The following is a 54413-nucleotide window of genomic DNA, read 5'->3' on the forward strand; positions in this document are numbered from 1 at the left end:
CCTCACTTCCGCCGCGACATCTACCAGCAGGACCCACCCAGCTCCTCCGGAGCCTCCGGAAGCAGCCCCGCAGACTAGACTCCGTCTCTCGCTCCGCAGGCTCACCAGCCGTTCCCCGGACCTCTCCAGCGACAGCAGCAGATACTGAATCGCATTCGCGTCAGCACGGGTTTTGGCCTCAGCATCAGCCTTGGTAGCAGCGGTATCGGCAGCTCTGCCCAAGCCCTCCCCAAGCCCTCTCTAGCCCCGCTCCTATTCCTTTCCAGGCCCTCTGCCGCTGCTCTGCCGCCCCGGGTCTGCCCGCGGCTCGGCACTAGTGCGCACTCAGCCCCATTGAAAACTATAGAGTCAGAAAAAAATGGAGTTTCAGCACAGAAAGGCTAAATGACAACGGTGTCGCGGAAAATTGGGCTTCTCGCCATCAAAGCACACCAAAGACGGCTGGAACCCTTAGCCTGAGAGAAAAAAATTCCAAGCCCCTGTTTAAATTAATTCCTCATGAGAGCTGTACGATTTGTAACCGATGATCGCTTTTTGTACATTGGCTGCCGAGCCCGAAGGCAGCAATGCCACTGCGGACTTGCCACGAGAATACGAGAGGCGGAGATAGGTATGAAACAGGGCGTGAAAAATCCTTCCAGACGTCGATTCCTGGCTGTGACTGGTGCAGCAGCAGCAACCGTCGCCGCCGGCCCGACTTTGGCTAAAGTAGGCAGCGGTCGCACACTGAAGATGCGCAACCTGCACACTGGCGAGCGCTTGAACGCAACTTACTGGTCCAATGGCGGTTATGACAGCGCTGGCTTGAAGCAATTCAACCGGCTGCTGCGCGACCACCGCGCCAACGAAGTGACGCGGATGGACCCGAAGCTGTTCGACATCGTCTACAAGCTGAAAGAGAAGCTGAACTTTAACGGTGAAGTGGAGATTATCTCCGGTTACCGCTCGGAGAAGACCAACGCCAAACTGCGCGCCGCCGGTCGCGGTGTCGCGCGCCGCAGCTACCACACCCGCGGCATGGCACTGGACATCCGCATGCCGGGCATCCCACTGTCCAGACTGCGCCAGGCAGCGCTGGAGCTGAAAGCGGGTGGCGTCGGTTACTACCCGAAGAGCAACTTCGTGCATGTGGACACAGGCCCGGTGCGCCGCTGGTAACCGCCGGCCGGTCCCGCGCGGCAAGCACAGAGCAGGATAGAGCAGGACAGGCCAACACAGAGTGGGCGCCGGCAAATCCAGAAAACCAGCGTCCAAGTCCCCCAACAAACAAAAACCCCGGCAAACGCCGGGGTTTTTTCGTTGCAGGACAGCGGTTTCAGGGCAGGCTAAGCGCCGCCTACTGTCCTTGCAGGGAGACCGGTGTCAAATCCTCGGCCGCGGCCGGAACCTCCACCGTGCCGCTCATCAGTCCCGCCACGGCTTCCAGCAGCTGGCGCGCCCGGGCCAGATTTTCCAGCTTGGCCAGCTCGATGGGGTCCTCCATCCCGAGCAGCAACGCCTCCAGCGCCACGAAATGTTCCGCCAGGGCTTCCTGCTGGTAACGATCCAGCAGCAGTGCGGCCATTCCCGCGCCACTGGCCGGAAACCAGTTGCCCTGCAGTGTCCGCAGCATGCTCAGCAGCGCCTGCTTGGAGTCCGCCGCGCGGCTGCTTTCCACGTCGCTCTCGGAACTCTCCGGCAAGCGGCGCAGCAACTCCTCATCGACCATCTGGGTATGGGTGGCGCGAATCTGCTGCAACCGCGCAACGGGGTCCAGCGCCAGGAACGGGCGCGAGAGATCATTGGCGCCATAGGGCATTCGTTTCGCCAGCCGGTGGACGTCCTCGGACAAAGCCTCGACCATTAAGCGGGTGAGGGCCCGGCGACGGTTGGCGGCCAGGGCCTCCGGTTTCTCGCCGGTGCTCTCGGCGGTGAAATCGGTGGCGGCGCGCTCACTGGTGGGCCCCCAGAGCATGACTTCCAGGGCGTGAAAGCCGGTGCTCGCCTCCTCGTGCGCCGTGAGCCGGTGCTGGCGGCGGAGGTTGGTCAGCGTCAGCTCCACCGCCGTATCGTTGACAATGCCGCTGTCGGAATAGCCGGGCACCGTATCCAGATAGCCCGGCTGCGCGGGCCAGCTGTCGACCACCAGCTGCAGCGCCCGGCCCTGCTCCCGCAGGGGGCCGGGGGCGAAAGCCAGACGGATATAAGGCAGCGCAGCGGCGAACTCCCGGTGCGCATCCAGCCAGGCCAGTTTGGCCGCTTGCAGCTGCTCCGCCGAGGGCTTCTCCAGCAGCGCTTCCACAGTGTGGTTCAGCACCTCGACGGCGGCCTGGGTATTGGCGACCTGCGCCAGACCGGCATCCCAGATGGCGCGCGAGAGGGTTTCCGCTGCCTGCGTATCCACAGTCTCGATCGCTGGCCCCTGCACCTCGTCAGGCAGCGACTCCTCCGCCCGCTCGCTGTCGCAGGCGACGAGACCTGCGAGGGCGGCCAACAACAGCGCGCCGCGGGCGCTTCCAAGTATCGCTCGTGTCACAAGTTTCCCCACCGGGTTCCCCACTTCAGCCAAGTCCTGTCTATTTTCCGGCGCCCAGCATGACGCCGCCCTGTTCACTTTGCGTCGCGCAGACTGATAATCGGCCAGCCGCGCTTTTCCGCTTCCTCCCGCAGGCGCGGGCAGGGGTCCACCGCCACCGGGTGGTCCACCTCCTGCAGCAGCGGCAGGTCATTGATGGAGTCGCTATAAAACCATTTTTCATCGCCGGCAAACCCGGGGTTGTGGGTCAGCCACTGGTGCAGGCGGACGACCTTGCCGCCCTGATAGCAGGGCTCACCCACGACCTTGCCGGTATAGCGTCCTTCGTGCTCCTCGGGTTCGGTGGCCAGCAGGCTGTCCACACCGAGGCGCTGGGCGATCGGCTCCACCACAAAACGATTGGTGGCGGTGATGATCATAATATGATGCCCCTGGCGGCGATGCCGACGGATTAACTCCTCCGCCTGCGGCAGCCAGATTTCGTTCACCACCTCCTGCATGAATTCACGGTGGAGGCTGTTCAGCTGCCCCCGTGTCATCTGCGCCAGAGGTTCCAGGGCGAATTCCAGATAGGCGAAAATATCCAACTCGCCGCGCTGGTAGTCGCGGTAAAAACGGTCGTTGGCGGCGCGAAAGCGCTCGCTGTCCACATGCTCGCGCTCGACCAGAAACTGGCCCCAGGCGTGATCGCTGTCACCGCCGATCAGGGTGTTATCCAGATCAAAAATTGCCAGTTGCACGGCCCTTCTCCCCAAAATTCCAATTTAGATGCCCAGCGTGGCTTTGGCCGCCGGCACAGCTCCCTGCCACGGCGGGCATTTTACCCTTCACAGCGCCCTCGCACGACCTCCGCGGCCAATTGCCGTAATACCCTCGCTGTGGAACAATGCCTGACAACTACGCGCAGCGACAGGCTGCGCGGCATAAACTTCGAGGACAGTATTTTGGGCGACGGAAAGCCGGCATCCACCGGTCGCAAAAACCGCCGCAGGTCCGCCAGGCAGTCGAGCCGCAACGAGGCCCCCGCCAACGGCGGCCGCAAAAAGAGCACACGCGGCGCCGACAACAGCAGCAACATCGATGCCGAGGGTTTCCGCCCCAATGTCGGCATCATCGTGCTGAACGACCGCGGCCAGGCGCTGTGGGCGCGGCGGGTGGGCGGCAAGGACGCCTGGCAGTTTCCCCAGGGCGGCATCAACCCCGACGAGAGCCCGGAGCAGGCGCTCTATCGGGAGCTGTACGAGGAGATAGGCCTGACCCGCGACCAGGTCAGCCTGATCGCCTGCACCCGCGGCTGGCTCCGCTACCGGCTGCCGCAACGCCTGGTGCGCCGCCGCTCGGAACCCCTGTGCATCGGCCAGAAACAGAAGTGGTTTCTGCTCAAACTGGAGGCGGCAGAGAGCGCCATCAGCTTCAACAACGGCTGCAAGCCCGAATTCGACCACTGGCGCTGGGTGAGCTACTGGCACCCGCTGACCAAGGTGGTGACCTTCAAGAGGGAAGTGTACCGCCGCGCGCTCACCGAGCTGGCGCCACAACAAATACAACTGGAGAAGCGCTGGGAACGGGAACAGGATTAATCCCGCAGCGCTTTGTTTACTCCGCACCTCGGCGAGGAAAAGCCTTTGCTCGGATCACTGCGCAGCATCGTTCAGGAAGTCAACGCGGCCCGTGACCTGCCCGCGGTTCTCGATATCATTGTGCACCGCGTGCGCGACGTCATGCACACCCGCGTCTGCTCCGTCTACCTGCGCGACAAGCAATCCGGCTCCTATGTACTGATGGCCACCGAAGGCCTCAACCCCGACTCCGTCGGTCAGGTCAGCCTGGAGCCGGGCGAGGGCCTGGTGGGCAATGTGGTCACCCGCGAGGAGCCGATCAATCTGGAGCGCGCCGAGGCGCACCCCGCTTTCCAGTATTTCCCCGCCACCGGAGAGGAGCAGTTCAGCGCCTTCCTCGGCACCCCCATCATCCACCACCGCAACGTGCTCGGCGTATTGGTGGTACAGCAGGCCGAACAGCGCCGCTTCGACGAAGGGGAAGAGGCCTTTCTGGTCACGCTGTCGGCCCAGCTGGCCGGTGTGATCGCCCACGCGGAAGCCACCGGCGCCCTCGCCACCATCGGCCAGCAGCGCCGCGAAGCCAAGTTCGAGGGCATCGCCGCCTCGCCCGGCGTGGCCATCGGTCGCGCCCATATCGTCGCCCCGCCCGCGAGCCTGTCCACCGTGCCCTACAGCTGCTGTATCGATGTGGAGGCGGAGCTGGCGCTCTTCAGCCAGGCCCTGGTCGCCGCGCAGGAAGAAATTCGCGCGGTGGGCGAAAAACTGAAAGACGAGCTGAACCGGGAAGAGCGGGCCCTGTTCGATGCCTATATCAGCATGCTCGACGACAGCTCACTGGCGGCGGAGGTGTGCGAGCGTATCCGCGGCCAGCAGCTCAGCGCCAGCCGCGCCTGGGCGGAAGTGATGCTCGAGCATGTGCGCCGCTTCGAGGCCATGTCCGACTCCTACTTTCGCGATCGCGCCGCGGATGTGCGCGACCTGGGCGCGCGCGTGCTGATGCACCTGCGCGAGCACCAGCACAGCGAACGGGATTACCCGGATAACGCCATCCTGATTGGCGAGGAACTGACCGCCGCGGCGCTGGCGGAAGTGCCGCGGGGCAAACTCATTGGCGTGGTCTCCATTAAGGGCTCCGCCAACAGCCACGTGTCCATCATCGCCCGCGCCATGGGCCTGCCCGCGGTCATGGGCGCCGAGGAGCTGCCGTTCGAGAGGATCGACGGCGCCGAACTGGTGGTGGATGGCTATCACGGTGAGCTGTATGTGCACCCCACCGCGGAGCTGCGCCGGCGTTATGACGCCATCGTCGAGGAGGAGCGGGAAATCGCCCGCCACCTGGATCATCTGGCGAACCTGCCCGGCGAAACGGCTGACGGCCACCGGGTGCGCCTGTGGGTGAATACCGGGCTGATGGCCGATGTGGTGCGCTCACTGGAGCGCGGCGCGGAGGGCGTCGGCCTGTACCGCACCGAGGTGCCATTCCTGCTGCGCGACCGCTTCCCCTCGGAGGAGGAGCAGCGGGAGATTTACCGCGAGCAGCTCGAAGCCTTTGCGCCGCGCCCGGTCACCATGCGCACCCTGGATATCGGCGGCGACAAGGCGCTGGCCTACTTTCCCATCGAGGAAACCAACCCGTTTCTCGGCTGGCGTGGCATTCGCGTAACCCTGGATCACCCGGAGATCTTTCTCGGCCAGGTGCGGGCCATGATGAAAGCCAGCCTCGGCCTCGACAACCTGCGCATCATGCTACCGATGATCAGCGGGCTGGGCGAGCTGGCAGCCGCGCGCAAGCTGGTGGAGCGGGCCTACTGCGAACTGGTGGACGAGGGCTACCAGATCAATATGCCGCCCCTGGGCATCATGATTGAAGTCCCCTCCGCCGTGTACCAGGCCCGCGAGCTGGCGGAACAGGTCGATTTCATGTCCGTGGGCAGCAACGACCTGACCCAGTACCTGCTGGCGGTGGACCGCAACAACAGCCGCGTGGCCAATATCTACCACGCCCTGCACCCGGCGGTGCTGCGTGCATTGCAACACGTGGTGGAGGCCAGCCACCAGGCCAACACCAAGGTGGGCATCTGCGGAGAGCTGGCCGGCGACCCCGGCGGCGCCCTGTTGCTGGTGGCCATGGGCTACGACGTGCTGTCCATGAACGCCACCAACCTGCCGCGAGTGAAAGCGGCCCTGCGCGCCGTCAGCAAATCCGATATGGACAAGCTGCTGGAGCAGAGTCTCGACCTGCACTGCCCGGAGCAAATTGAAGACACATTGCACCGCTACCTGAAGCGAGTGGGCCTCAAATCACTGCTGCAGCCGATGTAGCCTGCGGCCACCACCGCTGCGCAGACCCGCGCCAATGCTCAAAACGGCATAAAAAAAGCCGCCCGGGCAGAACCCGGGCGGCTTTTTTATCCGCTCGCATTAGCGGCTCAGGCAGGATCAGCCCTCCGCTTCCTCGCGGTAGGCATCGGCGTCGAGCATATTGTCCAGCTCGCTGACATCGCTGGGCTTCACGCGGAAGAACCAGCCGTCGTCGTAGGGAGAGCCGTTCACGGTTTCCGGCGCTTCCTCGAGATCCTCGTTGATCGCGATCACTTCGCCGGAAACGGGCGAATAGATATCGCTGGCCGCCTTCACGGATTCCACCACGCCGGCCTCGTCACCGGCCGCCAGGGTGGCGCCCACTTCCGGCAGTTCCACATACACAACGTCGCCCAGCGCATCCTGGGCGTGATCACTGATTCCGACGGTGACGGTGCCGTCCTCTTCCAGCCGCGCCCACTCATGGCTGGACAGATATTTCAGTTCGCTGCGAGTCTCGCTCATTCTGTGTTCCCTCGATTAAGCTCTCTTGAATTCAGTCATTGGCGACCGGGGCACACGAGCCTGCGCTCCGGTCGCATCGTTGCGGTATCAGATTACGGATTTACCGTTGCGCACAAAGCTGGGTTTCACCACCTTTACCGGCACCAGTTTTTTGCGAATTTCCACCTGGGCGCTATCGCCCACCGTCACCGGCACCCGCGCCAGGGCAATGGAATAACCCAGGGTCGGCGAGAAGGTGCCGCTGGTGATGATACCGCGCTCCTCTGTGCCGTCCACCACTACCGGCTGGTCCGCGCGCAGCACGCCGCGCTCCTCCAGCACCAGCCCCACGAGTTTTTCCTTCGGCCCAGCGGCCCTCTCCTGCTCCAGCGGCTTGCGGCCGATAAAATCCCGCTCCTCTGGCTGCCAGGCAATGGTCCAGCCCATGTTCGCGGCCAGAGGGGAAGTGTCGTCGTCCATCTCGTGGCCGTACAGGTTCATGCCCGCCTCGAGACGCAAAGTATCCCGTGCACCCAGGCCGCAGGGGGCAACGCCGGCATCCGCCAGGGCGCGCCAGAAACCCGGGGCGTCCTCGGCCGGCAACATGATCTCGAGGCCATCTTCGCCGGTATAGCCGGTGCGGGCCACGAACCATTCGCCACGGGCGACACTTTCAAACACCTTGAGGCTGTCGATAACCGCCACCCAGTCGATGCCCAGCACCTCCTTGGCTTTGGCCAGCGCCTCGGGCCCCTGCACGGCCACCATGGCGAGCTCTGGGCGCTCGGTCAGGGTCACGGCAAAATTCTTGGCCTGCTGCTGCATCCACGCCAGGTCCTTGTCACGGGTGGCACAGTTCACCACCACCCGGTAGCCGGGATCGCGCAGGTAGACGATCAGGTCATCGATAACCCCGCCATGCTCGTTCAGCATGCCGGTGTAGAGGGCTTTGCCCGGTTTGCCGTCCAGCTTGGCCACGTCGTTGGCCAGCAGGTAGCGCAGGTAGTCCCGGGCGCCGTCACCATCGAGATCCACCACGGTCATATGGGAGACATCGAACATGCCCGCCGCAGTGCGCACCTTGTTGTGCTCCTCCAGCTGGGAGCCATAGTGCAGGGGCATATCCCAGCCGCCAAAATCAACCATTTTGCCACCCATGGCGACATGCGTGTCATACAGAGGCGTTCTGTTTCCCATCTGTTGTTCCCGAATCCAGTAACAAATAAAGCCGCGTATTCTAACGGCCGCGCAACCGGCCTTACCAGACGGCAATCTTCTGCAAGCCTAGCAGGCATCGGGATGAAAGCCTGTGGCGCACCGCTATCGCCGACAAAACTGTGGGCATGGATCGGCGCGGCTGAAAAAAAACTTTGCCGGCGCAGTTATCCGGTATATAAGGCGACGCCTGCGCGACCGGAAGTCGCTCGCGCATGCCTGCGGAGCCCACCCTTGAAGACAACCCCGAACCTGGCCCCGCCACCAGTCCGCCCCCGGCTGGATGAGCCGGTACTGGAGAGCATCGCCAATGCACTGCGCGCTGACGGCGTATGCGTGCTGCGCGCGCCGCTGCCGCCGGCACTCCTGGCTGGCCTGCTGCGGCATTTCCGCTCCATCGACGATCGCAGTTTCAAGCGCGCGGGTATCGGCCGCGAGGACGAGCATCAGCTGAATCGCAGCATCAGGAGTGACCGGATCTTCTGGCTGGACCGGGACAACCAATATGTCTCCGCGTATCTGAACTGGATGGAGGAGTTGCGGCTGGGACTGAACCGCCACCTGATACTGGGGCTGTTCGATTACGAGTGCCACTACGCCTATTACGATCGCGGTGCCTTTTACAAAAAGCACCTGGATGCCTTTCAGGGCGACACCAACCGGGTACTGAGTACGGTGCTCTACCTGACACCCAACTGGCAAGCCCGCGACGGCGGTGAGCTGGCCATTTACCCCTCGGTGGTCCACGGCGAGAAAGAGACCCATACACCGCTGCTGACCGTCGAGCCGCGCTTCGGCCAGATGGTCATCTTCCTGAGCGAGGAATTTCCCCACGAAGTGCTGCCGGTACAGCGCCCGCGCTACAGTGTCACCGGCTGGTTCCGGGTCAACAGCAGCCTAGGGGGCACAGTGGACCCGGCATCCTGAGGCTTTCCCTATCAGTGCCGGGCTTCCAGTGCCGGGCTTCGACCCCTGCTGGGCCGGCTGTGAGACTGACGAACCGGTTAAAGGAGCTATTCGGGGGTACCGGGCGGTGGGCAGGGACAACGAAATGAAGAGACCGACCACCGGCTGGCCGGCCTCACGGGTTTAACGGGAACGTCCGTCCTCACCCTCGTCCGTATCGGCATCACCCTCGGGCCCGGCGCCAGCGTTTTTCGCTCGCTCGTCTTTTCCACCCTGGTCCTGCACCCCCTCGTCCACCTTCAGGCCGTAGCGCTTGGAGCGCCAGCGCCAGAGTCGGCGCGCCAGCAACTGGCGGTCGGGCGTCCGGTCTGCCTCGTCGACGATCTCCTCGCCCAGTAGTGTTTCCAGTATGTCTTCCAGCGTGACGAGCCCCTCGAGGCTGCCGTATTCATCCACTACCGCGCTGATCTGCACCCGCCGCGACAGCATCTTCTGGAATGACTGGTAGATGGTGGCGGTCTCCGGCAGCATCAGCATATCGCGGCGGAACTGCGACAGCTTCGCGGCCCGATCGCCCTTGGCATACGCCAGCAGCAACTCCTGCTTCAACACAAACCCGACCACACAATCCGGGTCGTTGCGCTCATAGACCGGAATACGGGAAAAGCGGCTGCGCTCCACATCCTCGTAGGCCTCGCCCACGGTGTCGTCCTGGGACATGGAATACACCACCGTGCGCGGCGTCATCACCTCGCGCACCGAGTGGTCGCGCAAGGTAAAAAAGAGATTGCGCAGAATATTCGACTCGCGCGCTTCCAGCTGCCCTTCCGCCTCGCCGAGTTCGGCCATCACGGCAAACTCCTCGCGGCTGAAGCCGGTCAGGGTAGGACCATGGGATAACCCCCGGGTCATCCACTCCGACATTTTCACGAACGGGAACAGCACCCACACCATAAACCGCACCACGTAGGCGGTTACCGGGGCCAGCTGACGCCAGTACACCGCGCCCAGGGTCTTGGGAATAATCTCGGAAAAAATCAGGATTAACAGCGTGAGAACAGCGGAGATCACCCCCAGATACTGGTTGCCAAAAACCGTCGCCGCCTGGGCACCGGCACCCGCAGCGCCCACGGTGTGGGCCACCGTATTGAGGGTCAGGATCGCCGCCAGCGGCGCGTTGATGTCTTCTTTCAGATGGCGCAGCAGCGGCCCGGCGCGATGCCCCTCGCGCTCCATCAGGCTGATATAGGGCTTGGTCACACTGAGGATGACGGACTCGGCAATAGAGCACAGAAAGGAAAAGCCCAGCGCAAGCAGTACATAAACAATCAGCAAGGTCATGAAGGGTCAGTCTTAGTTTTTACCGAGGAGAAATTTTGCGTGCCGCCAAGCAGGGCGTAGACCAGCGTGAGCAGCACACCACAGACGAAGCCGCCGAGATGGGCCGCGTTGGCGACTCCGACACCAAATACCAGGGTGAAGAGCCCGCTGGCACAGATCAGAAGCCAGGCCACCGCCACTGTGACAACTCCCCGCGGCACGTCGTTCCAGTCCGGCGCCAGGCGCTGCAGCACCAGCACCGCGCCCACCAGCGCGTAGACGACACCGGACATGCCGCCGAACACCGTCTCCGGTGACCAGAAATACTGGGCCAGGTTCGACACCGCCGCACTCACCAGCACCAGTACCGCCAGCGGCAGGGTGCCGGCGCGCGCCTCCAGAGAGCGCCCCAGTATCCATACCCCGAGGGCGTTGAACAGCGCATGGGGCAGGGAGAAGTGCACTACCACCGGGGACCACAGGCGCCAGTATTCGCCGCTGCTCCAGTGCCATGCCAGTGTGGAGCCGGCCCAGTCGAACAGCTGGCGGCGGTCGGGGAAGATCACCAGCCCCTGCGCCAGGTTCTCCCGCAGCAACAGCCAGCCGGCGAAGCACAGGCCGATTAACAGCAGAGACAGGGGCGTGGCAACAAGCGGCCAACTGGGCAGCGGCGCGGCGCCGACCGCATCTGCGCGGCCCACATCACCGGTGCCGGGAGCGGACCCGGCCTCAGGCCCGGCTTCGGCAGCGCTGTGCTGCGGCTGGTCGCCCTCGCCGGGGTCGGCGCCTGCGCCAGCGGCATCAGCGGTAACGGGCTCGATACGGACATCGGCGAGCGCTATCTGCCCGGCGTTCCAGTGTTCCAGCAGCGGTAGCAGCATCTCTTTGAAGCGGGGGTCGGGCCCCCACAGCACCTGCTGGTTATTCTCCTCGCTGATGCGCAGGGGCAGGCGACTGCGCGCAATAAATTGCGCCAGCTCACGGAGGTCTTTGTCGATGGGAAATTGGTAGACAGCGGTCCAGTCGCTCAAAAGTCAGTCCGGGCCTTGAGAATTTGTCGTCAGTTTTAATGCAGTAGCGCGGTCGCTGGCAACCACTAACTTACAGCTTGTAGCCTCAGCCGAGCCAGCCCCAGATCCCGCTCGCCAGCGGGATGACACTCCGCCGGAAAGCCGGGCTAGGCCGCCATCGCGCGCAGGATAATCCTTTTTTTCAGCAGCGGACTGGCATCCACCATACTCAGGCCCGTGTTGCGCAGCCAGCGCCAGTGCAGCTCGCCGGCGCCGAACAGGGATTTAAAGGCGCTCATTGCCCTCAGGGTCGCCTCGTTGTCACCCCGGCGGCGGCGCTGGTAGCGGGCGAGTACCGATTCGTCGAAGGGCTCCAGCCCCCGCTTCAGCGCGCGCTGTATCTCTTCGCCGAGAATACGCACATCCTGCAGCCCCAGGTTCACACCCTGTCCCGCCAGCGGGTGGATGGTGTGGGCGGCGTCCCCCACCAGCACCGCGCCGGGGCCGAAGTAGGCCTCGGCGTGCCGTCCGCGCAGGGGGAAGGAAAACCGCTCGCCGACGGATTCGATCGCACCCAGGCGGCCCTCGAACGCCTTTTCCAGATTCAGCGCAAAGGCCGTGTCGTCGAGCATCAGCAACTCGCGCGCCAGCTCCCGGTCCGCCGACCAGACCACCGCACAGTGGTGCTCATCACCGAGGCCGGACAATGGCAGAAAAGCCAGCGGGCCGCTGCGCAGAAAACACTGCCATGCGGTGTGCCGATGGCTCTCGGCACTGCGGGCCACGCAGACCAGTGCCACCTGGTCGTAGTCGGTGTCTTTGCAGCGGATTCGCAGCAGGTCCCGGACCCGCGAACGGGCTCCATCGGCGCCGATAAGAAGGCGGGTCTCGACGATCTCGCCCTGCTGATTCAGGTCCTCCGCCACGGATTCTTGCGCCGGCCGCGACTGCAGATGCCAGTGGCCGCAATCGCGCCACCAGGTGTCGAGGCGGAAGCCTGCGATCAGGCTCACATTCGGCAGCGTATCGAGCTGGGCTCGCAGGGCCGCGCTGACCACCGTATTCTCGACGATATGACCGAGGTTGGGCTGATGCACATCGCGGCAGCTGAAGCTGACGGAGCCGGTCCCCTCTGCGTCCCAGACGCGCATGTCGGTGTAGGGGCAGGCGCGGGCGGCAACGATATGATCCCAGGCGCCCACCTCCTCCAGCAGTTGCTGAGAGGCACGGGTCAGCGCGACCACGCGGGGGTCGTAGTGATCCTCCGGGGCGGCCGGCTGTTCTGTGGCGGCCTCCAGCACGGCAATACGCAGCTGCGGGTGGCGCACCGCCAGCAGGGTCGCCTGCGCCATGCCCACAATGCCCGCGCCAACTACGGCAATATCCACACGGTTTCGCTTCATATTCTGCCTGCTCGTGACTTTTAGCCTGCGTTTACCACTAGCCCGCGACTTATAACGATGGGTGAACGATTCGTTAAGCACCCCCGTCCAGCGGGCCGGGGGTGGGGATTATTAAAGTCCAAAACCGGCCGCCTGGCCGAGAAAACTGGACCGCAGGGGCGGCACCAGGGCCAGTCCCAGCAGCCCCATCTGCCGCGAGGCGCGAATCAGCGGGTTGCCCGAGGCAAACAGCGGCGGGATACGGTCACTGAAGCCGATGGTCAGTTGCTGATCCCGCTGACGCTCCCGGCCATAGCTTTCCAACAAGTCTAGTGCACCCGTGGAATCCTGCGCCAAGCGCCGCTCTTGGCGCCCGGCCAGCGCCAGTGCCAGCGCCTCGCAATCCCGCAAGGTGAGGTTGAACCCCTGCCCCGCCACGGGGTGCAGGAAATGGGCGCAGTTGCCCACCAGCACCAGGTTTCGGCGCCACTGCTCCCGGGCCAGGCTCAGGCTCAACGGGTAGGAGGCCACATCGCCACTGCGCTGCAGGCGGCCGGCCCGCCAGCCAAAGGCCCGCTGCACACGGTCTGTGAAGGCGGCGCTGTCAAGCCGCAGCAGCGCGTCGGCATCGGCCGCGTCGCAGGTCCACACCAGCGCCGCGCGGTGCCGGCCCTCGCGGTCTGGCAGGGGCAGCAGGGCCATGGGGCCGGCATCGGTGAAGCGCTCATAGGCGATGTCGCCGTGGGCGCGCTGCAGCGCCAGCGTGGTCACCAGGGCGCGCTGCCGATACTCGACCCGATCAATTTCTATACCCAGTTTCCTGCACAGCGGCGAGTCGACGCCGTCGGCGGCCACCAGCAGGGAGGCCCGCAGGCTGCGCTCGGCATCAGCTCCCTGCCGCCAGCGCAGGCGCGCGCCGCTCTGGTCAAAAGTTGCGGTACGCACTTCGGCCGGCGCAATGACCTCAACGCCGGTCGCGGCGAGCGCATCGTAGAGTACCGGCCCCAGGGCCGCGTTCTCCACCACCGCACCGAACATTCCGCGAAACTGCGCACGGGACTCCCGCGCCGCGTCCAGTCGCGCACCCAGCCCGCAGCCGCGATCGCTGACGTGAATTTCGCGGATGGGCGCACAATAGGCTTCGAGCTGTGACCACAGCCCCAGCTGCGCAAACATCTGCAGGCTGCCGGCAGCCAGCGCGGTGGCGCGACTGTCGAAGCTGGGCAGCACCAGCGGCCCGCCACTGGCGGGCAGCGGCTTGCGCTCCAGCAGCACCACCTGGAGCTCCGGGCAGTGATGCGCCAGCAACAGCGCCAGGCTGGCACCGGCCATGCCGCCACCGATGATGGCGATGTCTACCGAGCGCTCATCATGACGCCCATCCCCGGCACCAGCACCCGGTCCACCCCCAGCCCCCGGCCCTGGCCCCGCGTTCGCGGCCCGAACTGAATTCACCACAGCGCCTCCTGAAACGCCCCTTGCCCCATGGCATGCTCGATATCGGCAATGGTCTTCGGTGCCGCTTCCGACAGCACCCGGGTGCCCTCGCGCAGCAGGGCCACATCGTCCTCGATACGGATGCCGATACCGCGAAACTGCTCCGGCACTTCCGCATCCATCGGAATATAAACGCCGGGCTCAATGGTCATCACCATACCCGGCTCCAGTTGCCGCCACTGTCCGTGCACCCGGTAATCCCCCACATCGTGCACGTCCATGCCGAGCCAGTGGCCGACCCGGTGCATATAAAATTGGCGATAGGCGCCGGTCTGCACCAATTCCAGCGGATCGCCCCGCAGCAATCCCAGCTCCACCAGTCCGCGGGTAATCACCTCGACGCTGGCCATATGGGGCTGGTCCCAGTGGTTGCCGCTGCGCACCTGCTCGATGGCCGCCAGTTGTGCCGCCAGCACCACCTCGTAAAGCGCGCGCTGGGCGCCCTGAAAGCGGCCATTGACGGGAAAAGTCCGGGTGATGTCGGCGGCGTAGCCGCGATATTCACAGCCGGCATCCACCAGCACCAGGTCACCGTTTTTGAGCGCCATGTGATTGCTGCAGTAATGCATCACCAGCGCGTTGCCGCCGCCTCCGACAATGCTCGGGTAGGCGGGCTCGCGGGCGCCGGCGTCGGCGAAGGCGTGCAGAATTTCGGCCTCCAGCTGATATTCAAAAATCCCCGGCCGGCAACGACTCATGGCGCGCCGGTGGGCCTGTGCGCTGATTTCCGCGGCGCGCGCCATCAGGCGAATTTCCGCGGCGCTCTTGAACAGGCGCAACTCGTGCAGCAGGTGATCCAGATCCACCATCTCCGGCGCGCCGCCGCCGTCGGGGGCCTGCTCGATGGCTCTGAGGTAGCCCTGCAGCCGGCGATCCAGTTGCGGGAAACGCCCCATGGTGAAGTAGATTCGCGCGCGCCCTTCCAGCAGGCCCGGCAGAATATCGTCGAGATCGTCGATGGGAAAAGCGTCGCAGAGGCCGCACTCCTCGGCGGCCCGCTCGGGACCGAGCCGCGGCCCATCCCAGAGCTCCTTGTCCGCGTTGCGTTCGCGACAGAAAAGAATTTCCTCCCCGGCGCTTCGCCCGGGGGCGAGCACCAGCAGCGCCTCCGGTTCACCGAATCCGGTCAGGTAGAGAAAGTCGCTGTCCTGGCGAAACGGAAAGAAGGTGTCCCGGGAGCGCAGCTGCTCGCCGGCGGCGGGTACGATGGCGAGGCTTCCCTCCGGAAGGCTTGCGATCAACTTCGCGCGCCGCCGCGCGTATTCCGCCTTGCCGATACTCATCAGTGAAGCGTTTTGCCGCCGCTGGTTTTGGCCGGCGGCGCGGTATCGGCGAAGATATTCATCACCGCGACACGGGCGAATTCTGCCACCTGTAGCAGCTGATTTTCCGCCTCCTCACCCTCATCGGCGGTATCGGCATCCACCTGACTGATCGCGCTGATATCCTCCAGCGCCTCCTTGCTGGAGGAAGGCAACTCGCCCTGATAGCCACCGACACCGAACCCGTGCAGAAATCCCTGGCACCACTGGCCAAGGGCGAGGGTGCGCTCGGTGATGCCACCGTCTTCGGGCAGCAGCAACTGGAAGTCGAAATTGCGGTCTTCAAGCTGCGCCAGACCACCCTCGGCCACGCGCTTAAATTCCGCAGACAAATCCGCAGGCACCGCATCCAGATCCAGCAGCTGGCCGAGTTCATCCTGCCAGCGCCGCGTATCGGGACGCGCGCCCGCCGCCAGCACACCGCAGGCGAAACCGTGCAGCTCGCTGGGACTGGAATCCCCACCGGAGGCGAGAATACCGTTAGCAAGCTTGTCGAAATCACTGAGAATACTTGTCATGGTCACGGCTCGACTGTTGTTCAACCCTTAAAACATTTCTTAAGCCCTGCTGAAGGGCTTGCGGTGCGAATCTCTAATCGCTGAAAGCGGTTTAATGCTCTTTCGCCTCTTGCGGTGGTCGTCGGCAACTTGCCAAACCCGAATTCTGCTCAGACTTTGCGCAAGCTGCGTTTTTCTGCCGCAATCAGAGCCCGCCCGAGCCCCGAAAACGACACCCGCCGCCAGTGAGTACGCCAATTTGTTCGCGGCCGCACCATGCGGGCAATTGACCCTCCCATAAGCCGGCAATATAGTAGCGGAATCCCTCACTGTCTGTCGTGTTGCATGCAGAAGCGGTTGCCCGATTTCGGCAACCCGGCGGCACCCGGTGCGGGGCCGGATGTGGACATCTCGAGGCGCAATCGTAAAACGCAGGATTTATGGACAAGTTACAAGCGTTGGAAACCACTGTGGACTCCCTGATCGCCCGCTGCGAACAGCTGTCCGAGGACAATCGCGCACTGCGCCAGCAGGAAGTGGACTGGCAGCGCGAACGCCAGCGCCTGATTAAAAATAACGAAGTCGCCCGTACCCGGGTGGAAGCCATGATCAATCGCCTCAAGGGGCTAGCGCAAGAATCCTGATGGGTGAGTCAGCCACAAAATCCGAAACCGTCACGGTTTCCATTCTCGACAAGGAATACCGTGTCGCCTGTGCCGACGATGAGCGCGCCGAGCTTGAGGCTTCCGCTCGCCTGCTGCACGAGCGCATGACCCGCATCCGCGCCAGCGGCTCCGTGATCGGCCTAGAACGGATCGCCGTCATGGCCGCACTCAACATCGCCCACGAGCTTATCCAGGCAAAAGCGGAACTCACCCGCATCCCCCTGGAACAGGAAATGCTCGACCGACTCCACGACAAGGTGCAGTCCGCCCTCTCCTCCATTGACACCGAAAACGACTGACTGCCCACCCATTTGACAAACAACAAATCCCCCCCCGGTCAGCAATCCGCGACCTTAGCCTTTTGCCAACATGAGCGTTATACTGCGTATAAGCCCTGAGGTGTTGGCCAGTTGACAATGTCCTGAGCCGATACTTTTACCCTGGAGGTTTCCAGCGGATGTTGGTGTGCAAGTCCGCCATGCAGCGGAAAGCCTTATGCATTCCGGGAGCCGCCACCTTGAACTTAACGGTTCAAGGCTACGTCATCAGCCGCACGCTCGGGGTGTCCAAATTCAGACCGGCTCTCTTTATTATTGGTTTTCCGCTTTTGCAAGCTGCCTTCTGAAACCTGCATCCTGAAAGAAGCCGAAGCCCTCTCAAAAATAGCTCGCCAGCGATTAGACTGACCCGCTGTTTAGGCCTCACCAATGGGCGGGCCGGCGTCACCGCTTGATGGGTTCATGACTCACAGTAGGGCGAGAGAAGCGGACTCGAGAGGCGGCTGGCTAGACGAACGAACGGATAGTCCATCCCTAGCCCGAGAGCAAGAGAGCAAGAGAGCAAGAAAAGCAGGTTACTGAGTGGCGGTGCGCTCTAGCGGCCCCCTAAAAAGAGCCCTCAAGAAGTCCCAAAGACAGCCTGAAAATAACCACGCACCCAGACCCTCCGCCGCCCGTGTCACAAGCAACCCCCTCAAACATAAGCCACACCGGTGATGACGCCGCGCAGCCAGAAAGCAAATTCCAGCTGCGCCGCCGCATGCGCGCGGCGCGGCGCGCACTCGACACCAACCAGCAGCGAGTTACCGGCCAGGCCATCGTCAATCGTCTGAGCCGCCATCCCGCATTGTGCGGAGCCAAACATATCGGCCTCTACTGGCCCATGGATGGTGAGGTGGATGTGCGCGGGCTGGTCCAGCGCCACCCCCACAAACGCTTTTATCTGCCGGTCCTGCCACATGCGCCGCACCCACAGCTGCGTTTTGTGCATTGGCGGGGGCAGGCACTCACCTACCGCAACCGCTTCCAGATTCCCGAACCCGTGCACGGCGTCAGTCACCCGCCGGCGCGGCTCGATCTGGTACTGATGCCGCTGGTGGCTTTCGACCCCAGCGGCGCGCGCCTCGGCATGGGTGCCGGTTTTTACGATCGCACCTTCTGGATACAACGCCTGCTGCCCGGGGCCGGTCCGCGCCTGCTGGGCATCGCCCACCAACTCCAGTGCGTCGAGTTCCTGCCCACGGACAGCTGGGATATCCCCTTGCATGGCGTCGTCACTGAACAGCACAGCTATCATTGCCGCTGAGCGGCGCACGAGTCACTGACACAAACCCCTGACACAAAAAAGCCGAACGCGATGGCGTTCGGCTTTTTTGTTGGCGTATTGCCTAGTGCTTTGCGGTGAAGGCGCCGCGCTCAGCGCGTAACGACGCCCTGCTGCAATGCCGCCGGCGGCTCAGCCTCTTCCGAGGAAAAAACCTCGCTGAGACCGGTGCTGCTCAGCAACACGCCCGCAACAAAGACAACCACAGCGATTGTCAGTGCATCGGGTTTCATGGGGACCATCCTGTAACTGTTGTGTTCTTATTATTTGAGCGTTCTACCCACACCGGGCCGCCACAAGCGACTGCATTACGCGGGATGGGTTCTCGACTTACGCTGAAATAGTAACCGATTACCGCTCAATTTTTGAGACATTTGTCTCGTTTTTAGTCACAATAATTCGACAAACAGCAGATCGTAGTCTAGCGGGGCAGCAACCCCCCAGACAGCCCGCCCTTTTTGTACTTCCCGCCTTTCGCTCCCGGCAAGCCGCTGCACCGCCTGACGGCCATGCAATCAGCCCTGCTGGTCATTGGTCAGTTTGTCATTCAACCGGCTAAATCAGTCAGCAGCCAGGAAAAAGCTGTAGGCGGGGTTGGCGGTTTCATCCCAGAACGGGTAATGCAACTGGTTCAGCAGGTGCCGCAGTTCCTCGCGCTCCGCCGGCGGCACCTCCATGCCCACCAGTACCCGCCCGTAGGCGGCGCCGTGGTTACGGTAGTGGAACAGGGTGATATTCCAGCGCCCCGCCAGCTGTTCGAGGAACTTCCGCAGCGCCCCGGGGCGCTCCGGGAACTCGAAGCGGTAGATCACCTCGTGCCGCAGCCCCGGCGCGCGACCGCCCACCAGGTGGCGGATATGCAGCTTGGCCATTTCGTTGTCGGTGAGGTCCGTGAGCGCATATCCCCCCGTTTTCAACCGCTCCAGCAACTGGTGTCGGTCCGCATCCGCGGCCACCTGCAGGCCCACAAAGATATGCGCCTCGCCGCCGTTGGCGTAACGGTAGTTGAATTCCGTGATCGCCCGGTCACCGAGGTCGCGACAGAACTGCAGGTAGCTGCCGGGGCGCTCGGGGATGGTCACCGCCAGCACCGCTTCGCGTTTCTCGCCGATTTCGGTGCGCTCACTGATATAGCGCAGGCGATCGAAATTGGTATTGGCACCACTGCAGATGGTGGCGAGGGCCTGGTTGCTGCCGCCGCGCTCCTGAATATATTTTTTGAGGCCCGCCAGCCCCACGGCGCCGGCGGGTTCGGCGATGGAGCGGGTATCCTCAAAGATATCCTTGATGGCCGCGCACACCTCGTCGGTGGAGACCGTGATCACGCCGTCGATGGTCTCGCGCAGCACGCGGAAGGTCTCCTCGCCAATCTGGGCCACGGCCACGCCGTCGGCGAAAAGCCCCACCTGCGGCAACCGCACCCGCTCGCCCGCCTCCAGCGCCACTTTCAGACAGGCGGCCTCCTCCGGCTCCACCGCGAAAACCTTCACTTCAGGGCGCACGTATTTGATGTAAGCGGCCATGCCGGCGGCAAGACCGCCGCCGCCCACGGGAATAAACACCGCATCCAGGTGCCCCGGATGCTGGCGCAGCAGCTCCATGCCCACTGTGCCCTGGCCGGCGATCACATCGGGATCGTCATAGGGGTGCACGAACACCAGCCCGCGCTCTTCCACCATCTGCTTGGCACGCGCCGCCGCCTCGTCAAAGGTATCGCCGTGCAGTACCACCTCCGCGCCGCGCATGCGCACGGCATTGACCTTGATCTGCGGCGTGGTGGTGGGCATGACGATCGTGGCGCGCACGCCCAGCTGTGCCGCGCCCAGCGCCAGCCCCTGGGCATGGTTGCCGGCGGAGGCGGCGATCACGCCCTTGGCGCGCTGCTCCGCCGGCAGCTGCAGAAGCTTGTTATAGGCGCCCCGCACCTTGAAGGAAAAGACCGGCTGCAGATCCTCGCGTTTCAGCAAAATGCGGTTGCCGAAGCGATGGGAAAGCTGGCGCATCGGCTCCAGAGGGGTCTCGGTGGCGACATCGTAAATGCGCGCGTCTAAAATGCGCTTGATATAGGACTTGGGCATGGCGAAATTCAGCAGCCGTCTCGGTGGGGTAAACATCGTAGCAGGCGCGGCCAGAGACAGCGCCCAGGTTGGCCAGTCTAATCCCCTGCCAGCAGGATTGCCACAGAAACAGGATTCCGGCGAGAATTTCTCGCCGGGAAAGCAGATTTTTCACGAAAATATTGCACAGGACCACCAACACCATGACCCAGGATGAACTGAAGCGCGCCACGGCCCGCGCCGCCATCGACTACATCGCCCCCAAGCTGGAGGCAGATGGCATCGTCGGCGTTGGCACCGGCTCAACCGCCAACTTCTTTATCGATATGCTGGCGGAGCTCAAAGGGCGCTTTGATGGCACGGTGGCCAGCTCGGAGGCATCCGCACAGCGCCTCAAGGCCCACGGGATTCCGGTATACGACCTCAACGCCGTGGACGGCATTCAGGTGTACGTAGATGGCGCCGACGAGGCCAACGCGGCCCTTGAGCTCGTCAAGGGTGGTGGCGCGGCATTGACGCGGGAAAAGATCGTCGCCGCCTGTTCGGACGAGTTTGTCTGCATCGCCGACGAGAGCAAGTGGGTGCCGGTACTGGGCGGCTTCCCGCTGCCGGTAGAGGTCATCCCCATGGCCCGCTCACTGGTCGCCCGCGAGATCGTCAAGCTGGGCGGCGATCCGGTCTATCGCCAGGGTGTGACCACAGACAACGGCAACATCATCCTCGATGTGCATAATCTGCTCATCCGCGAACCCAAGACCCTTGAAAGAGCCCTCAACAACATCACCGGTGTGGTGACCAATGGTATCTTCGCCCAGCGCCCGGCGGACATCCTGTTGCTGGGCACAGCCACAGGCGTCAAGACGTTCACCGCCTCCTGAGTCCCCGCGCAGGCGCCCCGAGTGAATCCGGCGCGATATGAACAGGCGGAATATGAATATAAGAAGCCCCCGATAATATTGAGATATGCAGCAAAATAATAACCACCCCCTGATGACCCGGCTGCTCCTGCTACTGCTGACCAGCGCCCTGGCCGGGTGCGCCACCGAGCCACCCAGCGACCCGGAGAATGTCTGCAGTATCTTTCAGGAGAAGAAAGGCTGGTATGCCGCCGCCAAGGACGCGGAGGAGAAGTGGGGATCGCCCGTGGCCACCACCATGGCCTTCCTGCACCAGGAATCCCGCTTTGTGCACGACGCGAAACCACCGCGCACCAGAATCCTGTGGATTTTCCCCGGCCCGCGCCCGTCCGATGCCTATGGCTACTCCCAGGCCCTGGGCACTACCTGGCGGGGCTATAAACGCGCCACCTTCAATTACGGCGCCGACCGCGACGATTTCGAGGATGCCATCGATTTTGTCGGCTGGTACAACAACACCAGCGCCCGGCAGTGCCGCATCAGGCCCGACGACCCCTACAATCTCTATCTGGCCTACCACGAGGGCCACGGCGGCTTTAACCGCCGCACCTTCAAAAACAAAACCTGGCTGAAACAGGTTGCGCAGAAAGTTTCCGCGCAATCGCAAAAATACCGCCAGCAACTGGACGGCTGTGAGAGCAGCCTGCGGCGGCGAAAAAAATTCCTCGGGATTTTCTGAGCAGCGGTCACTGAAACGCGGAACTGGCGCCCAATCACCCATTGGGCGCGGAAAAACTGTCTACCCTGACAGAATTAGCCCCCACTTTTCCCGGCTTGCCCGAGAAAAGTCCGGCGCCTGCAACCCCGCCACAGCGGGCACTTTCGCCACCCCTAACCGCACCTGGCCCCGCTTAACCGCTCCAGGCCCCGCTTAACCGCTCCAGGAGAGACACCGATGAAAACCGCCCCCGTTCTTGCCGCGCTTCTGGCGCTGCTGTTAGTCACTCCCCTGACACAGGCACAGGGCTCCGCGCAGCCAGCAGTGCAGGCGATCGCCAGCTACAGCAAGGCCCAGCTGGAACAGTTTGCCAACGCCTACCGCTCCATCGTCATCCTGAGCCGCGAGTACGCCCCCAAACTGAAGGCCGCCGCAGATATTCAGGAAGCCGAGGCCATCAACCAGGAAGCACAGGGAAAAATGGTATCCGCCATCCAGAGTGCCGGATTATCCAGAGAGGAGTATCAGCAGATCGCCACCAGCCTGCAGTCAGACCCCGCCCTCGTGGAGCGGATAAACGAGATACTGCAGCAGAAGTCCGCGCAGGACTGATTTTCCGTTATCGCCGCCACGGCGGCCGGCGGGTGCACCTCAGGGTGGGCCCGCCACCCCCCCGCTCTCGCAGCACCTTATTTGCACAGCCCTCTTCCGACAGCTTTTTGCGGCCAACAGCAGCCGATGGCTACCACGCGGTCGTCACGACTCCAGTGTGACATCCAATACCTGGCAGATCTCGGTCAGGTGCTCCCGCACCCACTCCCCGTTAAAAGAGCCCCAGTCGCGCAGTGCATAGTAACCATCGTTGTTGCGCACCCCCTCCTGAATGAATTCCACCTGGGTGCCGTGCCCCGGCAGACCCTTGGCGATCACATCCTGCACCGTGCGCCGCGGCCAGCCGGTTGCCTCTTCCAGCGCGGGATTATTGGGTTTTGGCAGTGTCTCGATCAGGTGGGTGATCAGCATTCGCCGGCAGATTGTCGGGTTAAGCTGGTCGGTCAGTTCTCGGTTCATTGAAATCTCTCGGAAATCTTTTAGGGGCTCTCGGTATTGGGTATTGGAATTCACCGCTGGATCTTTTTTACCACAGCGCTGGGCGTTGCTCATCCCATCACCTCAGCCTGTTCTCTCTGTTATCTGTGGCCTCACCCGTCAGTGCTTGCCACTGCACTGAACGCAAACCTGACTTTCCGGCGCGCTTTGCGCATAATCCGTCAACTATCGGCTCAAGAGCCGCTAAACCATATCAGAGGGCAACGTCGTGGACTCCGAGAACACAACCGTCCCAGTGAGAGAACCAGGCATACTCGCCGCCGCCATCCGCGCCCAGCTGGCGGGTGCCGACGCCGCCGGCGTGGACTGTGACCGACTGCTGCAAAGCGCCGGAATAGACCCCGCGGCCCTCGACAGGCCCGATAATCGCATCGGCCGCGAACAGGTTGCGCGCCTGTTGCGCCTGGAGTGGGACCTGCTCTCCGACGAGTCCGGTGGTTTCCTCGCCAGGCCCTGGCTGCCCGGCACCTTTGCCATGATGGGACACGCCTGTGTCAGCTGCCCGAACCTGCGTCGCGCCCTGCTGCGCGCCAGCCGTTTTATCGCCATGGTCAGCGACGACCTGCGCATCAAGCTGATCGAGGATGGCGAGGAAGCACGGCTGCTTATTTATCACGGCAACCACAAAAACCTGCCCAATCAGGTTTTCGTCGAATCGCTGGCGCTTATCTGGCTGCGTTTCTTCAGCTGGCTGATCGACCGCACCATCCTGCTGGAACGCGTGCACCTGGCATTTCCGCCTCCGGATTACAACGAAGATTACAGCGATATGTTCCCGTGCCGGCACTACTTCAACCAGCCGGAGACCTGCCTGGTGTTCAGCACCCGCTACCTGCAGATGCCGCTGGTGCGCGACGGGCAACAGCTGAGTGAATTCCTCGGCCGCGCACCGGAGTGCCTGCTGGCCCAGTACAAATCCGACAAAAGTTTCACCGGCCGCATCCGCCGCATGCTGCAAGGGCAGCACGGTATCGAAAACCTTTCCCTCGACGATGTCGCCGAGCGACTGTTCACCTCACCGCAAACCCTGCGCCGCCGCTTGAAGGAAGAGGGCAACAGCTGGCAGGACATCAAGGACTCCGTGCGCCGCGATATGGCGGTCTACCAGCTGAAAAAACAGGAAACCGCGGTGGCAGAAATTGCCGAGCGGCTGGGCTTTTCCGAACCCAGCGCATTTAACCGCGCCTTTAAAAAGTGGACCGGGCTCGCGCCCGGGGCCTACCGGGAAAAATACCGCGGCTGATTACAGCCGGCCCCGGCAGTTCGATAGCAGCACTGACGGTCACAATAAAAACCCCCGCGATCGCGGGGGTTTTGCGTATTGGGTGGCGATTGCTGCCGGGTGATTTACTGCGCCCTCGCCTGGTGGCCATTGGCTTTCCGCTGCTGGCTCCCCATCCGCAAGGTTGCCGCTGGTGGACCTGCCTCTGGCCAGCTTTGCGCGGCTGCGCTCTGCGGATTTCTATTCAAAGGTCACCACCCGCACCGTGATTCTGCGATTGCGCTGCTTGCCCTCTTCGCTGCTGTTGTCGGCGATGGGTTTCGTTGAGCCCATGCCGGTGGCAGTAATACGCGCGGCGTCGATGCCCCGGTCAATCAATATCTGCCGCACCGCCTCCGCGCGCTGCTGGGAGAGCGCCTGATTGCGCACCTCATCGCCCTCGCTGGAAGTGTGCCCCTCGATGGCGATGGTCATGCCATCGTTTTCCTGCAGGATAGCCACCAGCTCGTCGACATCGGGCACCGATTCGCTGCCGGGAATGGCACTGCTCTGGGCAAACTCGATGGTGAGGGGAAATTCCCGCTCGGGGTCGCGGGCATCGCTTTGCAGGTAATCGCGGAAACTGCCGGCGAACCCTTCGCTGACAACGGCCTCTGCGTCGCCGGCCGTCATCGCCTGCTGCTCCTCAAGGATCGCCTGTTCACCGAGGACCACCTCCTCCTCGACCACATCCTCATCGATCACCTCAAACTTGGCGCACATATTCAGCGCATAGAGCACAATCAGAACGATGATGACGAGCCAGAACCATTTGGCGAAGGCGGCTCGCACCCTCTCGGCCTGCCGCACTTCTTTGGGTCTCGGCTCCAGTGGCTGACTGTGGCCGTGCGTTTCAAGGCTGGCGCTGAGACTGCTGAAATCGATTACCCCGATCTCCTTGAGCAGGCCATCGGGGAGCTTGTCCTTGATAAACTCTTTCTGCGCAAAAAGGTAAGAGGCGAGGTCGCTGACATCCATATTGTGGTTTTTCACCACTTTACCGAGCTGGGACATAAACAGCGGCGCCAGTATTTTCAGCAGGCGGCTGCCGGTCTTGTCATCCACATTGAGCGCACTGGCGAGCAGATTCATGGCGTGGCTGGACTTGCCACCAAAAACCCCCTCGACAATTCCGCCACCCATCCTCTGCAGCTCGCCCACCATGGCCGGGTCCTCGACCACATCGGCGACCGAGGAGAAATCCAGGTGCTCATTGTCGGTGGCGTGAATGAAAACAGAGGCCATACCCGACTTGCTGGTGCCCTTGTTCAGCACCCCGGCGAGCAGGGTCGCGCCACCGATCCTGAAGGCTTCCTGCTGTTTATCCTCCGGTAAACCCACGGCACTTCCCAGTGCGCTCAGCCCTTGCGAACCCAACTGGTTCAGGGTCATTTCCAGAAAATTGTCAGCCATTATGCAACCTCGTCGCTGAAAACCTCTTAACGCATCCCATCAGTGTAAGGCAGGGTCTCAGCCCCCTTAGTCCTTATCTGAATAACCAGCCTGCAATCTGTTGCACAAAGTGCAGGAAAGAAGCGCAGGAAAACCCCTTTTGCCTTCAAGAAGATTAGCACGCCAGAAAAGACCGCGAAGCTGAGCGGTCACCGGTGCTGTCGCCTTTGATCATTGCGACGATCGCGCGCGCGGCTATGTTAGGCGCACAGACAGAATAAAGAGGCTGCAACCATGACCCGAGAGGCGTTTATTTACGATGCGATTCGCACGCCCCGCGGCAAAGGCAAGCCCGGTGGTGCACTCAATGAAGTGAAGCCGGTGACTCTGCTCTCCAATCTGCTGCGCGAATTACACAACAGAAACCAGTTTGACACCGCCGCTGTCGACGACGTGGTGATGGGATGTGTCACCCCGGTCGGCGATCAGGGTGCGGATATCGCCAAGACCGCGACCTTGGCCGCCGGCTGGGACTGGAACAACGGTGGTGTGACCCTGAACCGTTTCTGCGCTTCCGGCGCCGAAGCGGTCAACCTGGCTGCCGCCAAAGTGCGCTCCGGCTGGGAAGAACTGATCGTGGCCGGCGGCGTGGAATCCATGTCGCGCGTGCCCATGGGCAGCGATGGCGGCGCCTGGGCGGCGGACCCGCGCACGGCGCTGGATACCGGTTTCACCCCGCAGGGCATCGGCGCCGACCTGATCGCCACCCTTGAGGGTTTCAGCCGCGAGGACGTGGACGCCTTTGCCCTCGCCTCGCAGCAAAAAGCCAGTGCCGCCTGGTCCCGCAACGCCTTCGAGCGCTCGATCATCCCCGTGCGCGACCAGAATGGCTTGCTGATTCTCGACCGCGACGAGCTGGTGCGCCCGGATGCATCCATGCAGGGCCTCGGCAAGCTCAACCCCGCCTTCGCCGGTATCGGTGAATTCGGCTTTGATGCGGTCGCCCGTCAGCGCTACCCGCAGGTGGAGCGCATCGAACATGTGCACACCGCCGGCAACTCCTCCGGCATCGTCGATGGCGCAGCCGCCCTGCTGATCGGCAGTGAGGCCGCCGGTCACACCCTCGGTCTTAAGCCCCGCGCCCGCGTGGTCTCCGCCGCGGTTGTCGGCACCGACCCCACCATCATGCTCACCGGGCCGGCGCCCGCCAGTCTCAAGGCGCTGCAACTGGCCGGGCTGAAAGCCGAAGACATCGACCTGTATGAAGTCAACGAGGCCTTTTCCGCGGTGGTGATGCGCTTCCAGCGCGAGCTGGACGTGGACCCGGAGCGGATCAACGTCAACGGCGGCGCCATCGCCATGGGACACCCCCTCGGCGCCACCGGTGCCATGCTGCTCGGCACTTTAGTAGACGAGCTGGAACAGCGCCAGGGCCGCTACGGGCTGGCAACCCTGTGTGTCGGCGGCGGTATGGGCGTGGCCACGATCATTGAACGGATATAGGCGGGGGAACACAGCATGAAAGCCATTCGCATCGAAAAAGACAGCGACAATATCGTCCACCTGGTCCTCGACAACCCGAACGCCTCCGCCAATATCATGGATGCGGATTTCACCGAATCCCTGCGCCAGGCGGTGCGGCAACTGCAGGGCGAAGACTTCCGCGGCATCATTCTGCGCTCGGCCAAATCCACCTTTTTTGCCGGTGGCGACCTCAACCGCCTGTATGCCGCCAGACGCGAAGACGCCGAGGCGTTTTTCAGCGAGTGTCAGGCGCTTAAGGCGGACCTGCGCTGGCTGGAAACACAGGGCAAGCCGGTGGTGGCCGCCATCAATGGGGCTGCCCTCGGCGGCGGCTGGGAACTGGCGCTCGCCTGCCACCACCGCATCGCCCTCGATGACCGCAGATTAAAAATCGGCCTGCCGGAAGTCACCCTGGGTCTACTGCCCGGCGGCGGCGGCTGCGTGCGCATGCCGCGCCTGCTGGGCCTGCAAAACTCTCTGCCGTACCTGCTCGAGGGCAAACAGGTGAGCCCGCAGCAGGCTCTGGCCGCCGGCCTGATTCAGCAGCTGGCCGCAGACCCGCAGGAACTGCTCGACCACGCCCGCGATTTCGTCCTCGCCAACAGCGACACCCCGCTGCTGCAACCCTGGGACCAGCCCGGCTACCGCATGCCCGGCGGCGACCCGCGCAACCCCAAAAACGCCCAGCTGCTGGCGGCAGCGCCCGCGATGCTGATCCAGAAAACCAAAGGCTGCTACCCCGCGCCGGAGGCGATTCTGAGCGTGGCCGTGGAAGGCGCGCAGGTGGATTTTGACACCGCCACCCGCATCGAATCCCGCTATTTTGTCGAGCTGGCCTGCGGCCAGGTGGCGAAAAACATGATCGGCACCTTCTGGTTTGGCCTCAACGCCATCAAGGCCGGTGACTCGCTGCCGGAATCCGTGCGGCAAATGAACACCGCGCCGGTGAAAAAAATCGGCGTTCTCGGCGCCGGCATGATGGGTGCCGGCATCGCCTACGCCTGCGCCAGCAAAGGGGTGGAAGTGGTACTCAAGGATGTCTCCTTGGAGGGCGCGGAGAAAGGCAAATCCTACGCGCAAAAATCCCTGCAAAAACGCCTTGAGCGCGGCCGCATGGACCAGTCCCGCATGGAGGCCATTCTCAATCGCATTCACCCCACCGATCAGGTCGGCGACCTCGACGGTTGCGAACTGGTGATCGAGGCGGTTTTTGAAGATCGCAAGCTCAAGGCCAGCGTTACCCGGGAAACCGAAGCGGTATTGGCCGAGAGCGCGATTTTCGCTTCCAATACTTCCACCCTGCCCATCACCGGACTGGCGGAGGCCTCCGGCAGACCGGCTAATTTTATCGGCCTGCACTTTTTCTCGCCGGCGGAAAAAATGCCGCTGGTGGAAATTATCTGCGGCCAAGAGACCAGTGAGGAAACCCTCGGCCGCGCCTACGCATTCGTGCTGCAGATCGGCAAGACACCCATCATCGTCAACGATAGCCGCGGCTTCTTTACTTCGCGGGTATTCGGCTGCTTTACCAACGAGGGCATCGCCATGCTTGGCGAGGGCGTAAACCCGGCCACCATCGAAAGCGCCGCCGCCCAGGCCGGCTTCCCTGTGGGGCCGCTGGCGGTCAGCGACGAAGTCTCCATGACATTGATGAGCAAAATCCGCCAGCAGACCATTGCCGACTTGCAGGAGGAAGGCAAAAGCGTGCCCTCCCACCCGGCCGACAAGGTGATCGACCATATGCTGGAACTGGGCCGCGCCGGCAAGGCTTCCGGCGGTGGCTTTTACAGCTATCCGGAGAGCGCCTCCAAGCACCTGTGGCCGGGCCTCGCAAAAGAATTCCCGCAAGGCGAGCAACCGCCATTTGCCGACGTGCGCGAGCGACTGCTGTTTGCCATGGCGGTGGAAACACTCCGCTGCTATGAGGAAAACGTGCTGCGCAGCGTGCGCGAAGCCAATATCGGCTCGATTTTCGGCATCGGCTTCCCGCCCTGGAGCGGCGGCGCGCTGCAGTACGTCAACCAGTATGGGCCGGTGGAGTTCGCCGCGCGTGCGCGCGAGCTGGCAGCCCTTTACGGCGACCGCTTCGAGCCGCCGGCACTGCTGCGCCAGCTGGAGGAATCCGCCCAGCAACTCACCGACGAATAAATTCGAACCCCGAGGGGCCGTGCCCCGCAATATGGAGAATAGCGATGATCCCAAGGACCGTATTTAACGAAGACCACGAGCAATTCCGCGATACCGTGCGCAAGTTTCTGGAAAACGAAGTTGCGCCCCACCACGCGCGCTGGGAAAAAGAGGGGCAGGTGGATCGCGCCTTGTGGAACAAGGCCGGCGAAATGGGTTTCCTGTGTCCGCAGGTGCCGGAAGCCTTTGGTGGCCTCGGCCTGGATTACGGCTACAACGCCATCGTCGATGAGGAGATCGGCCGCGCCAGCTTTACCGGTATCGGCTGGGGGCTGCACTCGGACATCGCCGTGCCCTATATCGTCAATTACGGCACCGACCAGCAAAAGGAAAAATACCTGAGCCGCTGCGTCACCGGTGAGGTGGTCACCGCCATCGCCATGACCGAACCGGGCACCGGTTCCGACCTGCAGAATGTGCGTACCACCGCCCTTCGAGACGGGGATCACTATGTGCTGAACGGTTCGAAAACCTTCATCACCAACGGGCAGCACGCCGACCTGGTCATCGTCGTGGCCAAGACCGACCCCAGCGCCGGCGCCGCCGGTGTCAGCCTGCTGCTGGTGGAAGCGGACAGCCCCGGGTTCAAAAAAGGCACCAACCTGGAAAAAGTGGGCATGAAAGCCCAGGATACCTCCGAACTGTTCTTCGACGATGTGCGCGTGCCGGTGGAAAACCTGCTCGGTGCCGAGGGCCACGGCTTTATCTACCTGATGCAGGAGCTGCCGCAGGAGCGTCTCGGTGTCGCCGTCAGCGCCATCGCCAACGCCGAAGCGGCCCTCGGCTGGACCGTGGATTACGTCAAGGAGCGCAATGCCTTCGGCCGCCCCGTTGCGCGCTTCCAGAACACCCAGTTCAAACTGGCGGAACTGGCCAGTGAGCTGACCGCCATGCGCGTGTTCGTGGATCGCTGCCTGGAGCTGCACTACGAAAAGAAACTGGATATCGACACCGCCGCCAAGGCGAAACTGCTGACCACCGACTTCCAGTGCAAACTGCTGGACGAGTGTGTGCAGCTGCACGGTGGCTACGGCTATATGTGGGAATACCCCATCGCCCGCGCCTGGGCCGATGCCCGCGTACAGCGCATCTATGCCGGCACCAACGAAATCATGAAGCTGATCGTCGCGCGGGAACTGCTCAAGGACGGCTGAGGCCGTCCCCTAATCGTAACGGAGCCACACCATGCCTCCACATTCAGGCCCGCTCGCGGGCCTCAGGATTCTCGACTTTTCCACCCTGCTGCCCGGCCCCTACGCCACCATGCTGATGGCGGACATGGGGGCCGATGTGCTGCGCATCGAATCCCCGCAGCGCCCGGATATGCTCCGCGCCCTGCCGCCCTATGTCGGCGCCGGCGGCGAGCAGGTATCCGCCGCCCACGCCACCATCAATCGCAACAAACGTTCCCTGGCGCTGAATCTGAAAGACCCCCGCGCCGGGGATATCGTGCGGCGGCTGCTGGCGGAGTACGACGTTATCGTCGAGCAGTTCCGCCCCGGCGTCATGGACAAACTCGGGCTGGGTTACACGACCCTGCAAAAAACCCGTGAAGACCTGATCTACTGCTCCATTACCGGTTACGGTCAAAGCGGCCCGCTGAAGCAGCGCGCCGGGCATGACATCAATTATCTGGCCCTGTCCGGGCTCGCCAGCTATTCCGGCCGCGCAGACAGCGGCCCAAGTCTCTCCGGCACTCAGGTGGCGGATATCGCCGGCGGCTCCCACCACGCCGTCATGGCCATCCTCGCCGCCGTTTACCAGCGCCAGGCAAGCGGGCGCGGCAGCCATATCGATATCAGCATGACCGACTGCGCCTTCGCCCTGAACGCCATCAGCGGCGCCAATACCCTGGCCGGCGGCACCCCGCCCGCGCTGGGGCAGGAACTGCTGAACGGCGGCAGCTACTATGATTACTATCAGACTGCCGATGGCCGTTACCTGTCTGTGGGTAGCCTGGAACCCCAGTTTGCCCTGCGGTTTTTCGAGGGCATCGGCAAACCACAGTGGGCCGAGCGTCTGATGGCCGATGAACCGGCGGGCATCCTCAAAGCGGATATCGCCGCGGTTATTGCCAGTCGCACTCTGCAACAGTGGGTGCGGATATTCGCCGAAGTGGATGCCTGTGTGGAGCCGGTACTGGACTTTCAGGAGGCGGCCGACAGCGCCCTCACCCGGGAGCGGGCTATGGTGTGCCAGGTCGCACTGGGCAATGGCGAATCCGTTGCACAGGTCAATACGCCTTTCTGCTTCGACGGGCAAAAGCCCGCTCGCCATGCACCCGGAGCGACACTGGGCCAGCATTCCCGCGAAGTACTGCTGGAACTGGGGCTGGAAGACAGTGAAATCGATTCACTATTGGGCGATGAAGTGATTGCCTGATCGCCGGCGGGTTTGCCCCTTTATAAACCCCAGCATAAACCCCAGCGCCGATACTGGGCTGATACAGCGCTGATACAGGGACAGCCACTACGCCATGGCTCACCGCAAAGCGCAGCTGCCGGAAAAAATCTGTCCCGCCTGCGGACGGCCCTTCCTCTGGCGCAAAAAATGGGCGCTCAACTGGAATACGGTCACCTACTGCAGCGAACGCTGCCGCAGGCAGCGTGGCGTAGCCACAAACCAAGCTACATCCAAAACTACAACCAAGGCAACAACCAAAGCCACAACCGAAACCAAACCCAGAACCGAAACCGGGGCTGCACCGGCACGGATACCTGACAATGGCAAAGCATGAATCTGGTCTGGTACCGCAATAACCTGCGCACTGCCGACAACCATCCCCTGGTGCAGGCCTGCCGTGGCCAATCGCCCGTGATCGCCCTCTACTGCTTCGACCCCCGCCACTTTGAGAAAGACCGCTTCGGTTTTAAGCGCACAGAAAAATTTCGCGCACGTTTTCTAATTGAAACGGTGACCAGCCTGCGTCAGCAGCTGGCGAAACTGAATATCCCACTGCTTATCTACCGGGCAAAACCGGAAACCCTACTGCCGCGAATCGCGCAGCAGCTGCGTGTGCGAAACATTTTTCTGCAGCGGGAGTGGACCCGCGATGAAATGCAGGTGCTGGAATCTGTGCGCCGGGCCGATGGCATGGATAGGGTACAGTTCCAGCAATCCCCGGATCAGTTTCTCCTGCACCCGGATGACCTGCGCCTTGCCGCACCCGACAATCCGCCCCCGATTTTTACCCGGTTTCGCCAACTGGTGGAGAAGCAGCCAGAGAGAACACTGCCGGTTCGCAAGCCTCTTCCCACCCCGCCGCCACGCGCGCTGCAAAACCTCGACGCCGCCCGCGGGGCACCGCTGCAGGACCGTATCCCCAGCCTGGAAGATCTCGGGCTTAACAGTTTCAGCACAGACCGCCGCAGCGCCTTCCCCTTCAAGGGTGGAGAACTGGAAGCCCGCCAGCGTATTGATCACTACTTCTGGCAGACGGAGAACCTCAAGCGCTACAAGCACACCCGCAACGGGCTGGTGGGCACCGACTACAGCGCCAAACTCTCTCCCTGGCTCGCCAACGGCAGCCTGTCCCCGCGACAGGTGTACTGGCAGGTCAAGGCGTTCGAACAGCAGGTGACGGCCAATGAGGACACCTACTGGCTGGTGTTTGAACTACTGTGGCGCGACTTTTTCAAATACATCTCGCTGAAGCATGGCGAGCGTATTTTTCAACTCGGGGGGATTCTGCAAAAAGACTATGAGTGGCACCGCGCCCCGGGTGAGCTAGAGCGCTGGATCAATGGCGAAACACCCAGCGATTTCATCAACGCCAATATGCGTGAAATCGCCGCCAGCGGCTGGATGAGCAATCGCGGCCGCCAGAATGTCGCCAGCTATTTTGCCCGCGAACAGAAGCAGGACTGGCGCATCGGTGCCGCCTACTTCGAGAGCCTGCTGCTGGACTGCGATGTACACAGCAACTACGGCAACTGGATGTACATCAGTGGGATCGGCAGCGATCCGCGCAAACGCCATTTCAATATCGACAGTCAGGCGCAGCGCTACGATCCCGATGGCGCTTATCGCAATCTGTGGCTGAAAGAGCCCAACCGCTAGTGAATGGGAAATCTGATTGAAAACCCTGCGACTGATCCTGGGCGACCAGCTCAATCACAAACACAGCTGGTACAGTAACGACGATGCAGACACCCTGTATTTCATCGCCGAAATGCGCCAGGAAACCGATTACACCAGGCACCATATCCAGAAAGTGGTGGCTTTCTTCGAGGCCATGGAGGCCTTCGCCAGCTGGCTGCGGGATCGCGGCAAGCAAGTAGTGCACTACAAGCTCGACGACAAGCACAATACCCACAAGCTGGGCAGCAATATCGCCGCGCTGGTGCAAGCCCACGGGATCGAGAAGTTTGAATACCAGTTGCCGGATGAATACCGCCTGGACCGGCAACTCAGGCAGCTTGCCGAAGATCTCAGCATCGACAGCGAAGCCTTCGACACCGAGCACTTCATCACCCGGCGCGACGAACTGGCCGAGTTTTTTGCCGGCAAACAATCCCTCCTGATGGAAAGTTTCTACCGGCATATGCGCAGGAAGCACCACGTGCTGATGGCGGAAAACGGCAAACCATTGGGAGGGCAGTGGAACTACGACCAGAGCAACCGCAGGAAGTGGACAGGCCAGCCGGAGATCCCGCGCGAGAAGCGCTTCCGCAAGGATGTGCGCAACACCGTTAGGCGCATCGAGGCGGCCGGCGTGCAGGCCCTGGGCAGTATCGACCCAGAGCATTTTAGCTGGCCCACCACCCGGGCGGACAGTCTCAAGGTGCTGCGCCACTTCTGCCAGCACCTTTTGCTCCACTTCGGCGACTATCAGGATGCCATGGACCCGCATGAATCCTACCTGTTCCACAGCCGCCTCAGCTTCGCACTGAACAGCAAGCTGTTACACCCCCTGGAAGTCATTCAGGCGGTCATCGACCACTGGCAACAGCACCAAAGCGCTGTTTCACTCAACGAGGTGGAGGGCTTCGTGCGGCAGGTACTGGGCTGGAGGGAATATATGCGCGGTATCTACTGGAAAACGATGCCGGGCTACGCCCGCTGCAACCGCCTTGACAACCAGCGCCCCCTGCCGGATTTCTACTGGAGCGCCGATACACAGATGAATTGCCTGCACCACGCCATCCGCAACAGCCTTGAGCACGCCTACGCCCACCATATCCAGCGCCTGATGATCACCGGCAATTTCGCCCTGCTGCTGGGGGTTCACCCGGACCAGGTGGATGCCTGGTATCTGGGCATCTATATCGATGCCATCGAGTGGGTGGAAATCACCAATACCCGCGGCATGAGCCAATTCGCCGACGGCGGCCTGGTGGCGACCAAACCCTATATCAGCAGCGGCAATTACATTCATCGCATGAGCAACTACTGTGAAGGCTGCCGATACCAGGTCAAAGAGAAAACCAGTGACGACGCCTGCCCGTTCAACAGTCTGTACTGGCACTTTCTGGCCGAAAAGCGCCAGCACTTCGAGGGCAACCCGCGCATGGCGATGATGCTGGCCACACTGGACAAAATGAACCGCGAGGAGCTGGAGGCACTGCGCAGGCGAGCCCGCAAGATCATCCACAACCCCGACCGCTATTGAGCAGCAACACCGCGGTGTTTGCATTTGACGGGCTTGCGCTCTCTCGTCCTCTCGCCCCACCTTCCACCTTCCACCTTCCACCTTCCACCTTCCACCTTCCACCTTCCACCCTCCACACCCCACAACACACACTCAAACTATTCTCTTAACCAATGCGGTGAGCGAGTCAAAAGCAGCGAACGGGACCATTACGATACACGGGGCCGGTCAGTTATAATCGCAGACTAACCATGGACGCTGGCCGCGCGCTTCGCCCTTCAATAGCGCAATCTTTTATTCATATCAGCCACATCACAGCCATCGCTCAGCCATCCAACCTAATCCGCTCAGATAAACCGTACACCGAGTTACCGCACATGTCGCAATCCCATCCCAACGACCCACTACACGGCATCAAGCTTGCCACTATTTTGGAAGAGCTGGAGCAGCACTACGGCTGGGATGGACTGGCCAGCAGGATCGACATCAACTGCTTTAAAAACGATCCCTCCTTCAAATCCAGCCTGAAATTTCTCCGCAGAACGCCCTGGGCACGCGATAAGGTAGAGGCGCTTTATTTAAGCACCTTTATTAGTAATCGTAGAGATGTACCACAACGGGAAAAAAACACAGGAAATCCCTGGCGCAAGAAGACCTGACTCAAGATTTCTCACTCACGGCACCACGCATCTTCCAGCCTCATATCCCGGATGGGGCAGCAATGCGATAATGCGCCATAAAACTGAGCGACGGGATTGGATCACCAAGACCGATATCTGATAACTGCCATTCCAATACGCATAGGGTTACACCCGTTCAGAGTGAACGATTCAATGCTAGCCTATTGTCCAGCCCCTCTTATTAGCCAACTTAAAAGTCCAACTCAAAATGTCACTATTATTCGAAGAAATTGATAGCCAAGCCTCTCCTCTGGGCGAAATCTGCCTGCGCAGACGCCGCATCCCTGCGCTTGGCGAGCGGGACATCTATGAGGTGAAGCTGGGTGATGAGTTCCTGATGTCGAGCATGTTCGTGGAGGCCGAAGAGGCACTGGCGACGCTCGGCCTTGCGACGGTAGAGGGCGAGGATCTACGGGTGGTGGTGGGAGGCCTGGGGCTGGGTTATACCGCTGTGGCGGCTCTGCGCGACGCGCGCATTGCCGAGCTGCTGGTGGTCGATGCGCTGGAGACCGTCATTGGCTGGCACCGGGATGAGCTGGTGCCGCTGGGAAAAATCCTCAACGCCGACCCGCGCAACCGCTATGTGCACGGCAGCTTCTTCAATCTGGCCACCCAGCCGAATAGCGGATTCGACCCGGATAGCGCCGAAAAAAAGTTCGATGCCATCCTGCTGGATATCGACCACTCTCCCAGCGAATACCTCCATGCCGCCAACGCCGGTTTTTATTCCAGCGAGAAGCTGTCTTTAATGGCGGCGCAGCTCAAACCCGCGGGCGTTTTCGCCATGTGGTCACAAAACCTGCCGGAAGAAAGCTTCGAGGCATTACTGGGCACGGTGTTTGCCGAAGTGAACTCTCATGTGATTTCTTTCTACAACCCCTTCCTCGGCGGCGAGTCCACCAATTCGGTCTATGTCTGCGTAAAAGGCGCTCCCTGACGCTCTTCGACTGCGCCGGCCTCCCGTTAAACAGCCGCCTCCTGAAACTGCAGTTCCGCGAGGCGCTTGTACAGCGGCGATGATTCGACCAGTTGCGCATGGCTGCCCTGGGCCACCAGCCGCCCCTGCTCCAATACCGCAATGCTGTCTGCGTGCAGAATTGTCGCCAGCCGGTGGGCGATGATGATGGTGGTGCGGCCTTTCATCAGGGCCTGCAGGGCCTGCTGTACGTGGTATTCGCTCTCGGCATCCAGCGCACTGGTGGCTTCGTCCAACAGCAGGATTTTTGGGTCTTTCAGGATTGCGCGGGCAATGGCCAGGCGCTGCTTCTGGCCGCCAGAAAGGCGCGTGCCCTGTTCGCCCAGATGGCTGTCGTAGCCCTGTGGCAGCTGCTGAATAAAGTCATGGGCGTGGGCCGCCTTTGCCGCGGCGATGACTTCCTCGTCGCTGGCATCTGGCCTGCCGTAACGGATGTTGTACCAGACATCGGCGGTAAACAGGGCCGGCTGCTGCGGCACCACCGCCAATTGCCGGCGCAGGGTTGCGGTGTCCATCTCGCGAATATCCACACCATCGAGGGTGATACTGCCCCCCTGCGGGTCGTAGAAACGCTGCAGCAATTCCAGCAGCGTGGACTTGCCGGCGCCGGACGGCCCAACCAAGGCGAGGCTCTTGCCCGCTTCCACCACCAGACTGAGATTGCGGATCGCCGCCTGCTCCGGCCGCGACGGATAGCTGAATTCCAGCGCCTGAAAAGCCACCTCGCCACTGCCCGCAGCAGGCGCTTGCCCGGGTTGCGGAGCACCCCCACTCGCGGGAATATCCGCTTGCACATTCAGCAAGTCCACCAGCCGCTCGGTGGCGCCGGTGGCGCGCTGCAGTTCACTGTAAACCTCAGAAACCGTCGCCACCGCGGAGCCCATCAGCATGGCGTAGAACACGAAGGCGGCCAGGTCACCGGCACTCATGCGCCCGGCAATCATATCGTTGCCACCCACCCACAGCAGGCCGCTGACGGCGCCAAACATCAGCAATATGACACAGGCGATCAACAGGGAGCGCTGGCGAATGCGTCGCCTGGCCACCTCGAATGCGGTTTCCACTTCCCGGGCGAATGCCCGCTTTTCATGCTCCTCGCGGGTATAGCTCTGCACCGTCTTGATATGCTGAATGATCTCGCCGGCGTAGCTGCCCACATCGGCAATCGAATCCTGGCTGGCCCGAGCCAGTTTGCGCACGCGACGGCCGTAGAGCACGATGGGCAACAGCACCAGCGGCACGCCTACCAGCACCATCAGGCTCAGCTTGAGATTGGTGAACAGCAGCAGCGCCAGCGCGCCGATAAACATCAGCCCGCTGCGCAGCGCCATCGAGAAAGAGGTGCCGATAATATGCTGCAGCAAAGTGGTGTCGGTGGTGAGCCGCGACATGATCTCGCCGCTGCGGTTGGTTTCAAAAAAACTCGGGTGCAGCGTCACGATATGGTCGAAGACCGCCACCCGCAGGTCCGCCACCACCCGCTCTCCCAGCCACGACACCAGGTAATGTCGCGCATAGGTGCCCACCGCCATCAGCAGCGCCAGCGCCATCAGCACCAGCACCGCATGGCCCAGTGCCGCACTGGAACCGGTGACAAAGCCGCGGTCCACCAGCACCCGGATACCCTGCCCAATGGACAGGGTGATGCCCGCCGTAAACACCAGCGCTACCCCCGCTGCCAAGAGCACCGTGCGATAGGGGCGGACAAACTGCCACAGCTGCACCATCATCCGGGCAAAACTCATGCTGGATGAGGCCGAAGCCAGGGGCTTCTCAACCGGGGCATCGATTGCGTGTTCTGTTGTATCCGACATAACTACCTGCAGGTTTCTCAATAAGGCGAAGTGCCAGGTGGCGCACTGGCTAGAGTACCGGACCAAGTACCGGGCCAAGTACCAGACCAAGTACCAGACCAAGTACCAGACCAAGTACCGGACCAAGTACCGGACCAAGTACCGGGCCAAGTACCGGGCCAAGTACCGGACCAAGTACCGGACCAAGTACCGGGCACAGTAGCGTGCGAAGTGCCGGGCACAGTACCGGACAAAGTGCCGAGCACAGTGCCGAGCGAAGCACCAGGCAAAAGACACAAGGGGCGAATGCCATCTCCACACCGCCGTAACCCGGCTCCAGTATTGCCGCCCGCGCATGGCGGTGTTGACATTGGCGGCCCACTGGGAGATCAATGGTCCGGCACAAAGTGAGGCTTGCCGCCTGCGGAGTCAAACGCAGATGGCGGGCTATGTTATCCATCTATCCGGTTAATGGCCTGCGGGAGACGCACAGTGAAAACACTCAGCGGCGGCTGCGCTTGCGGTGAAGTGCGCTATGAATGTACGGAAAAACCGCTGCTGCAGTTTATCTGCCACTGTCGCGATTGCCAGCACAGCGGCGGCAGCGCCTTTATGGCGTTCGTGTTCGTACCCCGCGACCGCCTGACCTATCTCTCCGGCAACCTGCATCACTACGATGTCAGCGCCGAGAGCGGACGCCTGCTGCGCCGGCAATTCTGCGGCAGCTGTGGCTCGCCGGTGTCGGCCCACTGGCCCGCCGCGCCTCTGGTGGAACTCTTAACCAGCGCCAGCCTCGATGACCAGAGACTCTTCACCCCCACCCATGAGCTGTGGATGTCCCGTGCCGAACCCTGGCACCCGGTGCACCCGGACACCCTCAAACTCCCCCATGGGCCGGATGAGCAGCTGGTGCGCGCAACACTGCGAGCACACTTCGCCGCGCGGCAACAACCCTGACGCCCGGGCTGAATGAAGGGACGGGAATAAACCACTCCACCGGCAATTCAGCGGGATTGCGCGGAGCTGAGAGAAATTGAGGAGCATTGCAAGTGGTTGAGAATCGCCGTTGAACAGCATGGATTTTCTCGGCGCCGCCGAGCCGCGCCTGACCCTGTATCTGCCCCACAGGCCCAACGGTTTGGCCCGCCTGGTGACGGCCCCCGACAGCCAGCAGCTGATGGCCGCCAACTCCAACCACTGGCGCAAGATCGTGACCCTGCTGGCCAAAATTACAAGCCCAGGTGCCGATGACTGGCGACGCTTCCGGGATGAGCGGCTCTTTACGCAGACCGCGCTCTGTTTTGCGCCGGCGCTGAGCGACAGCCCAGGCTGGCACTGGATCGGCGGCGGGGAAAACCTGGCGCGCTTCACCGCGCTGGATCACAGGGCCCGGCCGCTGTCCGCCTGCCCGAGCGTGGCGATCGACCCGGCAAAGCGGCTGCTGCTGACCCCGTACCCCGACTACCGGCAACTCAGCAACAGCGTGGTCAGCCATATCCGCGCGGCGCTTGAGCCGTATGGATTTTACCGCTGCTGATGGTGGCCGCTTCCGGCACTCGAACATTTCCGCGGCAGCAGGCAATAAACCGTATCTGCCACCATTGGTTTATGATTTCAGCCCCACTCAACCATCACTCGGTTTTTACCCGCCAGCGGTGAGCCACAGTGGCCGATAACACTCTTGCCGGAGGATATTCCTTGTCTGCGCCAGTGCAACTGCAACGATCCCTCTCCCTGCCCGTCATCAGTTTTTACGGTATTGGCACCATTATCGGCGCGGGCATTTATGTGCTGATCGGCAAGGTGGGCGGCGCTGCCGGCATGGCAATGCCCTATGCATTTCTGCTGGCGGGAGTCATCGCCGCGTTTACCGCGCTCTCCTATGCCGAACTGTCCTCGCGCTTTCCGGTCAGTGCCGGCTCGGCGGCGTATATCTGGAAGGCCTGGAACCGGGCCTGGCCGGCGCAGGTGGTGGGGGCACTGGTGGCCATCACCGGTATTGTTTCCGCGGCCACCATTGCCAACGGCTTTACCGGCTACTTGGCGCTCTTTGTGCAAATCCCGGACGCGCTGGCCATCACCCTGCTGATCGCGCTGCTGACACTCATCGCCCTGTGGGGCATTAACGAATCGGCAATGACCGTCATGCTGGTGACGCTGATCGAAATCGGCGGCCTGCTGTTTGTGATCTATACCAGCCTGGACGCTCCCAGTGCCAATAGCTGGACGGCTATTGCCGCGCCGCCGCACTGGGATGCGCTGCCGGGACTGATCGTCGGCAGTTTTCTGGCCTTTTATGCCTTTATCGGCTTTGAGGACATGGTCAATACCGCCGAGGAGGTGAAGAACCCGCGCAAGGTGCTGCCGCGGGCGATCCTCATCGCCATCGGCGTCTCCACCCTGCTGTATGTCACCGTGGCCGCCCTCGCCGTGCGCACGCTGCCGGTGGAGGAACTGGCACAAAGCGAGGCGCCGCTGGCGAGCATCGTGACCAACGCGGGGTACTCCGCTGCGCTGATCGGTGTCATCAGCCTGTTTGCCGTGGTCAATGGCGCGCTGGTGCAGATCATCATGGCCTCGCGCCTGCTGTACGGCATGGCGGTAAAAGGCATGGCCCCGCAGGTACTGGCGCGGGTGAACGGCAAAACCCGCACCCCGGTTCCTGCCACACTGCTGATCGGCGCACTGATTCTGGTATTCGCCCTGTGGCTGCCACTGGCCACCCTGGCAAAACTCACCAGCTTTATCATGCTGCTGGTCTTCTCCCTGGTAAATGCGGCCCTGCTGACCATCAAGTGGCGCCGGCAGCCATGCCCGCCGGAGGTCATGACGTTTCCGGTCTGGGTGCCGCTGGCGGGCCTGCTTTGCTGCCTCACGCTGATGGCATTCGCCCTGTCGGCATAAAACACGGTAAAAGCGCAGTTCACGCACAGGGGCATTCAGGGGTCTCAGCCCAGCATCTGGCGCAGGGAGTCCTCGATCTGGCCGCCACAGTAGCGGCTGCCATATTCACCGCGCTGCTTCTGCAGAAAAGTCCGGATGGCGGGGCGCGCCTCGATTCGTTCACATAAACCGGCTATCCCCGGCGCCGCCGCCAGCAGATCCTCCCGCAACGGCGGCAGGCAATGCAGCAGAGTCCCAAACAGGGCAGTGACGGCGATATCCGCCACCGAGAGCTGACTCCCCAGCAAAAAGCCATCGCCGCTTTTCAGCCCGTGGGCAAGCCCGGTGTGCTCGAACACCTGCATCCACCGCCGCAGGCGCTGTGAACGGAACTGCTCCCACGGCTCTTTTTGCCACATCAGCAGCCCATTGTTGTTGGTGATTTCCTTCAGCACATCGTTGCAGTCGAGAATTGTCTTCAGCGCCAGAGTGTGCAATTCCGAGGGGGCGGGCAGGCGGTCGTATTCCCGGCCGAGATGCATCAGGCAGGCCGGCATCTGCGCGAAATAGGTCTGGCTCCGGCACTCGTAAAGGTAGGGAGGCGCCATGCCGGGGTTGTGGATTGCCAGACCGTGCTCGGGATAAATCTCCGAGGCATGGCGCCGCTGGTAGCGCGCGCCCACCTCCTCCAGCATCAGCTGCACAAAGTTGCCGCGAAACGGCAGATCCCAGTAGAAAAGCTTGTAATCCATGGGGCCTCCTCGACTCAGAAGGGGGGATCAGAAAATCCGGGCGTTTGAGAACCAGAAAGTCACGGCGTTGAGGAAATCAGGGGAGCAGGCATGCCCGCCACTCGCAGCGAGCCAACCGCCCTGCACACAGGGTAGCTGCCCGGTTAGCGAATGCACCCCGCTACTCTCCACCATTCTCCGCCACTCTCCGTTACTCCCCGTTACTCCCCGTTACTCTCCGCAACACCCTGTAAGCCAAAGCTCCCCGCTACGGCACCGCAGAATCGCCGGCGACAGTGCTTGTCATGGCGCTGGGACATTGGCGCGTCTGGAAATAAACCGGGCAGTGGCATCGAGGAACAAAGGCGAGGCATGGAGCCATTGGAAAAGCGCCGGGAATCGGCTAAATTCCCCGCTCACTTTTTGACCAGGCCGACAAAGGCGCTGGTTTAGCGATGGGCCCATACCCCTCTGAGATTGCCCCTTATGAGTTCCGATGTGAAAAAGCATTTCATCAGCGCACAACAACTTCTCAACGACTCTTACGCGCTGGCGGAAAAGGTTTTCCAGAGCGGTTTCCGCCCCAACTATATCGTCGGCGTCTGGCGCGGCGGGGCGCCGGTGGGCATTGCGGTGCAGGAGCTCTTACAGGTTATGGGTGTCGAAGCCGACCATATCGCCATCCGCACCTCGTCCTACCGCGGCATCGGCCAGCGCGACAAACAGGTGCGGGTACACGGCCTGAGCTATCTGGTCGAACGACTGCAGTCCCACCACAGGCTCCTGATCGTGGATGACGTGCACGACTCCGGCCTCAGCATCGAGCAGACGATCCGCGACCTGCAAACCGCGTGCAAACAGAACACCCCGGAAATCCGCATCGGCACCCCCTACTACAAGCCGCAAAACAACCAGACCGGGCGCGAACCCCACTACTACCTGCACCGGACCGATCAGTGGCTGGTATTCCCCCATGAAATTCACGGCCTCTCCCGCGAGGAAATCCTGACACACAAGCCCGAGCTGGCCCCCTACCTCGATAGGATTGCGACCGCGCTGTAACCGGCATGCAGCCGGCGGGGCATCTGGCCCGTGCTGAACCGCTTGCGCTTGCCGGCGCTTCTCACCGGCCTCGTCCGTTGTCATTGGCCCTTTTTCTTTTCTCCCTGCTATTTTCTCCCTGCTCTTTCCCCCTCACTCCCTGCTCTCCGCTCTCCGCTCTAGTGCTCTTCCGTGACTACGCTCAAGGCAATATCGAGAAATTGGCGCGAATAGCCTCTTTTGCCCGGATTATGCGGTTCCCCGAGTGTCATGACGCCGCCAAGGCGTTAGCCAATCACAGCTAAAACCATTAACATTTTGGCAACTTTTTTCGTCACGCTGGCCTTATTAAAAGTGCTCAAAATTAAAATCAGTCAGCGCTACGACTGCGGCTTTTCGAATACAGGTTGCCCAGGCCGTCCCTTACAATCAACACGCGAGCAATCAGTACGTGAGCAATCGGCACGCGAGTAACCGGCACGCAAGTAATTAATTAGCCGCAAAAAACTGTGTGCGCAGCAGGCGACTTCCGGCTCTTTTTCCTGCATTAACGGAGTCCGTTGTTCACAGCAGCTGGTGGCCACAGGAACCGGCACCCACATAGGTCGCCAACCGGATACGCCACTTTTGATTTATAAAAATAACCCACCTACAGGTGCCCCTATGACCAGGTTATTGCTCCCAGCATTGCGCGTTCGTTTTAGGAGCATTTCGCATCCGATACTCGCATCTTTTCTCCTGTCACTGTTTCTATGCCTGAGCCTGAGCCTGAGCCTGAGCAAACCGGTTTTCGCCAGTGAAGGGATGAATGCAATTGTCTATGCACCATCGCTGTCTTACCGCATTTCCTCACAGGTGGAAATTGGTATTGAAAAGCAGGGGCGCTATGAAAAGCTCATCACCAACGAGCGCGAGTCCAGCACCACCAATAGCGGCAGTCAGCAGAACACCAACTCCACGATCATCTCCAGCGATACCAGCAAGGTTCGCAAGAAGACCACCAACCCCAAAAAACGCGCTTCCCGCCCAAAAGCCAGTGGCCTTCTCGGCGGTGTGGTGCGCGCGGTGGGCGGGGATTATTCCGGGCTGGTGCAATGGGGCGGCGGCTTTCTCGATCACATGATGGAACCCCGCTACAACTGGGATGTGACCGAGACCTACAGCACCTCTAAAAACACCAAGACGACCACCAGCCAGTCCATTACCAACAGCTGGAAAAATACCAGCCGTTTGAGTGAAGTGATTACCAATGAACTGAAATACGATATCAACAAGGGATTTATTCAATTCACCGTAAGCCTGACCAATGTCGGCGAGCGCACCATCCATATCAACCGGCCCAACTTCTTCATCCACTTCGTGCATGAGGATGGCAGCGAGGTGTTTGCCGGCAGCGCCAAAGTACTGAGCGGCCTGGAAAGCGGCGGCACGATTTCCCCCAATCAAAATTACCTGCTGCAGGTACGCGCAGAGAATCTCGACTTTATCGACCTTTCCGACAAGTACCGCCGCGCGGATGGAATCCGCATTGCGCTGCAGGACCTGAAAGTCCGCTTTGGCGATGAGCAGATGGCCGTGAGTGAGGTCCGCGAACAGCTGCAGGACACCCATGTGCAGTTCGATTACTACGACGGCAACCGGCGCAGCACCCGCTATCTGGCGGTGCAGCCCGGCGTCACGCTGCAGGAATTTCTCACCCTCGCCCTGAAGAACAAAAACTACCAGCTCGGCGCTGATGGCAGCGAGGCGCTGGTGCGCGAGATCAACGGTCTGACAAGCAGCACAGCGATTTTTGCCGAACTGCGCGCTGAAAGGGACCGCTTCGAATGGCGCCGCTGGTTCACCTCGGTGGTCGATGACAACGGCCGCGTGTTTGAAGCCAACCGCGACAGCAAACTGTACCCGGGCTACTCAGTAAAGCTCGGATATTTTGGCGCCAAGGATATTCTGCCGGAGAGTGAATATCGTCCGGTGGTTTACCGAAAGACCAATGTGCCCCTCGATACCGAGCAGCTCTACCAGCTGGAACTGGACCTGGCGCCCGGCGATATTATTGAATTCACCAACCTGCGTTTCGGCAATAATTTTTACCTGAACAAGGTCGACTTTGACCTGTTGCCCGCCAGCCAGCAGGAGGTGCTCAACTGGCAGCAACAGCAGGCGGTCGCGCAACGCTGGGGGGCGACCAGTGGCGGAATCACCTTTAGCGGATATGGGGGGCCCGCGGGACTCAGCAGTTTCGATTCCCTGGTCCAGCGTATTCGCAAAGGCGAACCGGGCAGCTTTGCACCGGCATTCGGGCCGGCGAATCCATCCGCGGGTTTCTACAAGCTGACCCCGACCCGTGTGCAACGGGTACCCGCCCGCCCCCAGTCACTGATTCTCAATCAGGACGACAGCTTCAACCTGAGCAAAGAGGAAGCGCTGCTGCTTCTGCGCGCGCTGCAGTGCATGGGCCTCGGCAAACGGTTTGTGCACTACCGCAACAGTGAGGCCGCCGGTGACCTGAACTTCCAGCACGCCACCATCAGTTACAACGCCCCGAGCGGCACCCAGGTAACCCTCAAGGAAATGATGGCCAGGCTGGGCATGCTGAGACGCCATAACGAGAGTGATGAAGATTTCCTGCGCCGCTGGCTGCGGGAGGAGCAGGTATTGCAGTTCGAGGTTACCGAAACCGTGCGCAAGCCCGACAACTTCTGGCGCTTCGCCGCACCGGAGGCGCAGATTCCCAGCGGCTTCATCCAACTGCAAAAAGCCGTGCAAAACCCCGCGCAGAATCAACACGGCTACCTGTTCAGCGACGGCGCGACACTGGGGCCGCTGGAAATCAGGCCGCCCCTTCCATTCGGTTTCGCCGCCATGCCGTTTGCCATGCCGCAGGCCGATCACGATCCGCGCAAATACCTCTATCTGCCCGATATCGATTCGCCGCTGATGGTGCTCGCTTCACAGGACCCGGCCCTACCGCTGCCGCGCAAGGTAGGCTCGGAAATCACGGCAACATTGCAAGTTGTGCGCTACAACGACTAACAATCAGGAGACGTTATGAACAGCAAAAAAACCACCGCCGCTTTTTTCGCACTCTCTTTCGCCGGCTCCCTGCTGGCACAGGCCAGCTGGGCAGAGGAGGAGCCCAAGTGCCACGTGTACCTGCCCTCCTCGGGCTGGACCACCAATGTGCGCGCACAGGTGCGCACACAGTACAGTTCGCAGAACCTGTGCAAGAGTCAGCTGAGCGGCTTGCCCTGTTACCGTTATTTTGAGAGCCGCGAGGCCTGTCGCAGCGATGACGCGTCTCTGGTGAATTTATTCCTGATGGATGCCGAGCGGGATGGGCAGATTATCTCTAACATCCCCCGTTAACCGAACCCGCAAAGGTCCAGCACTACCGGGTATTGATTCAATGCCCGGCGTGCGCCAGCGCCAGGCATTCCCAAAGGGTCTTCACGATTCGCGACGGCTTCGGCGATAGCCGCTGTATCGCCACAAAATCACACTGATATTGATAGCGCTGCGGGCAGATGGCCCGTATCTCGCCCTTCTTCAAAAATGACTCCGCATAGTGATCCGGCAGGTAACCGATATAGCGGCCGGACTGCAGGCAGTGCACGATGGCTTCCTGGTCATTGACGGTAATATCCCGCTCCAGTCCCAGTTTGTTGCCCACCTCCATATTCGGCGAATGGTAGCCAAGCCCGGCGTATTTGCAGTTGCGGATGGCGTCATCGTCGATGGAGATATCCGCGGTCTCGAACAGCGGGTGCCGGTAGCCGCAGTAGAGGTACATCTGCTCGTAAAAGAGATGCTGGTAGTCGAGGCTGGGGGACGCCCGGTGGGTGGGGATCAGCCCCAGCTGGAAGCGTCCCTCCATCACCCCCCGCTCGACCTCATTAATCGGCTCGATATGGATGTCCAGGGTCACCTCCGGCGCCAGATCGTCAAACCGGCGCAGCGCCTCGCCGATATTGGCCGCGGGGTTGGTGGCAAGCTTGTCGAACAGGGCGATGGAAATATGTCCGGTCATGCGCTTGTGCACATCGGCCACCTCGCCGCGAAATGCCTCCAGGGAGGCCAGCAGCTTCAGGGTCGCCTGGTAGATCTGCCGCCCCTCGCCGGTGAGCGCGAAGCCGGCGCGCCCGCGCCGGCACAGGGTCACCCCCAGACGCACCTCCAGATCCTTGATATGCCGGCTGATGGTGGAACGGCCCACGTTCAGTTCCAGCTCCGCCGCAGAGAAGCCCCCCGCTTCCGCCACCGCGCGAAACACCCGCAGCAGCCGCAGGTCGATATCACTCAACTGGCCAATCAACGCCGCCTGATTACGTCCCACCGGTCAATAACCCCTACAACTAAGTTTCATCTATATGAAACTAAACATCGATAAATTGCAATTTATGCAACATTGATCCTCACCTAAAGTCGCTGTCATTCCACAGTCAAACCGAGTGTATCCGGGAGAATAAGAATGAGTGACAAGTTCGCCGGCCTGACCCAGGCACAGCTGGACGCCCACTGGATGGCCTACACAGGCAACCGCCAGTTCAAGCGCGACCCGCGCATCATTACCGGCGCCGATGGCTGCTACTACACCAGCGCCGATGGCCGCCGCATCTTTGACGGCCTGTCCGGCCTGTGGACCTGCGGTGCCGGCCACAACCGCGCGGAAATCGCCGACGCGGTCAGCGCGCAGCTGCGCACCCTCGACTACGCGCCGGCCTTCCAGTTCGGCCACCCGAAAGCCTTCGAGCTGGCCGAGCGCATTACCCAGCTGATGCCGCAAGGGCTGAACCGCGTGTTCTTCACCGGCTCCGGTTCCGAATCCGCCGAAACCTCGCTGAAGATCGCCCGCGCCTACTGGCGCAAAAAAGGCATGCCCAGCAAGACCAAACTGATCGGCCGCGCCAAGGGCTACCACGGGGTGAACTTTGGCGGCATCAGCGTCGGCGGCATCGGCGCCAACCGCGCCCTCTACGGCACCGCCGTGGACGCCGACCACCTGGCCCACACCATGCTGCCACAGAACAAGTTCACCAAGGGCATGCCGGACGAGGGCGCGCACCTGGCGGACGAACTGCTGGAACTGGTGGCGCTGCACGACGCCTCCAACATCGCCGCCGTGATCGTCGAGCCGATGGCCGGTTCCGCCGGCGTACTGCCGCCGCCCAAGGGTTACCTGAAGCGCCTGCGGGAGATCTGCGACCAGCACAACATCCTGCTGATCTTCGATGAGGTGATTACCGCCTTTGGCCGCATGGGCGCCGCCACCGGCGCCGAGGCCTTCGGCGTGACCCCGGATATCCTCAACACCGCCAAGCAGCTCACCAACGGCGCTGTGCCCATGGGTGCGGTGATCGCCAAGCAGGAAATCTACGACACCTTCATGGAGCAGGGCGGCCACGACTATCTGCTGGAACTGCCCCACGGCTACACCTATTCCGCCCACCCGGTAGCCTGTGCCGCGGCGCTGGCATCGCTGGATATTCTCGAACAGGAAAACCTGTTCAGCCGCGCGGCGGAACTGGCAACAGTGCTTGAAGAGCGCGTGCACCAGCTGAAAGGCCTGCCGCTGATCAGCGATATCCGCAACTGCGGCGTCGCCGCTGGCCTGACCATTGAGGCGGCGCCGGGCGAGCCACTGCTGCGCCCCTACCAGATCGCCATGAAGATGTGGGAGAAGGGTTTCTACGTGCGCTACGGCGGCGACACCGTGCAGCTCGGCATGCCGTTTGTGGCCGAAGCCGAGGAAGTCGACCAACTGGTAAGCGCGCTCGGTGACTGCATCAAGCTGGTTGCCGACAGCCAGTAAGTCACCGCGACGGACCCGGCCGCGGCCGGGCGCCGCAACCAAGTAAAAATTCTGCAGGATTAAAAAAGAGAGGTTCTTTCATGAACATTGTGGGCCACTACATCAACGGCCAGGTCATCGAGGCCGCCGAGCGCACCCAGGACGTATTCAACCCGGCCACCGGGGAGGCCACCAAGCAGGTCGCCATCGCCGCCAAGGAAACCGTCGAGGAAGCCATCGCCGCCGCACAGGCCGCCTTCCCCGCCTGGCGCAACACGCCGCCGGCCAAGCGCGCCAAGGTGATGTTCAAGTTCAAGCAACTGCTGGAAGAAAACGCCGAGCAGATCTGCGCGATCATCGGGGAAGAGCACGGCAAGATTTCCCACGACGCCATGGGCGAGCTGACCCGCGGTATCGAAAACGTCGACTTCGCCTGCTACGCCCCGCAGATGCTGAAGGGCGAGCACAGCCGCAATGTGGGTCCCAATATCGACTCCTGGAGCGAGATGCAGCCGCTGGGCGTGGTTGCCGGCATCACCCCGTTCAACTTCCCTGCCATGGTGCCGCTGTGGATGTTCCCGCTGGCCATCGTGTGCGGTAACACCTTCGTGCTCAAGCCCTCCGAGCGCAACCCCTCCGCATCCCTGTTCATCGCCCAGCTGCTGAAAGAAGCCGGCCTGCCGGACGGCGTGATGAACGTGGTGAATGGCGATAAGGTCGCCGTCGACACGCTGCTGACCGCGCCCGAGGTACAGGCGGTGAGCTTCGTCGGCTCCACCCCGATTGCCGAATACGTCTACTCCACCGCGTCCGCCCACGGCAAGCGCTGCCAGGCGCTCGGCGGCGCCAAGAACCACGCCATCATCATGCCCGACGCCGATATGGACAACGCCGTCGCCGCCCTGACCGGTGCCGCCTTCGGCTCCTCCGGCGAGCGCTGCATGGCACTGTCGGTGGCGGTCTGCGTTGGCGACGAGGCCGCCGACACCTTTATCGAAAAGATGAGCGCAGAGATGCAGAAGCTGAAAGTGGGTGCTTACACCGACAGCAGCAACGATTTCGGCCCGGTGATTACCGAAGCGCACATGAACAAGGTTAACGGCTATATCGCCAGCGCCGCCGAGCAGGGCGCGAGCATCGTGGTGGACGGCCGCAATCCGCAGGTGAAGGGTTACGAGAAAGGCTTCTTCGTCGGCGGTACCCTGATCGACAACGTGAAGCCAGGCATGACCTGCTACGAAGAGGAAATCTTCGGCCCGGTACTGCTGGTAGTGCGCGCCCGCAGCATGGAAGAAGCCATGCAGATGATCAACGATCACGAGTACGGCAACGGCACCTGCATCTTTACCCGTGACGGCGAAGCCGCCCGTTACTTCAGCGATAACATTCTGGTCGGCATGGTGGGCATCAACGTACCGCTGCCGGTGCCGGTTTCCTACCACAGCTTCGGCGGCTGGAAGCGCTCCCTGTTCGGCTGCCTCAGCGCCTATGGCCCCGACGGTGTGCGCTTCTACACCAACCGCAAGACCATCACCCAGCGCTGGCCATCCAGCGGTGTGCGCGAGGGTGCGCAGTTCTCCTTCCCGAGCAACTGAGCCCTTGCCTCCCCGGCGCAGCGGCTGCGAATTTTTCGCGGGCGCCGCGTCCGCGGGCGGATGCTAGAATGCACCGAAAGGAACTCGGTGCAACGGCAAATGGATGTCAGCAACTTTCTTCAATATTCCGATCTTATCGCCACCTCGGGCCAACCGAGCGCACGAGATTTTGAGTCGATCGCCCAAGCTGGTTACAGGGCGGTTATCAACCTCGCCATGAACAACTCCGTACCCGCACTGCCCGGCGAAGATCACATCGTCAGCAGCCTCGGCATGGCCTATGTGCAGATCCCCGTGCCCTTCGATCAACCCGCCCCCCAACACTTCGCCCTGTTTGCCGCAGCGATGCGGGAGCTGGAGCGGACTGCCGTATGGATTCACTGCGCACTGAACAAACGGGTATCGGCCTTCATGTACCTGTACAACCGCATCCACCGGCATCAGCCCCAGGCTCAAGCTGCAGCCCTGCTGCACACCGTGTGGCACCCGGACCCCGCCTGGTGCAACCTGATCCACACCGTGCTCGGCAACTACGGGATCAGTGACACTGGAGTCAGTCACACCGGAATCGGCGGCACCGGAGCAGCCTGAAACGCTCACCACAAAATCGTTAAAAATTTTTGGATATTCCGGCAAGCACTTTGCGCTCGGCCATCCCTGCACAGGTTCAGAAAAGTTTTGGCAGGCAGTGCCCGACAGCGGCGGACGTAAATCGATTGATCGAAACTTCTGATTCATCGAGCCCTATGATTCTTCGAGTCTTCCGATTGATCGAGCCCTATGATTTTTCGAACCCCCTAGCTGGTCGCAGCTTCGGCAGGGTTTCAATTTTCTTTTTATTCTGCATTTTGCCCTCTGTTTTTTCGCCCCGCCCGATCTTGCTCCCCCTCCACGATTCATACAGCTCCTGGGGCAAGGGGTATAAGCATAGAAATAATCCGTATTTCTCACAGGTACCACTCAGCATCTAAACTCCCTGCCTTTTCACCCTTCCCCCGAAGCCGCAGCTGGTATCAAGTAGTTATGAGCTCAAAATCTCCGCAAATTTCCTCCGCGCTGCTTGCCGCAGCCACACTGTTCACCGTCGCTTCCGCCGAAGCCACCAACGGCTATTTTGTCGAAGGCGTAGGCCCCAAGGCACAGTCCATGGCTGGGGTAGGAGTAGCCCTGCCGCAGGACGCACTGGCGGCGGCCAACAATCCAGCCGGTACCGCGCTGGTGGGTGACAGACTAGATGTCAGTTTCAGCTGGTTCACCCCCGACCGCAGCGCGCGCATTCGTGGCAATATTTACGGCGCAGACGGCACTTACGACGGCAACAAAAAGAGTGACTTCCTGATTCCCGAGCTGGGCTATACCCGCGTGCTCACATCCCAGCTCAGCTGGGGCCTGGCCGTCTATGGCAACGGCGGCATGAATACCAGCTATAAAAACAACCCGTTTGCGGCCTTCGGCTCCAGCGGCGCTGCCGGCGTCGACCTGAGCCAGCTGTTTATCACCCCCTCGCTGGCCTACCGGCCAACACCGGATCACTCCTTCGGAATCGCCGCCACTTTCGCCGCACAGCGCTTCGAGGCCACCGGCCTGCAGGCGTTCGACAACCCGCAGGTATCCGCAAGCGCCGGTAATGTCACCAACCGCGGCCACGACACCGCCTATGGCTGGGGGGTAAAACTGGGCTGGATCGGCCGCCTGCGCGATGATCTGAGCCTTGGGCTGAGCTGGTCTTCGCGCATCGAGACCGGCGAGTTCGAGCGCTACGAAGGGCTGTTCGCCGATGCCGGGGGTTTTGATATTCCGGAAAACTATGCCATCGGCCTGAGCTGGGAAGCCACACCGCGCCTGACACTGGCCGCCGACTGGCAGCAGATTCTGTACAGCGATACCGGCTCTGTAGGTAATTCCCTCAGCCTGCTGTTCCAGGGCAAACCGCTGGGGGCCGCTGGCGGACCGGGGTTTGGCTGGCAGGATGTGGAAGTCAGCAAGCTGGGCATAGCCTTCCGCGCCGCCGATGAGCTGACCCTACGCGCGGGTATCAGCCACGCCGAGCAGCCAATTCCGACCAGCGAGACCTTTATTAATATTCTCGCACCCGGCGTCATTGAGGATCACATCAGCATCGGTGCGGACTGGCACACGGGCTTGGGTGAAATCACTCTGTCCTATGCCCATGCCTTCGAAGAAACCGTGCAGGGGACCAACTCCATCCCCGCCAACTTCGGTGGCGGCGAAGCGGAACTGACCATGAGCCAGAATATTCTTCGCTTTGGCTGGTCCCGCCGTTTCTGATCGCATCTAATCGGGTCGTCCTCTCGGCGACCCGGTTATCGCTGCCACTCAAATAGCGATCGCAGCGGTTACCCCCCACGCCAATACAGTAATCAATGGTCCCATTCCCGGGTAATTGGAGCCTGCAATAGTGCTCGGTTAGGGCTTTACTCCTCTCAAATAGCTGCCCTCCGCCCGTCATTGCCCTCTTCGCGGGCAGCCATACCCTGCGTCGAAGACTTTCCTTCCCATGGTATAAAGCCGCATACGGTTCAACCAATGGCTAACACCCGCGTCGCGATCAGCGGAAAGGACCGCAACTTAATATGCTCGGCCAACTTCTCAGCACTGCCGCTACGATATTTTCGATTGCGCTGCTCACTGCTTCTGCAGAAGAAAACCCACCCGCTACAGCTACCGCGACAGCGCCTTCACTGGCGATAGAACAGGGCGCGGCGCTGACACTTAACACCACCAGCGACGGAAGCTATTTCATCTCCGTCACTACAGATGATCCGCAGTTTCGGATTCAGCCAATGCTGAGCAAAATGGCTAAACCCATGGAAGAGTGGGCAAAGACACCTGGAGTGATTGCGGTGGTAAACGGCGGATTCTTTACCGGTAATACGCCCCTGTCTCTGGTTGCCAGAGAAGGCAGATTACAGGCGCATAATATCTCCGCAGTCACCCGGGCGGGACGCTCATATCCAGTTCTCCGCAGCGCCTTCTGGGTCGATAGCAAAGGTAATGCACAGGTTGGCTGGATATATCATCATGCCGGTGAGGGCCAGCCAAGAAGTTACCCGCAACCCCTGCCCTATTCATCACCGGCCGAGGTACCGCTGCAAGCGCCGAAAATAAATAGCGGAATAGCCCTGAAAATGGATTGGGGGATTGGCGGTGGCCCGCGTTTATTGAGGGAGGGGAAAGCCTCCCTGACTTATCAAGAGGAAATTTTTTGGGGTTCAGGAATGCGCCTGGATGACAAACGACCACGCACCGCCATCTGTAGCGCAAACAAGCAGCGAATAATACTGTATGTAACCCCCTCAGCCCGGCTCGACGAGCTCCCGGACAGACTTCTGGAGTTGGGCTGCCGCGACGCCATCAACCTCGATGGCGGCGGTTCCAGCTCACTCTACGTGAACGGAGAATCCATTCACGACCAAGGGCGGCCCGTACCTGCCGTGATCGCAGTGGTGCTCCAACATTGATAGATATCGATATCTACGTGGAAAGACCGTCAAACTGCAAATATTTGTGACAATTAAATCTAAGATCTAGCTGGATTTGAACCTGTGCATAATAGATAAAATAAGGAAAGATACCCTACTCTGACTCGATATGATGAGCCACAGCGGCCGAAGTGACACCTGTCTTCTTGGCGCGCTTTACTGCCTCTCTACAAAACTCTTCCGTATATGCCTGAGCTTTCTTCTTACCCATGGTACACCTCCGTGTTAGGCCGAAACCTAACTATACAGAGTGTCTACTAAACGTGGGTAAGTCTTAGGGATAACGCCAAGCTAAGTGGCGCGCGCGATCAGTGTGCGTCCTTGCTTGAGCGCCTTGTTAAACGGCGACCTAATGATTGTTTGAACCACCAGAAAAGCACCAAAATTAATACTAAATAAACCGTGTAACTGATAAATACAAACCAGCCA

The 54413-nt window shown here is 61.5% G+C and carries 51 protein-coding genes and 1 other RNA gene (1 of these 52 only partly in view); 35 read left to right on the forward strand and 17 right to left on the reverse strand.

Going from position 1 to position 54413, the window contains the following annotated elements:
- Both ABEA58_RS08760 and mepK read left to right on the forward strand, forming a co-directional pair.
- A protein-coding gene (locus ABEA58_RS08760; protein ID WP_345550685.1) for a L,D-transpeptidase family protein crosses the window boundary here: on the forward strand, positions 1 to 78 show its 3' end. It extends 1125 nt beyond the left edge of the window; the window shows 78 of its 1203 coding nt (coding positions 1126-1203); its start codon lies beyond the left edge, outside the window; it ends in the stop codon at positions 76 to 78.
- A gap of 534 nt (positions 79 to 612) precedes the next feature.
- Positions 613 to 1158, forward strand: coding sequence for a peptidoglycan L,D-endopeptidase MepK (gene mepK, locus ABEA58_RS08765; RefSeq protein ID WP_486348260.1), 546 nt, complete (start codon positions 613 to 615; stop codon positions 1156 to 1158).
- Between the two features lie 178 nt (positions 1159 to 1336).
- Here mepK and ABEA58_RS08770 read toward each other — a convergent pair whose 3' ends face one another.
- Positions 1337 to 2515 (reverse strand): imelysin family protein, encoded by a 1179-nt coding sequence (locus ABEA58_RS08770; protein WP_345550689.1) that lies wholly within the window; start codon positions 2513 to 2515, stop codon positions 1337 to 1339.
- A 74-nt stretch (positions 2516 to 2589) separates the two neighbouring features.
- Entirely contained in the window at positions 2590 to 3255 is a 666-nt protein-coding gene (locus ABEA58_RS08775; protein ID WP_345550691.1) for a histidinol-phosphatase, read from the reverse strand.
- 336 nt (positions 3256 to 3591) lie between these two features.
- Between ABEA58_RS08775 and ABEA58_RS08780 the strand changes: the two genes are divergently transcribed.
- Entirely contained in the window at positions 3592 to 4095 is a 504-nt protein-coding gene (locus ABEA58_RS08780; protein WP_345550771.1) for an RNA pyrophosphohydrolase, read from the forward strand.
- Between the two features lie 45 nt (positions 4096 to 4140).
- Positions 4141 to 6399 (forward strand): phosphoenolpyruvate--protein phosphotransferase, encoded by a 2259-nt coding sequence (ptsP, locus tag ABEA58_RS08785; RefSeq protein WP_345550693.1) that lies wholly within the window; start codon positions 4141 to 4143, stop codon positions 6397 to 6399.
- A 117-nt stretch (positions 6400 to 6516) separates the two neighbouring features.
- On the opposite strand, the gene gcvH is transcribed toward ptsP, so the two are convergent.
- A complete protein-coding gene (gene gcvH, locus ABEA58_RS08790; protein WP_345550694.1) occupies positions 6517 to 6903 on the reverse strand; it encodes a glycine cleavage system protein GcvH in 387 nt (128 codons plus the stop codon).
- Positions 6904 to 6990: 87 nt separating this feature from the next.
- Positions 6991 to 8079 (reverse strand): glycine cleavage system aminomethyltransferase GcvT, encoded by a 1089-nt coding sequence (gene gcvT, locus ABEA58_RS08795; RefSeq protein ID WP_345550696.1) that lies wholly within the window; start codon positions 8077 to 8079, stop codon positions 6991 to 6993.
- A gap of 252 nt (positions 8080 to 8331) precedes the next feature.
- Here gcvT and ABEA58_RS08800 point away from each other — a divergent pair, with 252 nt between their 5' ends.
- Positions 8332 to 9024: a 2OG-Fe(II) oxygenase gene (locus tag ABEA58_RS08800; RefSeq protein ID WP_345550698.1), complete on the forward strand. Its 693-nt coding sequence runs from the start codon at positions 8332 to 8334 to the stop codon at positions 9022 to 9024.
- Positions 9025 to 9186: 162 nt separating this feature from the next.
- On the opposite strand, the gene ABEA58_RS08805 is transcribed toward ABEA58_RS08800, so the two are convergent.
- From ABEA58_RS08805 to ABEA58_RS08830, 6 genes are all read right to left on the reverse strand, one after another.
- On the reverse strand, positions 9187 to 10344 hold the full coding sequence (locus ABEA58_RS08805) for a CNNM domain-containing protein (protein ID WP_345550699.1): 1158 nt from the start codon (positions 10342 to 10344) through the stop codon (positions 9187 to 9189).
- Positions 10341 to 11354 (reverse strand): rhomboid family intramembrane serine protease, encoded by a 1014-nt coding sequence (locus tag ABEA58_RS08810; protein WP_345550700.1) that lies wholly within the window; start codon positions 11352 to 11354, stop codon positions 10341 to 10343. Before ABEA58_RS08810 ends, ABEA58_RS08805 begins: the two co-directional genes overlap by 4 nt.
- A gap of 146 nt (positions 11355 to 11500) precedes the next feature.
- Positions 11501 to 12736, reverse strand: a complete 1236-nt coding sequence (locus tag ABEA58_RS08815; protein ID WP_345550702.1) for a UbiH/UbiF/VisC/COQ6 family ubiquinone biosynthesis hydroxylase — start codon at positions 12734 to 12736, stop codon at positions 11501 to 11503.
- A 111-nt stretch (positions 12737 to 12847) separates the two neighbouring features.
- On the reverse strand, positions 12848 to 14173 hold the full coding sequence (locus tag ABEA58_RS08820; RefSeq protein WP_345550703.1) for an FAD-dependent oxidoreductase: 1326 nt from the start codon (positions 14171 to 14173) through the stop codon (positions 12848 to 12850).
- A complete protein-coding gene (gene pepP / locus ABEA58_RS08825; protein ID WP_345550705.1) occupies positions 14167 to 15495 on the reverse strand; it encodes a Xaa-Pro aminopeptidase in 1329 nt (442 codons plus the stop codon). Before pepP ends, ABEA58_RS08820 begins: the two co-directional genes overlap by 7 nt.
- Positions 15495 to 16052: a UPF0149 family protein gene (locus ABEA58_RS08830; protein ID WP_345550706.1), complete on the reverse strand. Its 558-nt coding sequence runs from the start codon at positions 16050 to 16052 to the stop codon at positions 15495 to 15497. The genes pepP and ABEA58_RS08830 overlap by 1 nt, the downstream gene beginning before the upstream one ends.
- Before the next feature lie 419 nt (positions 16053 to 16471).
- Between ABEA58_RS08830 and ABEA58_RS08835 the strand changes: the two genes are divergently transcribed.
- From ABEA58_RS08835 to ABEA58_RS08850, 4 genes are all read left to right on the forward strand, one after another.
- The gene (locus ABEA58_RS08835) at positions 16472 to 16675 is read left to right on the forward strand and encodes a TIGR02449 family protein (RefSeq protein ID WP_345550708.1); all 204 of its coding nucleotides are present in this window, start codon (positions 16472 to 16474) and stop codon (positions 16673 to 16675) included.
- Positions 16675 to 16995, forward strand: coding sequence for a cell division protein ZapA (locus ABEA58_RS08840; RefSeq protein ID WP_345550709.1), 321 nt, complete (start codon positions 16675 to 16677; stop codon positions 16993 to 16995). The genes ABEA58_RS08835 and ABEA58_RS08840 overlap by 1 nt, the downstream gene beginning before the upstream one ends.
- A gap of 89 nt (positions 16996 to 17084) precedes the next feature.
- A non-coding RNA gene (gene ssrS, locus ABEA58_RS08845) (6S RNA) lies at positions 17085 to 17264 on the forward strand.
- 386 nt (positions 17265 to 17650) lie between these two features.
- The gene (locus ABEA58_RS08850) at positions 17651 to 18280 is read left to right on the forward strand and encodes a 5-formyltetrahydrofolate cyclo-ligase (RefSeq protein WP_345550711.1); all 630 of its coding nucleotides are present in this window, start codon (positions 17651 to 17653) and stop codon (positions 18278 to 18280) included.
- A gap of 110 nt (positions 18281 to 18390) precedes the next feature.
- Here the strand turns inward: ABEA58_RS08850 and ABEA58_RS08855 are convergent, their stop codons facing one another.
- A complete protein-coding gene (locus ABEA58_RS08855) occupies positions 18391 to 18531 on the reverse strand; it encodes a hypothetical protein (RefSeq protein WP_345550713.1) in 141 nt (46 codons plus the stop codon).
- A 327-nt stretch (positions 18532 to 18858) separates the two neighbouring features.
- A complete protein-coding gene (ilvA, locus tag ABEA58_RS08860; RefSeq protein WP_345550715.1) occupies positions 18859 to 20376 on the reverse strand; it encodes a threonine ammonia-lyase, biosynthetic in 1518 nt (505 codons plus the stop codon).
- Between ilvA and ABEA58_RS08865 the strand changes: the two genes are divergently transcribed.
- From ABEA58_RS08865 to ABEA58_RS08880, 4 genes are all read left to right on the forward strand, one after another.
- Positions 20375 to 20572, forward strand: coding sequence for a hypothetical protein (locus tag ABEA58_RS08865; protein WP_345550717.1), 198 nt, complete (start codon positions 20375 to 20377; stop codon positions 20570 to 20572). The two genes, ilvA and ABEA58_RS08865, sit on opposite strands and share 2 nt — an antisense overlap.
- Positions 20559 to 21233, forward strand: a complete 675-nt coding sequence (rpiA, locus tag ABEA58_RS08870) for a ribose-5-phosphate isomerase RpiA (protein ID WP_345550718.1) — start codon at positions 20559 to 20561, stop codon at positions 21231 to 21233. The genes ABEA58_RS08865 and rpiA overlap by 14 nt, the downstream gene beginning before the upstream one ends.
- Positions 21234 to 21318: 85 nt before the next feature.
- Entirely contained in the window at positions 21319 to 21951 is a 633-nt protein-coding gene (locus ABEA58_RS08875; protein ID WP_345550719.1) for a transglycosylase SLT domain-containing protein, read from the forward strand.
- Between the two features lie 216 nt (positions 21952 to 22167).
- The gene (locus ABEA58_RS08880) at positions 22168 to 22542 is read left to right on the forward strand and encodes a DUF4168 domain-containing protein (protein ID WP_345550721.1); all 375 of its coding nucleotides are present in this window, start codon (positions 22168 to 22170) and stop codon (positions 22540 to 22542) included.
- Between the two features lie 144 nt (positions 22543 to 22686).
- Here ABEA58_RS08880 and ABEA58_RS08885 read toward each other — a convergent pair whose 3' ends face one another.
- Entirely contained in the window at positions 22687 to 23001 is a 315-nt protein-coding gene (locus ABEA58_RS08885) for a helix-turn-helix domain-containing protein (RefSeq protein WP_345550722.1), read from the reverse strand.
- Between the two features lie 274 nt (positions 23002 to 23275).
- Here ABEA58_RS08885 and ABEA58_RS08890 point away from each other — a divergent pair, with 274 nt between their 5' ends.
- Positions 23276 to 24283, forward strand: coding sequence for an AraC family transcriptional regulator (locus ABEA58_RS08890; protein WP_345550724.1), 1008 nt, complete (start codon positions 23276 to 23278; stop codon positions 24281 to 24283).
- A gap of 219 nt (positions 24284 to 24502) precedes the next feature.
- On the opposite strand, the gene ABEA58_RS08895 is transcribed toward ABEA58_RS08890, so the two are convergent.
- The gene (locus tag ABEA58_RS08895) at positions 24503 to 25714 is read right to left on the reverse strand and encodes an OmpA family protein (RefSeq protein WP_345550726.1); all 1212 of its coding nucleotides are present in this window, start codon (positions 25712 to 25714) and stop codon (positions 24503 to 24505) included.
- 273 nt (positions 25715 to 25987) lie between these two features.
- Between ABEA58_RS08895 and ABEA58_RS08900 the strand changes: the two genes are divergently transcribed.
- The 9 genes from ABEA58_RS08900 to ABEA58_RS08940 all read left to right on the forward strand — a co-directional run bounded on the left by ABEA58_RS08900 (position 25988) and on the right by ABEA58_RS08940 (position 36611).
- Positions 25988 to 27196 carry an acetyl-CoA C-acetyltransferase gene (locus ABEA58_RS08900; protein ID WP_345550728.1) on the forward strand — a complete coding sequence of 403 codons (1209 nt, stop codon included), beginning with the start codon at positions 25988 to 25990 and terminating at the stop codon, positions 27194 to 27196.
- Positions 27197 to 27211: 15 nt separating this feature from the next.
- Positions 27212 to 29365, forward strand: coding sequence for a 3-hydroxyacyl-CoA dehydrogenase NAD-binding domain-containing protein (locus ABEA58_RS08905; protein WP_345550730.1), 2154 nt, complete (start codon positions 27212 to 27214; stop codon positions 29363 to 29365).
- Between the two features lie 44 nt (positions 29366 to 29409).
- Positions 29410 to 30558, forward strand: a complete 1149-nt coding sequence (locus ABEA58_RS08910) for an acyl-CoA dehydrogenase family protein (protein WP_345550731.1) — start codon at positions 29410 to 29412, stop codon at positions 30556 to 30558.
- A 31-nt stretch (positions 30559 to 30589) separates the two neighbouring features.
- Positions 30590 to 31786 carry a CaiB/BaiF CoA transferase family protein gene (locus tag ABEA58_RS08915; protein WP_345550733.1) on the forward strand — a complete coding sequence of 399 codons (1197 nt, stop codon included), beginning with the start codon at positions 30590 to 30592 and terminating at the stop codon, positions 31784 to 31786.
- A 94-nt stretch (positions 31787 to 31880) separates the two neighbouring features.
- Positions 31881 to 32141 carry a DUF2256 domain-containing protein gene (locus ABEA58_RS08920; RefSeq protein ID WP_345550735.1) on the forward strand — a complete coding sequence of 87 codons (261 nt, stop codon included), beginning with the start codon at positions 31881 to 31883 and terminating at the stop codon, positions 32139 to 32141.
- Positions 32138 to 33463 carry a DASH family cryptochrome gene (locus ABEA58_RS08925; protein ID WP_345550737.1) on the forward strand — a complete coding sequence of 442 codons (1326 nt, stop codon included), beginning with the start codon at positions 32138 to 32140 and terminating at the stop codon, positions 33461 to 33463. Before ABEA58_RS08920 ends, ABEA58_RS08925 begins: the two co-directional genes overlap by 4 nt.
- A gap of 16 nt (positions 33464 to 33479) precedes the next feature.
- Positions 33480 to 35015, forward strand: a complete 1536-nt coding sequence (locus ABEA58_RS08930; RefSeq protein WP_345550739.1) for a cryptochrome/photolyase family protein — start codon at positions 33480 to 33482, stop codon at positions 35013 to 35015.
- A gap of 230 nt (positions 35016 to 35245) precedes the next feature.
- On the forward strand, positions 35246 to 35653 hold the full coding sequence (locus tag ABEA58_RS08935) for a VF530 family protein (RefSeq protein WP_425563523.1): 408 nt from the start codon (positions 35246 to 35248) through the stop codon (positions 35651 to 35653).
- A gap of 229 nt (positions 35654 to 35882) precedes the next feature.
- Positions 35883 to 36611, forward strand: coding sequence for a polyamine aminopropyltransferase (locus ABEA58_RS08940; protein ID WP_345550741.1), 729 nt, complete (start codon positions 35883 to 35885; stop codon positions 36609 to 36611).
- 26 nt (positions 36612 to 36637) lie between these two features.
- Here the strand turns inward: ABEA58_RS08940 and ABEA58_RS08945 are convergent, their stop codons facing one another.
- Complete coding sequence (locus ABEA58_RS08945; protein ID WP_345550743.1) at positions 36638 to 38464, reverse strand: ABC transporter transmembrane domain-containing protein; 1827 nt, start codon at positions 38462 to 38464, stop codon at positions 36638 to 36640.
- Between the two features lie 37 nt (positions 38465 to 38501).
- Between ABEA58_RS08945 and ABEA58_RS08950 the strand changes: the two genes are divergently transcribed.
- From ABEA58_RS08950 to ABEA58_RS08965, 4 genes are all read left to right on the forward strand, one after another.
- The gene (locus tag ABEA58_RS08950) at positions 38502 to 38666 is read left to right on the forward strand and encodes a hypothetical protein (RefSeq protein WP_345550744.1); all 165 of its coding nucleotides are present in this window, start codon (positions 38502 to 38504) and stop codon (positions 38664 to 38666) included.
- Positions 38667 to 38935: 269 nt separating this feature from the next.
- Positions 38936 to 39400: a GFA family protein gene (locus ABEA58_RS08955; RefSeq protein ID WP_345550746.1), complete on the forward strand. Its 465-nt coding sequence runs from the start codon at positions 38936 to 38938 to the stop codon at positions 39398 to 39400.
- A 118-nt stretch (positions 39401 to 39518) separates the two neighbouring features.
- Positions 39519 to 39980, forward strand: a complete 462-nt coding sequence (locus ABEA58_RS08960) for a DUF6942 family protein (RefSeq protein ID WP_425563525.1) — start codon at positions 39519 to 39521, stop codon at positions 39978 to 39980.
- Positions 39981 to 40141: 161 nt separating this feature from the next.
- A complete protein-coding gene (locus ABEA58_RS08965) occupies positions 40142 to 41347 on the forward strand; it encodes an APC family permease (protein ID WP_345550750.1) in 1206 nt (401 codons plus the stop codon).
- Positions 41348 to 41391: 44 nt separating this feature from the next.
- Here ABEA58_RS08965 and ABEA58_RS08970 read toward each other — a convergent pair whose 3' ends face one another.
- On the reverse strand, positions 41392 to 42078 hold the full coding sequence (locus ABEA58_RS08970) for a glutathione S-transferase (RefSeq protein WP_345550753.1): 687 nt from the start codon (positions 42076 to 42078) through the stop codon (positions 41392 to 41394).
- A gap of 477 nt (positions 42079 to 42555) precedes the next feature.
- Here ABEA58_RS08970 and ABEA58_RS08975 point away from each other — a divergent pair, with 477 nt between their 5' ends.
- From ABEA58_RS08975 to ABEA58_RS08985, 3 genes are all read left to right on the forward strand, one after another.
- The gene (locus ABEA58_RS08975; RefSeq protein ID WP_345550755.1) at positions 42556 to 43119 is read left to right on the forward strand and encodes a phosphoribosyltransferase; all 564 of its coding nucleotides are present in this window, start codon (positions 42556 to 42558) and stop codon (positions 43117 to 43119) included.
- Between the two features lie 783 nt (positions 43120 to 43902).
- Entirely contained in the window at positions 43903 to 46131 is a 2229-nt protein-coding gene (locus ABEA58_RS08980) for a hypothetical protein (protein ID WP_345550757.1), read from the forward strand.
- Between the two features lie 15 nt (positions 46132 to 46146).
- Complete coding sequence (locus ABEA58_RS08985; RefSeq protein WP_345550758.1) at positions 46147 to 46464, forward strand: hypothetical protein; 318 nt, start codon at positions 46147 to 46149, stop codon at positions 46462 to 46464.
- A 37-nt stretch (positions 46465 to 46501) separates the two neighbouring features.
- On the opposite strand, the gene ABEA58_RS08990 is transcribed toward ABEA58_RS08985, so the two are convergent.
- The gene (locus tag ABEA58_RS08990) at positions 46502 to 47431 is read right to left on the reverse strand and encodes a LysR family transcriptional regulator (protein WP_345550760.1); all 930 of its coding nucleotides are present in this window, start codon (positions 47429 to 47431) and stop codon (positions 46502 to 46504) included.
- Between the two features lie 135 nt (positions 47432 to 47566).
- Here ABEA58_RS08990 and aptA point away from each other — a divergent pair, with 135 nt between their 5' ends.
- The 5 genes from aptA to ABEA58_RS09015 all read left to right on the forward strand — a co-directional run bounded on the left by aptA (position 47567) and on the right by ABEA58_RS09015 (position 53963).
- On the forward strand, positions 47567 to 48907 hold the full coding sequence (gene aptA, locus ABEA58_RS08995; protein WP_345550762.1) for an omega-aminotransferase AptA: 1341 nt from the start codon (positions 47567 to 47569) through the stop codon (positions 48905 to 48907).
- Positions 48908 to 48987: 80 nt separating this feature from the next.
- Positions 48988 to 50481 (forward strand): CoA-acylating methylmalonate-semialdehyde dehydrogenase, encoded by a 1494-nt coding sequence (locus tag ABEA58_RS09000; RefSeq protein ID WP_345550764.1) that lies wholly within the window; start codon positions 48988 to 48990, stop codon positions 50479 to 50481.
- A gap of 87 nt (positions 50482 to 50568) precedes the next feature.
- A complete protein-coding gene (locus ABEA58_RS09005; RefSeq protein ID WP_345550766.1) occupies positions 50569 to 51072 on the forward strand; it encodes a protein tyrosine phosphatase family protein in 504 nt (167 codons plus the stop codon).
- 432 nt (positions 51073 to 51504) lie between these two features.
- Positions 51505 to 52770: an OmpP1/FadL family transporter gene (locus ABEA58_RS09010; RefSeq protein ID WP_345550768.1), complete on the forward strand. Its 1266-nt coding sequence runs from the start codon at positions 51505 to 51507 to the stop codon at positions 52768 to 52770.
- Positions 52771 to 53075: 305 nt separating this feature from the next.
- The gene (locus ABEA58_RS09015) at positions 53076 to 53963 is read left to right on the forward strand and encodes a phosphodiester glycosidase family protein (RefSeq protein WP_345550770.1); all 888 of its coding nucleotides are present in this window, start codon (positions 53076 to 53078) and stop codon (positions 53961 to 53963) included.
- The last annotated feature ends 450 nt before the right edge of the window (positions 53964 to 54413 follow it).

It is taken from the genome of Microbulbifer aestuariivivens (assembly GCF_039545115.1).
GTDB classification, from domain to species: Bacteria; Pseudomonadota; Gammaproteobacteria; order Pseudomonadales; family Cellvibrionaceae; genus Microbulbifer; species Microbulbifer aestuariivivens.

What these genes read in the sequence shown, in the direction of transcription:
- mepK (WP_486348260.1), top strand. Translation starts at nt 613, where the DNA reads ATGAAACAGGGCGTGAAAAATCCTTCCAGACGTCGATTCCTGGCTGTG.
- gcvH (WP_345550694.1), bottom strand. Translation starts at nt 6,903, where the DNA reads ATGAGCGAGACTCGCAGCGAACTGAAATATCTGTCCAGCCATGAGTGG.
- gcvT (WP_345550696.1), bottom strand. Translation starts at nt 8,079, where the DNA reads ATGGGAAACAGAACGCCTCTGTATGACACGCATGTCGCCATGGGTGGC.
- ABEA58_RS08805 (WP_345550699.1), bottom strand. Translation starts at nt 10,344, where the DNA reads ATGACCTTGCTGATTGTTTATGTACTGCTTGCGCTGGGCTTTTCCTTT.
- ABEA58_RS08815 (WP_345550702.1), bottom strand. Translation starts at nt 12,736, where the DNA reads ATGAAGCGAAACCGTGTGGATATTGCCGTAGTTGGCGCGGGCATTGTG.
- pepP (WP_345550705.1), bottom strand. Translation starts at nt 15,495, where the DNA reads ATGAGTATCGGCAAGGCGGAATACGCGCGGCGGCGCGCGAAGTTGATC.
- ABEA58_RS08830 (WP_345550706.1), bottom strand. Translation starts at nt 16,052, where the DNA reads ATGACAAGTATTCTCAGTGATTTCGACAAGCTTGCTAACGGTATTCTC.
- ABEA58_RS08835 (WP_345550708.1), top strand. Translation starts at nt 16,472, where the DNA reads ATGGACAAGTTACAAGCGTTGGAAACCACTGTGGACTCCCTGATCGCC.
- ABEA58_RS08840 (WP_345550709.1), top strand. Translation starts at nt 16,675, where the DNA reads ATGGGTGAGTCAGCCACAAAATCCGAAACCGTCACGGTTTCCATTCTC.
- ABEA58_RS08855 (WP_345550713.1), bottom strand. Translation starts at nt 18,531, where the DNA reads ATGAAACCCGATGCACTGACAATCGCTGTGGTTGTCTTTGTTGCGGGC.
- ABEA58_RS08865 (WP_345550717.1), top strand. Translation starts at nt 20,375, where the DNA reads ATGGCGAAATTCAGCAGCCGTCTCGGTGGGGTAAACATCGTAGCAGGC.
- ilvA (WP_345550715.1), bottom strand. Translation starts at nt 20,376, where the DNA reads ATGCCCAAGTCCTATATCAAGCGCATTTTAGACGCGCGCATTTACGAT.
- rpiA (WP_345550718.1), top strand. Translation starts at nt 20,559, where the DNA reads ATGACCCAGGATGAACTGAAGCGCGCCACGGCCCGCGCCGCCATCGAC.
- ABEA58_RS08875 (WP_345550719.1), top strand. Translation starts at nt 21,319, where the DNA reads ATGCAGCAAAATAATAACCACCCCCTGATGACCCGGCTGCTCCTGCTA.
- ABEA58_RS08880 (WP_345550721.1), top strand. Translation starts at nt 22,168, where the DNA reads ATGAAAACCGCCCCCGTTCTTGCCGCGCTTCTGGCGCTGCTGTTAGTC.
- ABEA58_RS08885 (WP_345550722.1), bottom strand. Translation starts at nt 23,001, where the DNA reads ATGAACCGAGAACTGACCGACCAGCTTAACCCGACAATCTGCCGGCGA.
- ABEA58_RS08895 (WP_345550726.1), bottom strand. Translation starts at nt 25,714, where the DNA reads ATGGCTGACAATTTTCTGGAAATGACCCTGAACCAGTTGGGTTCGCAA.
- ABEA58_RS08900 (WP_345550728.1), top strand. Translation starts at nt 25,988, where the DNA reads ATGACCCGAGAGGCGTTTATTTACGATGCGATTCGCACGCCCCGCGGC.
- ABEA58_RS08905 (WP_345550730.1), top strand. Translation starts at nt 27,212, where the DNA reads ATGAAAGCCATTCGCATCGAAAAAGACAGCGACAATATCGTCCACCTG.
- ABEA58_RS08910 (WP_345550731.1), top strand. Translation starts at nt 29,410, where the DNA reads ATGATCCCAAGGACCGTATTTAACGAAGACCACGAGCAATTCCGCGAT.
- ABEA58_RS08915 (WP_345550733.1), top strand. Translation starts at nt 30,590, where the DNA reads ATGCCTCCACATTCAGGCCCGCTCGCGGGCCTCAGGATTCTCGACTTT.
- ABEA58_RS08920 (WP_345550735.1), top strand. Translation starts at nt 31,881, where the DNA reads ATGGCTCACCGCAAAGCGCAGCTGCCGGAAAAAATCTGTCCCGCCTGC.
- ABEA58_RS08925 (WP_345550737.1), top strand. Translation starts at nt 32,138, where the DNA reads ATGAATCTGGTCTGGTACCGCAATAACCTGCGCACTGCCGACAACCAT.
- ABEA58_RS08935 (WP_425563523.1), top strand. Translation starts at nt 35,246, where the DNA reads ATGGACGCTGGCCGCGCGCTTCGCCCTTCAATAGCGCAATCTTTTATT.
- ABEA58_RS08940 (WP_345550741.1), top strand. Translation starts at nt 35,883, where the DNA reads ATGTCACTATTATTCGAAGAAATTGATAGCCAAGCCTCTCCTCTGGGC.
- ABEA58_RS08945 (WP_345550743.1), bottom strand. Translation starts at nt 38,464, where the DNA reads ATGTCGGATACAACAGAACACGCAATCGATGCCCCGGTTGAGAAGCCC.
- ABEA58_RS08960 (WP_425563525.1), top strand. Translation starts at nt 39,519, where the DNA reads ATGGATTTTCTCGGCGCCGCCGAGCCGCGCCTGACCCTGTATCTGCCC.
- ABEA58_RS08970 (WP_345550753.1), bottom strand. Translation starts at nt 42,078, where the DNA reads ATGGATTACAAGCTTTTCTACTGGGATCTGCCGTTTCGCGGCAACTTT.
- ABEA58_RS08980 (WP_345550757.1), top strand. Translation starts at nt 43,903, where the DNA reads ATGAATGCAATTGTCTATGCACCATCGCTGTCTTACCGCATTTCCTCA.
- ABEA58_RS08985 (WP_345550758.1), top strand. Translation starts at nt 46,147, where the DNA reads ATGAACAGCAAAAAAACCACCGCCGCTTTTTTCGCACTCTCTTTCGCC.
- aptA (WP_345550762.1), top strand. Translation starts at nt 47,567, where the DNA reads ATGAGTGACAAGTTCGCCGGCCTGACCCAGGCACAGCTGGACGCCCAC.
- ABEA58_RS09000 (WP_345550764.1), top strand. Translation starts at nt 48,988, where the DNA reads ATGAACATTGTGGGCCACTACATCAACGGCCAGGTCATCGAGGCCGCC.
- ABEA58_RS09010 (WP_345550768.1), top strand. Translation starts at nt 51,505, where the DNA reads ATGAGCTCAAAATCTCCGCAAATTTCCTCCGCGCTGCTTGCCGCAGCC.
- ABEA58_RS09015 (WP_345550770.1), top strand. Translation starts at nt 53,076, where the DNA reads ATGCTCGGCCAACTTCTCAGCACTGCCGCTACGATATTTTCGATTGCG.